The sequence below is a fragment of the Streptomyces sp. NPDC059499 genome (assembly GCF_042749285.1).
Taxonomy (GTDB): Bacteria; Actinomycetota; Actinomycetes; order Streptomycetales; family Streptomycetaceae; genus Streptomyces.
Genome location: NZ_JBHYTT010000004.1, coordinates 476,690 through 522,908 on the forward strand (window position 1 = coordinate 476,690; position 46,219 = coordinate 522,908).

Below are 46,219 nucleotides of genomic sequence, written 5' to 3' on the forward strand. Positions count from 1 at the left end.
TAAGCCGCGAGTGCCCTGGCCGGAGCGACTCCGGCGTACAGGGACTGGAAGGAGAACACACGACGCAGGCGGGTGTCGGAGAGGAAACGGCCGATGCGCCTGTCCAGCCGTCCGAAGCCCCCCAGCGCCGCCAGACGGGCGAGGTCCGGGTGCAGGAGCTGAAAGGGCGAGTCGAAGTTCGTGTCGATGAACCGTCGCATCTGGACCCGGTACAGCCGCTCCAGCCAGTCCCGCAGCCCGCGGTAGCCGGCCGCTTCGGACGGTCCTGCGAATCGCCGGACCTCCTCTTCCATCGCCTCGCCGTCGGTGTGGACGTCGAGTGACGTTCCGTCCGCGAAGCACGCCCGGTAGGCCGGGTGCAGCGCCACCAGCTCGACGTGCCCGGCGAGGCTGTCGCCGACGGCGGCGAAGGCTTCGTCCGCCAGGTGCGGCATGGTCAGCACCGTGGGGCCGGTGTCCACCTCGTAGCCGCCGAGGCGTACGCGGCCGGCCCGGCCGCCCGGGCCGCCGTCCCGTTCGACCACGGTCACTCTTCGGCCGGCGCCCAGCAGATGGAGGGCACAGGCGAGACCGGAAAGCCCGGCGCCCACGACGACGACATGGTCCGTCGGACCCGGTACGGTCCTCACGCCGCCTCCCCGGCGTCGAGGGTGACCCCCGAGGCCCGTTCGACCAGCGCCGTGAACTCCCGCCGCACGGCCAGGTCCGCGCCGGTTGTCGTGAAGTGCCGCAGGCTCGTGGCCGCCAGCTCCGCGATCCTGGACTCCACGACGTCCCGGGCCCCGTTCCGCTCCAACGCGGCCCGCATCCGTTCCACGGCGTCGTCCGACCGCGAGACCGCTCCGATGGCGAGCGCGGCGGCGGCCTCCTCGTCGCCGGAGGACTCGGCGAGCCTGAGGCCCATGGCGAGAAGGTAGGTCAGCTTGTGCGTCCGCAGATCGTCACCGGCCGGCTTGCCCGTCAGCGCCGGATCGCCGAATGCACCGAGGAGGTCGTCGCGGAGTTGGAAGGCAAGCCCCGCGCACCGTCCGGCCGAGCGCAGCGCGTCCACGGTGTGCTCGTCGGCGTCGGCCAGGGACGCGCCGAGCGCCAGGGGGCGCTCGACCGTGTACAGGGCGCTCTTGAGCGTGGCGATGGTGACCGCCTCGTCGAGACCGCACGACCCGGCCGCCTGCGCGTGGATGTCCCGGTACTGCCCGGCGACCATCTCGGCGCGCATCGCGCGCCACTCGCGGTACAGCCGTGGGCCGTGCGGCGAGCCGAGCGCGGTCTCCGTCAGCAGGTCGTCGGCCCAGACCAGCGCCAGATCGCCGGCGAGCACGGCGGCGGCGGTCGCGAACGCTTCGGGCGTGCCCGTCATCCGCGCCTCCCGGTGCAGACGGGCGAGGTCGACGTGCATCGCCGGCGCGCCTCGGCGCAGCGGCGATCCGTCCATCACGTCGTCGTGCACGAGAGCGCATGCCTGGACCAGTTCGAGCGCGGCACCCGTGCGCAGTACCGCCGAGGCGTCACCCGAGCCACCTGCCGCCCGCCACCCGCACCACGCGAACGCCGTACGCAGCCGCTTCCCGCCGCGCCGGACGAACGCTGCGACACGGTCGGCGACGTCACGGGCGAATACCGGATCCACATCGCGGGCCCGGCGCAGGCTTGCGTCGAGGACGTGCTCGAGTTCCGTCTCGAGGGCCTGGACGGCGTCGGGGGCTGTCAGCGGACCGTCGACGGGACCGATCGGTCCGGCCGCGGTGGGCCGTAGTCCCAGCATGCAACAACCCCTACTCACTCTCGGTCACCTGCACACCCGTGCTTCTGGCGAGTGTTTCTGTGTGGATGCGCTGATGCCTGCCCGGTTGACGGGATGTCCGGATGACGCTCACCCGACCGGCCCAGCCGAACGGGTGTCACGGCGGCAGGCGCCCACCCGCAGAGGTGGGGACGGCGCCTCGACGCCGGGGTGCACCGTGAACAGGCGGCGTGCGGCGGTCCGGGGGCGTCGGTCAGGCGTCCAGCGGCAGCGCGGGGCGCTGCTGACCGATCACAACGGCCGACGCGGTGGAGCCATGGCCCAGCGAATTACGGCGGTCAGCGCACGCCCGGTCGGGGTCACACCGGCTTCGGCGATGCCGGGCAGCCGAGGTAGCTCCAGCGAGTCGCGGGCCCACCGGGGGAGGGCGGCGACGGCGTTCGCGGCGAGAACCGCGTAGGGGACGCGGGCGGCCCAGGGCAGCGGCGGGTGCAGCAGGATGAAGCGTGCTGCCTCGCGCGCCTCCTCCGTCGGACGCAGTTCACCGCGATATGCCGCGAGCTCGACGGCGAGTTCCTTCCGATCGAGCGGAGGATCGGTGACACCGAGCGCTTCCGCCACTCGTGCCGTGTCGGCGATGTAGCCGTCGTACCCGGCGGCGTCGAGCGGTTCGGCTCCGTAGCGCTGGTGGGCGAGCAGGAAGCTGTCGACCTCGGCCACATGCACCCAGCCGAGAAGGTGCGGGTCGGCGGCGTCGTAAGGCTCTCCGGACGGAGTCGTTCCATGCACCCGGCCATGGACGGCCCGCACCCGCTCGACCGCCTGCTGTGCGTGTTCCGCTGTCCCGTACGTGGTGACGGCGAGAAAGGTACTGGTGCGCTGGAGCCGTCCCCAGGGATCGCCGCGGTAACCGGAATGGGCCTCCACGGCAGCCATGGCCAACGGGTGCAGTGACTGGAGCAGGAGTGCCCGGAGTCCACCGATGAACATGGACGCATCGCCGTGGACGATGCGAATCGGCCGGTGGGCACCGAACCAGCGCGGGCCGGGTGTTCCGTGTATGCGGGCACGGTTCTCCGGACCTTCGGGACCCGCGACCCGGGCGAAGACGGCGCTGCCCAGCCGCTCCCGCAGGCGGGGTACTCCACCCGTGGACGCGTCCATGAGGCCAGTATGCGCTCACGGACGCCCGGGGTGGGAGAAGCGAGGGCTGCCCCGGCGGGATGCGCCCGGAGAGCGGAATCCCGGCTCGGCAACCACCGGCGGGTCGTCCGCCTCAGGTGGGGTCCACGCGGCCGCGTAACCCCCACCAGGCGTTCGGACTGCCCGGCACCATCGGTGAACGCCGGTGATTTCGCCGATGGCGCCAGTGCCACGCACCCCGACTCTTGTCGGGTCAGGCACCCTATCCCCGCATCCCCATCAGGAGTGCTCCATGCGTCGTCGTTCACCCCGCCGGCTTCTTGGCGTTCTCGCGTCCGCCCTGGTCGCGTTCACCGTGCTGTCCTCGGCGTCGACGGCCGGCGCGGCCCAGACAGCGACCGCCCCTGCGGCAGCACCGGCCGCCGCTCAGCCGCTCTCGACCAGCACCCCGGTCGTCTTCGTCCACGGGTACACCGGCAACGCCTCCAACTGGGCCACCGCCCTGAGCGTCTTCCAGCTCAACGGCTGGTCCAGTTCCAAGCTCTTCGCCTACGAGTACAACTCCTACGGCAACAACGTCAGTAACGCTCAGGGCCTGGCCTCTTTCGTCAACAACGTGAAGTCCCGGACCGGAGCGAGCAAGGTCGCGATCGTCAACCACTCGATGGGCGGCCTCGTCAGCCAGTACTACCTGAAGGTGCTGGGCGGCAACACCAGCGTCAGCCACCTCGCCTCGATCGCGGGCGCGAACCACGGGACCACGTACGCCGGCGCCTGTCTGATCTACACGACCTGCCAGCAGATGTACCCGGGCTCCTCGTTCATCTCCCAGATCACGGCGGGCGACGAGACACCGGGTGACACCAGGTACGCGAGCTGGTACTCGGCGTGCGACGGCATCATCCTCCCGTACACCAGCACGCGGCTGAGCGGCGCGACGAACAACAACGTGGCCTGCCAGACCCACATCGGGTTCCTGGCGGACACCGTCGTGCTGGGCCAGATCGCTCGCTTCGTGGCTTCCTGACCTGCCGCACGAGCCGGAAACTTCTTGTCCCCGGCACCACAGACGCCGGGGGCAAGGAGTGTCGGCGAGGTCCCTTTCTGGTGTGCTGGGGTACAGGTCAGCAGCAGGGTCCGGGCACAGACGGTCGGGTCGTCGCAGCCTGTCTTGACGGCCGTGGCCAGGGCGCCACGGACTGTGGTCGGACCGGCGATCTCCGCGTCGATCTCGGCGAGCTCGGCCGCAGCACGCTCGGCAGCCCCGCAACCGGGCGGCCGTGCCGGTGGCGGCCGGCCACATGAGAACTCGCCGACCGGCCACGATCCTCAGTCGCAGCGCCCAGGGTGGCGTCAGCCGTCGCTTCCGACACCGCGATCGGGTGCGCTCATGTCCCCCGTCGCGGGCGTGCCGTCGGCGAGCCCGTAGCGCAGGTACACGACGCCCTTCGGCCCGGCTGCCGGAGGTGCGAGGAGCGTGACGTTCGTGGGCACCGCACCATCCTCGAACACCTTCTTCCCGACGCCGAGCACAATCGGATGCAGCCAGAGGTCGAGACGGTCGAAGAGCCTTTCGCGCAGCAGGGTCTGCACGAGGTCGAGGCTTCCGACGACCTTCACGTGCTCGTGCCGGTCACGGATCTCGCGCACCGATTCGGCGAGGTCCGGGCCGAGCTGCGTGGACCCGGCCCACGAGAGGTCGGGCCTGCCGCGAGAGGCCACATACTTCGGGACACTGTTGAAGAGCGTGGCGATCTCGTTGTCCTCGCCGCCCTCCTGGTGAGGCCAGTAGGCGGCGAAGATCTCGTACGTCCGCCGGCCGAGCAGGAGGGCGTCCGTGCCCTCGTACGCGGCACCGACCTGCGCCCCGGCGACCTCGTCCAGCAGGGGCGCCTGCCAGCCACCGAACTGGAACCCCACCGGGTCCTCGTCGGGGCCGCCGGGCGCCTGCCCGACAAGGTCGAGGGTCGCGAACAGTTCGATGTGGATGGAGCCCATGACTTACTCCCGATGAGTCGGTTGTCTCCCCTAAGAGATAGACCTGCGGATGCCCACAGACTCATCGCCACGACGGAACCGGGTCTCATCTGGTCCGGCGGAATGGTCCACGAGGTCGGTGAGGAATGGTTCGGGGACAGCGCATCCTGGACTCGCCCGGTCGCACTCATCGACAAGCGTGGGCTTGATCGCGTCTCGGATCACAGCCGTCCGGCCCCGGGCAGGAGTCGGCCAACGTCGCCGACCTCGGAGCCCCATCTCACCGATCCGGTTTCAACGATCTGATCGATCGGGCTGCGATCCGCAGATGTCAGTGGCCCGGTCCATACTCGTGCTGCGGCGCCGCCCGGGCACCGCAGGACGAGGGAGCGGCATGACTGAGGTGCTGGTTTTCCACCACGGGTACGGGCTGACCGTCGGCGTCCGTGAGTTCGCCGAGCAGCTGCGACGGGCCGGACACTCGGTTCACGTCCCGGACCTGTTCGAGGGGCAGGTATTCGACACCCTCGAGGAGGGCCTGGGCTACGCCGAGGCCGTCGGGTTCGGCACGGTTGTCGCGCGCGGAACCGCCGCTGCCGAGGGGTTGGCTTCGGAACTCGTCTACCTCGGGTTTTCGCTCGGCGTCCTGCCCGCGCAGAAGTTGGCCCAGACCCGCCCCGGGGCAAGGGGCGCGCTGCTGCTGGAGGCATGCGTCCCGGTCGCGGAGTTCGGAGGCACCTGGCCCCATGGTGTTCCGGTCCAGGTCCACGGCATGGACGCGGATCCGTTCTTCGCCGGTGAGGGCGATGTCGACGCGGCCCGGGCGCTCGTCGGGACAGGCGCGGATGCCGAACTGTTCCTCTACCCCGGCGACAAGCACCTGTTCACCGACAGCAGCCTGCCGTCGTACGACGAACACGCCGCAACGCAGGCCACCCATCGTGTGCTGGCCTTCCTCGACCGCATCAAGTAGCCCGGCATTTCAGCGTGGACGACTGGCTCCGTAGGCGAGAAGGAAGAGCAGATGTTGACGGATTTCAGCAGCGGTCCCGGCTCTGAGAGGCTGTAAATGTCGATGAGAAGTAGCAGCACCTGAGGTCACCGGTGCTGTCGGGCCTCGCCGGGAAGTCTCAGTCATCTGAGCCGGCGCTTCCACCAAGGCTCGAAGGCAGGCGCGAAGGGATCTTGCAGTGTCCGCGCCAAGAATCGGTCATCCAGAGGGGCGACCGTCGTGAGGAGCTCGCGACGCGCCTTCCGACCCATGGATGCGGCTGCCCCTTCTAGAAGCGTTCGGGCATGCATGTCTCTCCAGCACGTGGTTCCGTGTCCACGGTTGGATCCATGGTCTGGCCACTCGTGAAGCGCCAAGGCCCATGCCCGGAAGGCGCAGGCGACAGCCCCCGGGGGCAGCCGGTATCGCGCCTCGAACTGCGCGATCTGTCGATTTGTCGCAGCGGACAAGCCAGTGATGACTTGCCTGGTGCCGGCTGCACTGCGCGAGGACTGTTCGGCCCTGATCTCGCCTGGTGAACGGCGAGGCATAAGACTTCCGGATGGTCAGAAGAAAAGTGTCCTGACGATAGACCATTGTCTCGGACGGCCTCAAGAGGGGGCTGCGCGACAGTGGTTAGGCCCCTGAGTCAGCCAGCGGCCGCTTGCTCGGCGCGGGCGGGCTGGTCGTAGTGGGCGACCGAGGGAAGCGGCAGCTTGTCGGGTGGCAGGTGGGCCAGGCGGCGTGAGGTCAGGGACGTGACGTTTGACCGGTCGACCGTGGGCGGCACGGGTTCCGCGAGGGCATGACTGTCCTCCTCAGCCGCCTTGCGGGCTTCCAGCGCGACGGCGTCCGCGGTGAGCGCGTCCGTCTTCAGGGCCGCTGCGAGGCCGGTGACCAGGTGTTCGTGGGGCAGGTGGCGGCCAAGCAGGAGAACCTCGATCAGCGCGCGGGTGCCATCCCGCTCGCCGTGTGCCTTGACGGCCGCAGCCCACCAGGCGTCGTGGACCGGGGTGAACCTGCCTGCGGAACGGGCCTGGTCGAGCGCGGTCGCTCCCGGCAGGGCGCCGGGCTTGCGCACGAGCGCCTCCAGATAGTGGTCCAGGTCGAGGCGGCAGCTGCCTTTGGCGATCAGCCGCTCGTGCCGGGCGACTTCCTCACGGCCGTCGTAGACCACCAGTTCGGAGGCGTGCAGCATCGCGCGGACTGTCCTGCCGATCAGCCGGACCGGCACCGAGTAGCGGTTGGTGCGGACGCTGATCTGGCTGTAGCGGTCGACCCGCAGGGTGAAGAGCCGCCCCGTCTCGTACGGCTCGTCCGGCAGCGGCTCCGGAAGCGGCCGCTCGGCCGCGAAGTACTCGCCGATCGTCCGGGCCCGGGACCGGATCCGCCGGGCATCATCGGCCTCGTCCCACCTCTCGATCATCTCGTTGAGCTCGGCGAGGGTGTCTACTTCCGGGACGGGGACGAGGTGGTTTCGGCGGAACCAGCCGATCTGCCCCTCGACCCCGCCCTTCTCGTGGGCCCCACGGATTCCAGGCTGGCAGTAGAGAGCTTGCAGGCCGTAGTGCGAGCGGAACGCGGTCCACCTCTCGGCCTCGACCCGCTGCCGGGAGAAGCTCAGCACCTGGGCGACGGCGGCCCTAAGGTTGTCGTAGCGGACCTTCGAGGTCGGCACTCCGCCCAGCACGTTGAGAGCGTGGACGTGGCCCTCGAAGAACGCCTCCTGCCCCGCCGACGCGAAAATCCGGTGCACCGCCTTGCCCGAGTAGGACAGCCGGAACGCGAACAGGTAGCAGGTCACCAGCTCGATGGCCAACCGCACGGTCACGTCGCCGAAGTCGACCTCCGCCTCGGCTCCGGGCTTGTGGGTCTGCGGGACGAACGCCTCCACCACACCCCGACGGGCCTCGATCCGGATCTCCTCACGGCGCGTTGCAACGTAGCCGCGGACCATCTGGTACGAGATCTCACCCGCGTCATGCTCACCCAGCAGCCGCTCGAAGATCCGCTTCACTGTGTGGCGCTGCTTGCGCGGCGCGTCCAGGTCCGCCCGCAATATCTTGTCGATCAACGGCTTGAACGGATCCAGCCGGGTCGCCCTCGGCGGAAGCGGCTTCCGCGGCTCGGACCAGGCCGACGACAACGCCTTCTGCACCGTTAGAAACCCGACACCGTACTTCCGCTGAAGGGCACGGCTCGACAGGCCTTGACGCGAATCACGGCGGATCGCCGCGTACAGATCGACCTTGGATTTCGGCGGCACCTGGGCCCCTCGTCGTGCAGAGCACAACCATGGTCCCGAGGCAAGCAGCCAGGCGCTCTCAAAACTCGGCGACATCACTCTCCCGTGGAAGAGGGTGCTCTCGCCCCTGAGCTACAGCGCTCTCGTAACTCACCGACAAAGCAAGACGACCAAGGGCAAAGTGATTCCGCTCCGAACTCCGTACCCAGGACTGGTGCGTTGCAGACCCCGAAGCCCGCGCTGGATGCTCACCCTGCTCCGGGGCGAGCGGCTCCCTGAGCAAACGGCGGTGGTCCGGGCCGGCGTGCTGCCCAGCATGCACACCTTCATGACCTCACTGTCGGTGGACGGTGCGACGATCCCCGCACAGTCGCGTGAGGAGAGGCATGGGCACCTGGGACATCGGCCCCTTCGACAATGACACCGCCGCCGATTTCGGGGGTGACCTGGACGACGCAGCATTGGCAGAACGCGAAGCCATGATCTGCCGCGCACTCAAACGCGCCGCGGGCCCGGCGGACCACCTCTGCACCTCCGACGGCGAGCGCGCAGTGGCCGCGGCCGCACTGGTCGTCGCCCAACACCCTGACGGCGAGCCGGCCTGTTCGAACTACGGACCGTCAGAGCCGCTACCGGAGCTGCCCGCAGACCTTCGGACGCTCGCCGTCGACGCTCTGGACCACGTGGTCTCCGAGCGCTCGGAACTCGCCGAACTCTGGGCCGAAGCTGCGAACGGCCCGAAGTGGCGCCAGGACATCACCCGCCTTCATCACCGGCCGCAGGGCTTGAGCTAGGGCCGGCCCGATGGGACCCGGCCGATATCGCCTGGCGGATCGGGCCCGGGTCGGGCAGGGTGCCGGGTGAGCGTGCGAGGTGTCATATGCCCTCCCCAACTCCCTGGAGGGCCTGCTGCAACGGGGGCGTGGCCTGGGTGCCGTGCGAGCGCTCCGGGATCCGCAGGGATCTGCTCCGTTCGTGTACGACGGGGTCCGCCGCAACTGGCGGTGGGACGACCAGTCGGATGCACGGTCTCTGTACCTGGCGCGAATGGTCCGTGATCTGGGCCTGTCTTCCCTGCCGATCGTGGACATGCTGGTGGGGGATGAGGAGGCTTGCTTGCGGGCCTGCGAGGTGCTGGTGCTGCTGGCTCTCGCCGGATCGGGCGACGCCAGGGACGGACTTCTGAGGTATGTCCGAGAAGGCGAGCACTGGGCCCGAGTGCTCGAGTCGCTGTCAGCCAGCTGGCCGTCGCAGTGGTGGGAAGACCTTGGTGACATCGCACGCGCCCGGATCGGCGCGGAGCCGGAACTTCCGTGGCGCTCCGAGCCGTGGACGCGGTTCGGAATCGAGGTCCAGAGCTGTCCGTTCGTTCCGCGCCCGTCGCTGAACGGTCTCAGCACCGCAGAACTCCTCGCCCTGCTCGCCGACACTCGCACGGAAGGCAACGCGAAGGTCGACGCGCTGCGCGCGCTCAATGCCCGGGAGCCTGCTGTGGAGCTGATCCCGCTGGTGCCCTCGTTGGGCATGGCCAACGGCCGCCGACCCTTGCCCCTGCTCAGACGGGCCGTTGAGCGCCTGGGCACCCTGGCCCTACCGGCGGCGCAGGACTGGGTACAGGAGGACCAGGGGTGGCTGGCGCAGCTGGGTGCCGATGTCATGGCCGACCATCCCGGCCCAGAAGCATTGCCGGGACTCGTGCAAGAACTCGTCGAACAGTGGACGGCGCGGGCCTGGTGCGGTCCCGACCGGACGGCCCGGCGCCTGGCCGGGTTCGGCCCGGACGCTGCCGGGGCGGCTCCCTACCTGCGGCGCTTCTGGCTGCACACCCCGCACTCGTACGAGCGGACCGCGTACCTGGAGGCACTCGCCGCCATCGACCGGGACGGTCTGGAGCATGTGTACACCGAGTCCCTCTGGGACTGTGAGGAAACGACGCGGCTGCTGGGGATCACCTCGGCACCCGCGAACCCGGAGACTCTGGGCCGGATCGCCGCACTACGTGATGACCCGTTGGAGACGACCGAGGCGAGAGCCGCAGCCCGAGCACGGCTGGTGGCGGCTACGGGCTAGCTGACCTGACCTTGCTCGAACGAACAAGCCCGGCCTGGCACCATGGGCGCGTTGTGTCGGCAGCGTTGGAGCTGTCCGGCTTTTCGCGGCCTTGGGCGGTCCGGCATGATGCCGGGGTGAGCATCATCGTCGAGTTCTTCGCCGCCCCGGATGACGCGTCAGCGGCGCTGGCCCTGCAGACGGGGCCACGACGCGCATTCACATCACTCTCCTTCGGCAACTTCGATCCCGAAGAGGCTGTTGTCGAGTGGGAGCAACTGCTTGCCGGAGGCAACGTCGAGGAACTCTTCGAAGCCGGCGAGCCGCGTCTCGTCGGTGGCCAGGACCATGACGGATGCGTCGTCTTCGCGATCTCGCCTCGCCTGTCCGCCGCACTCGCCGAGGCCGACCGGTCCGAGTTGAAGGATGCCGCTGTCGCATGGTCCTCGCAGCGGGCAGAGGACGGCGAGTTCATCGACACGGAGATCGCCGAAGTGATCCTGAGTGATCTGGCCGCTCTCGTCAGCAGCGCCCGACGCCAGGGCCAAGAGGTCTACTGCTGGGTCGCGTAGGAGTTCACGTACGGAGCCGGACCGCAACGGACGCCGTCTGCGGCCCGCCGCCCGCCCGCGCTCGAAGATTGCCAACGGTTCCGATAAGCGCTGTGCGGCTCGTCCTCAAAGTGGATCTGTGGGCTGCTTCATCAGTGGGGTTTGGCATCACCCAATGTCATGCGCGAGGCTGGTCCGCATGGAGATCAGAGAAGGCGTGCGGGAGGATGTCGCGCAGATCGCAGCGCTGCACGCGGAGAGTTGGCGTACGGCGTATGCGGGGATCATGCCGACCGGCTTCTTGAGCGGCCCTCTCCTGGAGAACCGGCTGGAGCTTTGGGGCGCCAGGCTTCTCGGGCCGGAGCCCGGCGCAGGATTGTTCGTTGCTGCGGGGGAGGGGGAGATAGCCGGCTTCGCATACTTGGTCCCGCGCCCCGACGGTCGGCTTCTCCTGGACAATTTGCATGCCAGGCCGGGCCGTACGGGCTCCGGTATCGGAGGTCAGCTGCTACAGCACGCTCTCACCTGGGCTGCTGCCGAGCATCCTGAGCGGGCGGTATACCTGGAGGTGCTGCGCGCCAATACTCGCGCAATCGCCTTCTACGAGCGCCACGGCGCTGTCCGTACTGATGAACGCGTCTGCCTGTTCGAGCAGGGGTTTGCGCTGCCGGAGTTCGAGTACACCTGGGCTGCCCAGCCGGCATCGGCCCATTCCGGCGCGTTCTCTCAGTGATCGCGATTGCAGCCAGGGTCGCTCGGGGCCACGGCTCCGAGATGTCGGGGCGCTGGGGCTGACCGGGCGAGTTCTGGCCCGCTCCCGCCGCACTCGCCGCGTCCACCGCAGTCACGCCCTGCGGGCGGTCACCGCGCGACGTACCGCATAGGCAGCGCTGCCGACCGCCAGAACTGTGACTCCTGAGATCACCGACGAGGCCGGCAGGGCGAATGCGAGGACGAGGCAGCCTGCGAGCCCGACGGCCGGAATGATCCGCGCGGGTCGGCCCTCGTCCGGGGCGAGCGTCCACGCGGACGCGTTGGCGACGGCGTAGTAGGCGAGCACCCCGAAGGAGGAGAACCCAATCGCCCCGCGTACGTCGGTGGTCGCGGCGAGCGCGGCGACAACCGCGCCGACCACGAGTTCGGCGCGGTACGGCACCTGGAACTTCGGGTGGACGGCAGCCAGGGCGTGTGGGAGATGCCGGTCGCGGGCCATCGCCAGGGTCGTACGCGAGACGCCGAGGATCAGGGCGAGGAGCGAGCCGAGCGCGGCCACCGCGGCACCTACCCGTACGACCGGCGCCAGCCAGTCCGCGCCTGCGGCCCGCGCGGCATCCGACAGTGGGGCAGTGGCGTCCGCCAGGCGCTGCGGGCCCAGTACGAGCAGGACGGCGACGGCGACAGTCGCGTAGACGACGAGTGCGATTCCCAGAGCGAGCGGGACGGCCCGCGGGATGGTGCGGGCGGGGTCGCGGACTTCCTCGCCGAGCGTGGCGATGCGGGCGTAGCCGGCGAAGGCGAAGAACAACAGGCCCGCCGCTTGGAGCACCCCGCCGAACGTCGCGTCGTCACCGATGCTGAGACGGGCGGCGTCCGCATCGCCGGAGGTGACCGCGGTGACCATCACGGCGACCAGCACGGCCAGGACCACGGCGACGATGACGCGGGTGAGCCGGGCGGACTTCTGCACCCCTGCGTAGTTGACGGCGGTCAGCGCCGCTACTGCCGCGACCGCGACGGCGTGTGCCTGTCCGGGCCACACGTAGGAGCCGACGGTCAGCGCCATGGCCGCACAGGAGGCGCTCTTGCCGACCACAAAAGCCCAGCCGGCGAGGTAACCCCAGAACTCGCCCAGGCGCTCCCGCCCGTAGACGTAGGTACCGCCGGAGGTGGGGTAGCGGGTGGCGAGGCGCGCTGAGGATGTCGCGTTGCAGTACGCCACCACCGCCGCCAGCGTCAGGCCGAGCAGCAGCCCCGACCCGGCCGCACCGGCCGCCGGCGCCAGAGCGGCGAAGATCCCCGCTCCGATCATCGACCCCAGGCCGATCACCACGGCATCGAACACACCCAGGTGCCGCTTCAACTCGCCCGCACCCGCAGGCCCTGACTTCGTGTCCATCACTCGTTTCCCAGCCGCACTCCGGTAGATGCATCGGCGCGCACCGTATAGGAACAAGGTGTCGAGGCGGGGGCAGTGGGCGTGCAGCGACCCTCCCGTGGGGAGGTCGGGAGGGGCGGCAGGCCCCGCCTTGGCCGAAGCGCGCAGGCGGGGCCGTTGCGGGATCCCGATCCTCGGGGGGATGACCGGGTTCCGCGCGATCAGCATGGCACCGGAATCAGCCAGACGACAGAGGCATGACCGGAAACAGTTGATCGGGTTGAAGTAGAGGCACAAACGGAGCATCAGTCGCCGTTTTCAGCGTTCCTTCTCCGGGGTGAGGACGGGCGAGGACTGGGACGCGATGCACAGAACCTTGCCGGCCGGGTCGGTGCTTGGCGGAGCAGTCGGCGCGGCTGTCGCCGACTGCGGTCGCACTCGGCGAGGGTTCCGTCGTCCTGCCCCGTCCCACCCCCACGACCACCTGGCACCTTCCGGCCCGAAGTGCAGGACCGGCCGCTAGGCGAGGTGACCGCCCGCCAACTCCTTTAGGACACGGCCTCTGTTCCTCGGCGGACCCGGACGAGGACCTTTCACGGCACCAGCGAGGACGACATTCGCCGTGGCGTCCTGCACGAGGACCGCACCGGCCCCCGGCTGCCCGGTGAGGTTGTGGAGTACAGATCGAACTGCCCTGATCCTGTGATTCCCAGCCGAACCTCTCCGGGGCCACCCGGGCCGGCTGTCCGGAGCCCACATCAGCCCTCACCGCGTGCCGTCAGTCGCCAAGGCCGTCCTCACCCTGGAGAGGGCAAGCTGAAACGCTCACGGCTCGGGGAGGCCGCCGACCGCAGTGGAGGCGAGTGCACGGACACCGGAGCGACTGCCAGCAGGTCACGGCAGAGGTCGGCCATCCCACAACCCACCGCTGACGTCACACTCGGTCAACCTCTCAAGTAAAGCGAGTCGAAGCCCACAAGGCCGTACGCCGGCTCACCGCTGGAATCCGGGCAAACCTCACAGGCGAGACGCCGAGTGGCCCAGCTTCTGACTCGTCATGGAATCAGCGATGAATTCTCACCGCCCGGCTAGTCTCACTGTCGTCATCGCCCATCACGATCATCACGGGAGGAACGCGTGAATCAATTACTGAGAGTCCAGAACTTCAATGTCTCAAGTGACGGAATCGGCGCGGGAGAGAACCAGACGCTCGACAGACCCTTCGGTGATGGCGTCGAGCCCGAGAGGCTGTTCGCCTGGGCGGGCGCCACGGCGAGCTGGCCCATGCGCACGGACCCAGGAGGGAGCCGGGGCCTGGACGACTACCTCACGCGGGACTACGACCGCAACATCGGCGCCGAGATCATGGGCCGCAACAAGTTCGGGCCCCAGCGCGGGCCCTGGCAGGACCATGAGTGGCAGGGCTGGTGGGGTGACAAGCCGCCGTTCCGCACCCCGGTGTTCGTCCTGACCCACCACGAGCGTCCGTCGTTCACCCTTTCCGACACGACGTTCCACTTCGTCGGCGGTGACCCGGCCACGGTCCTCGAGCAGGCCCGGGAGGCGGCGCAGGGCAAGGACGTCCGGCTCGGCGGCGGGGTGACCACAATCCGGCAGTTCCTCGACGCCGACCTCGTCGACACCATGCACGTGGCGGTCTCGCCGATGGAGCTCGGGTCCGGACTACGACTCTGGGAGTCCCCGGACGAGCTGCTCGACCGGTTCCACCTGGAAGTCGTGCCCAGCCCGAGCGGTGTGAGACACCACCTGTTCTGGCGGAAGTGACCGGTCCTCAGGGCTGGCCCCGGACGGCTGTTCCCCCTCCCGAGGCCGCCCTGAGGCGGGCCTTCGAGCCGTGCTGCGCACGGCCGGCCGCTCGTGGCGGTTCCTCAGCTCGCGCCCATGTGGAGGCGAGCCGTCAGGGAGCGGTACCTGTATCGATGGTCACTCATGGGCCGTGGTTCCCGGAGTCTGTGCGCGAGGGTGACCACGGGTGTCGGCACGCGTGCTTCGTCGTACACATGACGAGGTGAAGGTGATCGGTACTGTTGCGGGATCCGTCCTTGGCCACGGAGGTCAGGTGGGTCGCGTCACCGACCAGAGAGCTCCAGTCTGACTTGCGGGCCCGAACCTCGATGATCTCGTTCGGCTGCATGGTTCGATTTCCCCGTCTCAGTGCAGTTGCTCGGCCAGCCCGACGATGATGCCGTCCGGGCCGCGGAGGTAGCAGAGCAGATAACTGTCCTCGAACCGCGCGATCTCGCCGACAAGTTCGGCGCCGTGAGGGCGCAGGCGGGCAACGGTGTCCTCGATGTCGTCGACGGCGAACATGACGCGGTGCGTGCCCAGAATGTTGTGCGGTCGGTTACGCGGCTCGGCGCTGATCGCCGCGGGGCTGCGGTACTTCGCCAGCTCGAGCCGGCTGTGACCGTCCGGGGTCCGGACCATCGCGATGTCACAGTGGACGCCGTCGAGCCCGGTGCACTGGTCGGCGAACAGGCCCTCGACCTCCGCCCTGCCCTCCAGCTCCATGCCGAGTTCCACGAAGAAAGCGATGGCGGCATCAATGTCCTCGACGACGATGCCGACATTGTCCATCCGCTGAATCGCCATGCTGATGTCTCCTTCGTTCTCGTGCGGCCGGTGGCGGCCGCTGATGACCGTGGGACGGAGCCGGTGGCACGCTCCAGACATCCTCAGACCGCCGTCTTCCCTACGTCCTCGACGTTGTGCTGCGTCAGCGCGAGCTGGGTGCCGCGCTGTCCTAGCGGGCCCGAGCATCCGCCGACGGGAAGATCAAGGGCTCCGACCTGCAGCCCGCGCTCTCGCGTGGGTGGTGGGACCATGACGGTCTCACCGGCGTGCGGAGTCGGATGGGAGGGGCCGAGGAGACCTCGTCGTTCGATACCGGGAAACGCGACCAGCCACGTTCAGGCACGAACCGCTCCCGGCCCCCATGCGTCGACCGGGCCGGATCAGGCTTCCGGCGGGCCCTCGGGGATCGGGTGCACTTCGACCGGGTCGCTGCCGGGCTTCCCGCCCGGGCCGGGACACGCGGACGCTCGTGCGGCGATCTCCAGTGCCCGGTCCTCGCTCTTGACGTCGACCACCCAGTAACCGGCCAGGATGTTCTGTTCCGCCTGTGCCGGCCCATCGGCCACTTGCGGGCGCCCATCGCTTCCGGCCCTCACCGTCTTGACGAGTGAGGGGCCGCCGAGGCCCTGACCGTCCACCCATTCACCAGCGGCATTGATGTCCTCGTTGAGGGCGTTCATGTGGGCGAACATGGCTTCCATATCGGCCGTGGAGTAGGACGACATGATGGCGTCCCACTGGGCCGCAGGCACGTTCATCTGGATCATGTACTTCATGTTTCTCACTTTCCCGGGCTGGCTGTGGATTTCTCGGGCTTACGAAGAGGTAGACAGCCGGACAGTGCGGAACTCATCGCTGCACCCGTCCTCACTATGCTCCGCCAGTGCATACCCGCCGGGTAGAAACCCCCGACAATGCGGGAGACAGGTTGCGAGTGCCTCGCATTCCAGCATCGCGTCGCCCACCAGCGGGCCCGGCGGAGACTCGAACGCGTCCGGGGTGCACTCCGGCTCCGCCCTGCGCAGCTGGGCAGCCAGTCGTCGTGAGTGACCGCTCTCATCCCGTGATCCTTCGGTCACCGCCACCGTCACCGCCACTGCGGGCTGGTGGCAACGACCAGCACGGCCCGCAGACAGTGAATTGACTCAGCCTTCCTCCAGCACCGCCTGGATCACATGCCGGGCGTTGTGCGCCATAGCCAGGTTCGTCTTCCGGTAATAGGGCAGCGCGATCAGCGCCTGCGAGAGTGTCCTCCCCCGGCCGCGGATCCAGGTTGCGTCGTCCACGGCGAGCGCCTCGCGGAAGACCCTTCTGGCCGCGGCCGGCAGCAGATTCCACGCTGGGAACATGTCGCAGGCGGGATCCCCGACCCCCGCGCACCCGAAGTCGATCACGGAGGTCAGCCGGCCGTCGTCGATCAGCAGGTTGCCCGGCATCAGATCGGCGTGCAGCCACACCGGCGGCCCGTCCCAGCCTGGTGCCCGCAGGGTCTCCTCCCATACGGCGACTGCAGCATCGCAGTCGACGTCCTCCTCCGGAATTCCGCGCAGTTCCTGGATTGCCGCCCGGGTCTCCGCGTCCTGCGAGGCGACCGGCCCACCCCGGTGTGCCTTCGGCGCAGCCGGCAGGGCAATGCTCCGCATCGCAGCCACGAACGCGGACAGGTCCTCGGCCAGCAGTACGGGTTCACTCAGTGTGCCCGCTTCGGGAATCTCCCCCGGCAGCCACCGGTACACGGACCATGGCCACGGATAGCCCTGAGAGGGCTCGCCGGCTCCCAGTACCTCGGGGATTCGCGTGGGCAGATGGGGCGCGAGGCGGGGGAGCCACTCCTGCTCCATAGCAACGTCCCCGGCCCCACCCCGCACCAGCGGCAGCCTTACGACCATGTCATCGCCCAGCCGGTACATGGCATTGACCGTTCCACCGGACGGCCATCGCTTCACTGCGAGCCCGTTCCACTGAGGGAAATGTTCGGCGATCAACCGTCGCACAAGGCCATCATCAATGGGGTGTACACCGGGATGCATATGTCCTGCGCTCATGGACGTCACCCGACCACCGAACGCCAACCGGCGTCAAACACCTTTCAGAATCGGGCGCTTTCGCAACCGGCCCTACGTTTGTTCCTTGACCTCTGACGCTGTTGGTCAGGTCAGGTGCGGGTATCGAGTCCGGCCAGGAGGCAGGCGACGTCGAGCCCCGTGTCGAGGTACTGCTCGAAGGTCTGATTGTTGAGGGCCCAGGGCGATCGTCTCCGGCGGATGAGCGCGACGGCAGTGGTGGGGTCCTGGCCCAGCTCGGTCAAGGTCTGGGCGACGACAAGGCCCGAGCGGTTGTAGCCGGAGCGGCAGCGTACGAGAACTGCGCGGTCATTCCGTACGGCCTCAGCGGCAGTGACGGCCAGCTGTTGGACCGAACGGAGTTGCTCGGCCGTGAGCGGACCGTCGGGGATCTCACTGATCAGGTGATCGACTCCAGGATCCGGCCCGTGGCCAGGTCGGGTGAACAGGCTGATGACCAGGCCGAATTCGGAGCCGACAACGGCGTTCCGCACATCGCCGTCAGGGCCGGCCCAGTAGTGCCCGCCCATCCACAGACTCGGCCTTACTTCGTGCCACGGTGCCTGTGGTTCGGGGGCACCTCGGTCGCTTCGGCGTGTCTTCACGGATGCTCCTCTCCGGGTGGACCAACGACACGGTCAGGCAGTCGCGTTCCCCGCTCGACGGTCTGCCGTTGTTCCGTGACCGCCAGGACACGCAGTCAGGTCTTGCCGCCATCGAAAACCTTGCCGGGCTTGCGCCAGGATGAGGCGCCCGGGCAGCGAGTCCCTGCGTACGCGCGACAGCAAAGGCAAGGCCCAGCGGGCCCGAGCTGTGCCGTGAATCAGAACGAGGGATCGTCGTGCCAGGAGCCGCCCCAGTACTCGGGAGGCCGTGGGATGGGCCGTTGAAGGATGGCCAGGGCATCCTCGACGCGGCCGAGGTCGATGAGGTAGCCGGCCAGATCATGCCTGTTCGCGGGGGCGTGCTGTTCGAGGACGGCGACAGCGTCCTCGGTGCGTCCCGTGCCGGCGAGGAGCTCGGCGATACGTGGCGCCGCGTACGAGGTGGCACCTTCGGGGTGGGCACGGGCCTGTGCGATCGCTTCGTCGACACCATGGCAGGCGGCGATCAGCGGCAGTCGAATCCAGTACAGGTCCCATTCCTCCTCCCCTTTGCGGGCGGCGGCGAGGGTGTCGAGGAGCTCCAGACCGTCCTGGGGGCGGCCCTGTTCGAGGTACAGACCGGACAGCGTGTGGAGGATCCAGTCGTCCCCGTTGTGGGCTTCGGCCTGGGCGCGCATCACATCGATCGCTTCGTCGCCCCGGCCGTGCCGGGCCAACAGCCGCGCAAGCTCGAAGGCCGAGCTGGATGTTCGATCCAGAGTTCCATCGGCCTGACGGTATGCCGCGACCGCACCCTCCAGGTCGCCGCGCTCCTCCAGCAACCGCGAGAGCCGTTGCGCGGCGAACCCGGAGTCATCACTCGTCGAGGCCGCCCGCAGCGCGTCCAGCCGGCCGTGGCGCGCCAGCAACGCAGCCAGTTGCTCGCGGTGTCCGACCGGCGTGACGTTCTCGGCGCACAGCAGGGCGACCGCCTCGTCGATGCGGCCCTGGCGCTCGCGGACGGTGGCGAGCAGCCCGATCGCCACGTCGCGATCGAAGCCTCGGCAACACCAAGGGAAGTCGGAACACTGGTGCTCGGCTCGGGCCGTGAGCAGAGCGGCAGCTTCGTCGTCGCGACCGGCGGGTCCCGCGACGTCTACCAACGCCTCGGCCAGGGACGGCTCACCGAGGTGCGGTCGCAGCAGGGTGAACGCTTCCGCGGCGCGGCCGTGCCGGGCAAGCAGGCGTGTGTAGGACTCCAGCGCCATCGGATGCCCGGCCTCCATACGGACCCGAGTGATCTCGATCGCCTCCTCGACGCGGCCCCAGCCCTCCAGCAGGTCCGCGGCGGCTTCCACGGCCGTCCACCAGCCGGTAGCCAGGTACGGAGCGAGCACCTCCAACGCGTCGGCCTGCCGCCCCTGCTCGCTCAGCAACCGCGCCCATGCGAGGGCGCAGAACCATTCCCCACGCCCGGCCCGTGCTTCCACCACGTCGGCGTAGTCATGTTCAAGCAGCCGTGAGACCAGTTCCGGTGGTATGCAACCGGACCGCGTCCGGGCCTGGTGGTCAAGATCGGTAGCGTCCACGAGCACGCACCCTAGCGTTCGCTCCTGACACCCTTGCCGCCACCGTGGGGACGACGCTCCTCGCCGGTCTCGCCCGGCTGCCGCCGCCCCACCGAGGCTACGAACGCCAGGCCGACCACTTCCGGGCCCTCACCAGCATCGCCTGCACCCTCATCTGCTGCCGCAGGATCTGAGGCTGATCATCAGCCCGGCCGTCGGGATGTTCCCGTCATTCCCTTGACCGGGCGCCGCCTCTACGGAGGATGAGGGAAGAGAGCGGGCCGGCGCGGTGAAGTGTGGGCCTCTGATGACTCCGACAGCAGGGAGCGTTTCTTCCGATGACCGCACAGCCCGCACGCCCTGAGCGTAGGGGTCCCGAGACCGCCTCGATCATGGATGCCTTGCCGTTCAAGCCTTCTCTCGTCAAAACGGTGTTCAGGGACGTGACCCCGATGCACGTCTCTCGGTCGGCCGCGTGTGCCGCCGCGTCGGTGACGCGGACAGTGCTGACGGCGATAATCGACGGCGCGCGGAGAGCAGCGGCGGAGGAAGCCCGGACGAAGCTGCTTCCTGGAGACCTTGTCTCGGCGATCGACCGGAACGTCGAGCTCGAGGTGGGGGACAAATGGTATGACCACAGCCCGACGTTCAAAGGCCTGACCGGTGTCCTTTACGACGCCGAGGGGGTCATCGTGCCTTCCCGTAAGCGCAGCAGGTCGCGCAAACCGAGTGCTGTGGTCGGTGCCCACAGGTTCGAGGCCGGGGTCAGGAAGCTGCTGGAGAGCCAGGGGGCGACGGCCGTCCCGGCGATGGTCCGCGACCTGGACGGAATTGCGAGCGTGTTCCTGACGGATCTCGCCCGGGATGCGGCCATGGTCGTCCGCGAGGGCGGGGTCAAGCGTTTCGGTACGGTCAGCCTCATGATGTCGGGCGAACCGGCCGCACTCCCGTTCCTCATGGATTCCCCCGGGGCAATGCCCGCTCGCAAGGGGGACAGGCGGACCATCGGCAGGGATGACATCCTGGCCGCCACCACGACTCAGTTGCTCGGCGGCAACCTCAGGCAGCGAGCCCTCACCGAGGCACGCGAGGCGACACAGAACACTTCGACCCGCTGAGCGGGTTCGACCGACATCGCCGTCTGCACCCTCATCTGCTACCGCCGACTCGCCAGATGAGATGTCCTCAGAGGGCGTTTTCTGCCGATACGTCGCCCGGAAGTGGCAATGCATCGCGGACGTACGGCAGTCTGCGGCCGAGAGCTACCGAGTGTCGCTTGAGGCTTTCTGGAAGTCGGTCACGAGCTGGTGCGCGTACTCCTTCTCAGGACCTAGACACTCAACCGCTTTGCGGGCTTCCTGAAGCTGGTTTCTTCCGCACAGCAACTTCACGAGGTGATACAAGGCGCCACTGTCGCCAGCCTCGGCACGGTGGCGCAGCGCTGCGTCCATCCCTCGCTCGTGAAGCGATCTGTTGAGTCGCCGACGCGCGTGGACGTCTGTAATCGCGAGTTCGGTGAGCTGGTCGAATCGCTCCGCACGAACGAGTAGATCCATGTGCCACAGATGATTGTCGTGCGCGAGGGAATCGGTGGAGTAGCACTCAGCACGAGCGCTCACCAGCGAGATGGCTGCATCCCAATCACTGATCAGTTCTGCCGCTTGTACCTGCTCACGCCATTCCACAGGGCGAGTATTGTGTATCGCTGCCCACAACGACACCGAGAATCGGTACCAGCGGCCGCCGCTCGGCCAGCTTCGGGGTGGGCATGCAGTTGCGCTTCAGGCTCCTCGCCAGGTTGGTGTGGATTCGTGGGTGATGCGCCGGGCCATGAGGGCGATCATCGCGATGTGGATCATGGCTGTGGATCGGGCTGGGAGGGCTTCGTAGTCGCGGGCCAGGCGGCGGTGATGCATGAGCCAGCCCAGGGTGCGCTCGACCACCCACCTGCGGGGCAGGACCTTGAACCCCTTGGTGCCGGGGGCGCGTCGGACGACTTCGAGATCGATGCCGAGGCGGGCGGCGTGGTCGACGAGGTACTCGCGGTAGCCGCGGTCGGCCCAGCCTTTACGGAGGCCGGGGTGGTCGACGGCGAGGCGGTTGAGGAGGCGTTCGCCGGCCACGGAGTCCTGGATGCTGGCGGCGGTGACCAACACCGTCAGCATGAGCCCGGTCGTGTCGATGATGATGCTCCGTTTGCGGCCCACGATCCTTTTGCCCACGTCAGCGCCTTGTTCGCGGGCGGGGACGTTGGTCGAGGTCTTCACGCTCTGGGCGTCGATGACGAAGCCGGTCGGTTCTGCGCTGCGGCCCTCTTCCTCTCGGACCCGGCGCCGCAGCAGGGCGTTGAGGTGTTCGAAGATGCCGTCGCGTTCCCACCGGCCGAAGTAGCCATAGACGGTGTTCCAGTGCGGGTAGTCGTGCGGAAGGTAGCGCCAGGGAATCCCGGTGCGGGCCACGTAGAGGATTGCGTCGAGCAGGTCGCGAAGATCGTGCTGGGGCGGGGTGCCGATGTTCAGCCCGTGGCGGGCCCTGTCGTCCCGCCAGCTCGTCAACAGCGGCTCCAGCAGGGCCCATCGGGCGTCGGAAAGGTCGCTGGGATAGCGTCGACGTTCGTTCATACTGCCAGGAAGCGGCACGCCCGGGCGGCCCGGCAGGGCGCGCGAGGCCGAAGTTGAGGCATTTGAAGCGAACCGGTTCCCCCTGGGACGAAACAGGAGCATATGGGGTGCAACAGCTGCTTCGCAGCCTCTTGCGCCCCATAGTCAACCTTGATTTCTTCAGCCTCATTAGTCACTCGCCATGAATCGGCGCAAAGACTGGCATAAGCGCGCTAAACACCCTCTCAGAGGGCGTTTCATCCCGAATTGCTGAGTCTGGCGTGGTTCATGCGCCGCGCCATGTTGGAGTGGATTCCGCAGTGAGTCTGCGGGTCATGGGGTTGATCATCGCGAGGTGGATCATGGCTTCGGAGCGGTGCGAGTGGGCTTCGTAGTCGGTGGCCGGCCGGCGGTGGTGCATGAGCCGGCCCACCGTTCTCTCGACGGTCCAGCGACGGGGTAGGACAGCAAACCCCCTGGTGGTGGGGTCGCGGCGGACGATGTGCATGTCGATACCGAGGGTGGGCGGCATGCTCGACGAGGTGCTGGCGGTAGCCACCGTCGACCCAAGTCTTGCGGACGGTGGGATGGTCGGCGGTGACGCGTTCGATCAGGGTCCGGCCGGCGATCGAGTCCTGCACACTCGCAGCGGTGACCAGCACGGTCAGGAGCAGGCCTACGGTGTCGATAACGATGCTCCGCTTGCGGCCCACGATCTTCTTACCGGCGTCGATACCCTGCGAGGCGCGGTCGGTTCCTCCTCCCGGCCTTCCTGCCTGCGGACTTGGCGGCGGAGGAGAGTGTTGAGCTGGTCGAATACTCCTTCCGCCTGCCAGCGGGCGAAGTAGGCGTAGACGGTGTTCCAGTGCGGATAGTCGTGAGGGAGGTACCGCCAGGGGATCCCGGTCCGGTTCACGTAGAGGACCGCGTCCAGCAGGCTCCGCAGGTCGTGATTTGGCGGCCGGCCGATGTCCAGGCCGCGGCGCTCGGACCGCCACGCGGGCAGGACCGGCTCGACCAACTCCCACCGGGCATCGGACAGATCACTCGGGTAACGGCGACGTTCGGGCACGATCACGGGCCACCCACGCACAGTCGGCCGTGCTCAGGCGTACGCCCGGCGCCTGAAGCGCGCGGCGCGCAACCCCGCGCCTTGGGATGAAACAGGACCGCCTGGGGCTGCTGAAGCCAGCGTGGTGCGTGGTGAGGAAGTAGCGATTCTCGGGGCGTGTTGGCCGGGAGGAGTGGGTCGTGTTCGCGTTACGGACGTCAGCTCCGTGCCCCGGCCCGCATGGATGGTGAGAACGCCATGCCGAGGAGATCGACAACGTCGGAAATGTAAGCCAGTCCCGTGACGAGCAGATCGTGGCCGAGCTGCGTGATGTGGTGGAACAGCAGACCCGCGGACAGTTCACGGTCGGGGACCGCGCCCTGGAGATCGAGCCGATGAGGGAGTCGGGTGGCCATAACGCATTGGATCCGGAGTGGTCGGTGACTGCGGCGCTCACGCGGCTGGCCGAGGACATTTGCCTGAAGTTCAGCACGGTGAAGTCGGCGAGGTGGACGTCCTCTCGCTGGCCTGCCGACCAGCGCCAGCCGCGATCACCTGTCAGGCCGAATCCGCCGGGAGACAGGTAAAGGCCCCCGGGCGGTCGCGACCGTGATCGACTCCCAGAGCGTCCGGGCCGCCGAAACCGTCGGCAGGGGCTCACGCGGCTACGACGCGGGCAAAAAGATCAGCGGCCGCAAACGGCACATGGTGGTCGACACCCGCGGCCTGCCCCTGCTGGTCATGGTCACCCCGGCCTCGCTCACAGACCGCGATGCCGCCAAGGAACTCCTCTTCCGCCTCCGCTTCATGCACCCTGAGATCACCATCCTCTGGGCAGACTCCGCCGACGCCGGAAAGCTCGTGACCTGGGCTGCGATCACGCTCATGACCAGGCGTCCAACTCGTCGCCCCCGGTGACGGCCGCCGGCCGTCCCAAGAGGCAATGAGCCCTTACCCGGCACGCCGGTTGACGGCATGCATATCGGACAACCCTCAGACGGAGCCGCACAGCCCCACCTCAGTCCATGTCGGGCAGATGATCCGACTCCAGAACTTGCATGGCATGCGATGCGTTGAACGGCAGAATCGTGACCGCAACGTGCGGCAGTTGCTCCAGCGACTTCGCCATCTTCTCGCCGGTGCCCCGGTGGAGGAGTTTGCCGAGGGCGTTGGCGTACATCCGCCGGGGCACGAGCACCGTCAAGGACGTGTTCCCGTCCTGTGTGGTCCGGACGGCCAGTTCCCGCATCGCGTGACGCAGTCGGCGGTCGGGGCAGGCCACCAGTTCCAGCTCGATCGAGGTCGCGGATGTGGATGCCCAGAGGGCGGACAGTCGGCGTGCGTGTGCCTCGTCGATGGCGAAGTGCACTGCCCGGACGGTGTCAGGCCGCAGCTCGTGGGCATACCGCAAGGCTTTCAGCGCGGCCAGGTCCAACGTCTCGACAAGGACGAAAACCTGATGGCGGCGCGTACGCGGCCGGTCCGCGCCCGCGGGCAGCCGTTCCAGGGCAGCGGCCTCGCGCCGGTACTCGCGATTGATGCGGATCAGTACCCAGACCCCGAGCGGGAAGACCACGACGACCAGCCAAGCGCCTTCGGTGAATTTCGTGACGGCGAAGATCAGCACGACGGCGGCGGAGACGACCGCCGCGAGTGCGTTGGCCGTGATCTTCACCCGGCGCAGTGGCTCGCCCCTGCACAGGTGGTAGGCGGTGAGGCCGGCCCCGGCCATGGTGAAGGCGGTGAACACGCCGATCGCGTAGAGGGCCACGAGCTTGTCCACGTTGGCGCCCGTGACGAGCAGCAGGGCCAGCGAGAGGGCGGAGAGGGTGACGATGCCGTTGGAGAAGGCCAGTCGGTGTCCGCGCCGGGTGAGCACCCGCGGCAGGAACCGGTCCTGTGCGACAAAGCTGGCCAGGAACGGGAACCCGGTGAAGGGGGTGTTTGCACCGGTGTAGAGGATGAGTGCCGTCGCGAGCTGGACGAAGACCAGTCCGATCGTGCCTACCGTTCCGTTTCCGAAGGCGAGCCTTGCCTCCTGCGCGATGACAGTCGGGGTCCCGTCCGTGTACGGGACGGCGTGGGTGAAATGCGCGAGCGTGGAAACGCCCAGGACCAGGAACGCGAGCAAGCAACTCATGGTGATGAGGGTGTGCCGGGCGTTTCGCCCCTGCGGTTCACGGAAGGCGGAGATGCCGTTCGAGATCGCTTCGAGCCCGGTGAGGGACGAGCCGCCGTTGGCGAAGGAACGCAGCACAATGAACAGCGACGCACCGTAGAGCCAGCCATCGCCGGGAGTCCCCAGAGGCACGACCCCAGGAGCATTCAGGTCAGCATGCGGCAGCCCGCCCGTCAGTGCCCGCACCGCCGCGACGAGGAAGACCAGGCTCATTGCGGCGATGAAGAGATACGCGGGCAACGCGAACATCCGGCCCGCCTCGCGGACTCCCCGCAGGTTCCCGTACGCGAGCATCACGATCACCACTACGGAGACCGGCAACTGGAGATGGTCCAGCCCCGTCCAGCCGTTGCCGGCCAGATGGGCAAGTGAGATCAGCGCGTTCGTGCCGGCCGATACCTGGACGGCAACGGTGACGATGTAGTCGACCAGCAGGGCCACGGCAGCAACCTGAGCGACGTTTGGCCCGAAATTTTCCCGAGCCACCACATAGGAGCCACCGGCTCGGGTGTAGATCGTGACGACATCGCTGTAGCAGAGCGTCAGAAGCAGCAACACCAACAGGATCGCACCGGTAACCGGCATGACCATCGTGAACGCGGCTGCTCCCACCACCGGCACGAGAACCCGAAGCATTTCCTCGGAGCCGTACGCCGACGAACTGATGCAGTCGGACGCGAGCACACCGAGCGCCGTCCGGTTCCCCAGTTTCTCCTCACTGACACGTTCGGTGGTGAGCGGCTTGCCAAGAAGCCGGCGCTTGACGCGGTACATCGGCCGATCAAGGGTCATGCGACCATCAGAACGGGCAGCTACTCCAGGACCGTGGAAACACCACCGGCAGGCACTCACACATACTCGCAAAGCCCCCTTCTCCCCGATACTGCGCTTCGGGGCACACCTCAGCGCAGAACCCCGGGGCAGCTTCCCAATCATGATGAGAAACAAGTTCATACCGATCATGGAGGCTGCCGATCGAACGGGAGTCTCGATCGGGTGATCGCGGGCACTGCCCGGCATAAGAGCAGGGCTTGGCGGCATACCGGGAAAATCCACGGGAGCGGACGGCCACGCGCGCTGCTACGGTCGGGCGCTATGAGCTGGCTCCCCGAGGACTTCGTCCATCCCGTCCTGGTACCGCTGCCGGGCAGCGGTCATCACCTGCGGCCGATCCGGGAGGCGGACACCCCGCTCGACTATCCGGCTGTGATGGGTTCGCGCGAGCGGCTGTGGTCCATCTTCGGCCCAGCCTGGGGCTGGCCCGCGGCCACCATGACCTACGAGGCCGACCAGGCCGACCTGTTGCGGCACGAGAAGGAGATCGCCGCACACCAGTCTTTCAACTACGCGCTGTTCGACGCGACGGAGACAGCTCTGCTCGGCTGCGTCTACATCGACCCGCCGGAGAGGGCCGGCGCGGACGGCGAGATCTCCTGGTGGGTGGTGGACGAGCTGGTGGACAGCAAGGTCGAGCAGGCCCTCGACGAGCTGGTGCCGCGGTGGATCGCCGCCGACTGGCCGTTCGAGCAGCCGCGCTTCCTCGGCCGAGAGATCTCCTGGTCGGACTGGCTCGCCCTGCCGGAACACCCCGACGCGTAAGTAGCTTTTGTCGTAATGGAGCATCAGGAGGCCCTGGTGTCGCAGTCCAGCGTGCCGATGGCCGTGCAGTCCACCGCGGGTACTCGGGAGTGTGACTGTCTGGCTCACCGGTTCGGAAACGCTGCCGACAAGACGACTCGGGATGCGGTTGCCTGTGCCGTTCTGCTGTTCTGCCGTTGGTGGTTGGCGGACCGGTCGGGCGTGTCAGGGTGTCGTCATGTTGATCGCGATGGCGGGGCTGCCCGGTGCGGGGAAGAGTTCGGTTGCTGAGGCGTTGGGGCGCGAGCTGACTGCTCCGGTTGTGTCTGTGGACCCGATCGAGGCGGCGCTGTGGCGTGCGGGCGCCGCCGATTGGAGAACCGGAACCGGGGGATTGCGGGCTTCGTTGAGCCGACGTGGGAGGTGGTGGAACGTCTGCGGGAGGAGTTCGCCTCGTGGGCCGGCCACCGGTTGGTGCTGGATACGACGACCGACCTGTCGCCGAACGTTGCGACGGCCCTTGGGTTCCTCTCCGCGGCAGCTTGATCCTCAAGCGAGGCAGGATCAGTAGTCAGGTAGAGCAGGGGTGGCACCTCGCTGATCTTCGGTGACGTGCGGGCCCAGGGCGGCAGGATCGCCGAGGAGAACCGCTTGCGCTCCCGGCCGCCTCGTCGACGCGCTTGTCACGCCCCCCCCGGGGCTTTGACCTCGATCGCCCCGGCCGCGGTGGTGACCCTTCTGGGCTGGCGGTAGCCGTTGCGCACGACCGCACGCCGTCCGAGCTCATCCCGCTGATCAGCCAACTCGGCTATGTGGGCGTTGACTTCGGCTTCCAGGGCGGCGGCTGGCAAGCGTCGGCGCCGTGGCGGGAGGCAGCCCCGCCAAGGGATGAGGACGGCGATCGGTGAGTGTGGGGCCCATCTTGGGGCCCGAGGGCGGTGCTGACTGGCGCGAGCCGCTTTGAGTAGGCCGCGTACCCTTGGCTCAGTGCCCCGTCATCCGAATAAGCCCCGCAAGCTGGTCGCCGACGGGCGCGTATACCTTTGGTCGCTCCGCCACAGTCACCGAGCGCTGGACAGCGGCCGGTCCGCGGACTGCCGCGAGACCCTCACGCTGCACCCTCAGCCGCCCGGCAACGGCGGCCCGCTGCGCATTGTCTTCGCCCAGCACCCGGGCCGGTACGTTCCAGGTGGGTTTCCCCTGGGCTCAGGGGACGTGGGATTCGTCGGGGGCGGCTCCCTGAACCTGCACGAACCAGGTGCCGTCCGGGCCCTGCTCGACGCGGCGTTGGCGCGCGGGTGGCAGCCTGGGGAGCACGGGGTGGTGGAGGTCGACGGATGGCCGCTGCTGGAAGCGGCCGTCGCCGCCGGCTCCCGTGCTGGTGATTCTGCGTAGCGTGATTCCAGGTCAGCACTTCTCGTCGAGGTAGTACTGGAGCACGTCGACTGCCTTCCATTCCGATGTGTCAGCCATGTCCTGGCTCGCAGTCTCGGCGCCCTCGGTGGTGACCCGGTCGCAGACGACCTCCCGTTGGTCGACGGTGGTCTGCTCCCACGCCTTGTCCCACACGATCTTGTTCTCGGACTGCTTGAGAGGGTCGTTCTCGTGGCCCCCGAGAACGGACTCGGCGAGGTCCCTGTACCGGCCGTCCGGAAGGTGAGCGCACTCGGGTTCGGCGGAGGCGTCACTGACCGCCTCGGTGGCGTAGTTGCGCTCCAGGAGTTCCCGGCAATCCGCTGCGTAGTACTCGGGAGTCCGGGCCTTCGTCATGACCGGTGGCCGGGCGCCCGAGGTACACGAGTGCTGGCTGGGTGAGGTCGAAGGACTCAGGGGCCCGCTCGGCCGGCGCCAAAGACGATCTCGCCCAGGTCGACGTCGGCAGGTCATGGACCATCCCTGTTCCTTCGTCGGCGAGTGCGCTGAACTCGGCTCACCGCCATCAGGGCACGGTCCTCGTCCCCGAAACCGGCGCCTGTGCCTGTCCGATGCCCGACGGGGAGGCCTGCCAGTCGCAGGTCTTGATGGTCACCCACGGCTCTTCGCCTTACGCGTCGATGCCGATCACCGCTGACGTTTCCGGGCTGTTGCGCGGCCTGATCGTTGCCACCGGGCCGCAATGCCGAGAACCCCGCTGCCGACGGAGGGTGGCAAGGCCCAATGGGCAGCCGCGCCGGCTCACCTCCACTAGCGTGGAGAGCACCCGGGGCGATTGCGCCGAACTGATGGTCATTGCTTCCGATCTCCAGGCGTGAACGGACCGGTCGCGGGGGCCACACACTTGTCGATGACGGTCATCTGGCCGGCTGCCGAGCCCTCCAGGCAGAGCCGCCCGCCCTTCTCGCGCAGGTCGAGGAAGAACCGCGTGGACGCACCGGACTGCTTGAGGTCGTGGATGCGCTCGTCGCCATAACCGAGGTCGTTCAGGATCGTCCTGACCTCGGTGGGGGTGGGGTCCACCACATTCCAGAGTGCCTGGGCGATGCGCTCCTCGTGAAGGTTGCTCGCGCACCAGTCGCGAGCGTTCAACTCCACTTCCGGCCCCGACGCAGGGGCGATCGGCTCGATCGCATCGCTCGGCACCTCGGCACCCGGCGGCAGTTCCTCCGCCGGACCCCTGGGCGGCCCCTCCGGCGGGGCGCTCGGGGGACACGACTGCTCGATGATGTCCCGGATCTGAGTGAGGGACGGACGGGCCTGGACTCCGACGGCTTCCGCGCGCTTGGTCCGCTCTGCGCCGACAGTCGGCTTCACGGTGCCTTCGGTGCCGCACGCACCAAGCGCGAGCACAGAGAGGCCTGTTACGGCGAGTGTGAGGCGCAGGCGGCGCGGGGAGCGGGCGAACGTGCTGGTTGAGGCAGGGATTCGTGTCATGCGCACAGCTTCTGATCAAGCCAACCTCCTGCGCGTGAGTACACATACTCACGTAGGCAGGGGTACTCACTCAAACTTCGATGAGACGTGACCGACCTTCAGTGAGACAGAACAGGTCCAGCGGGTCGCGCTGCCAGGTTCTGTCCTGTCCCTTGACAGCGAAGATAGTCGGGCGCAGGTTGCTGACCTGCGACGACTAAGTTGAGTGTCCGACTGGCCCTCGGTCAGTCGATGCCTTCGACGATGCGGAAGTCGCGCTCGACGCCGTCGGAGAGGGCGACAAGCGCCTCCTGGTAGGCCGCACTCTCGTGCGCTGCGACGGCCTGCTCGAAGCTGTCGAACTCGATCAGGACGGTGCGCTCGGCGATTCCGGCGTCATGCGCCACGACCCGACCGCCACGGGCGAAGGTTCGACCGCCCCCGGCCTTGACGGCCGGAGCGGCCAGCTTGTTGTAAGCAGCCAGCTTCTCAGGGTCTGAAATGGTGCGGTAGACGCTGACCCAGTAGCCCTTGGGCATGGAACCTCCAGTGTTGGGATGAGTGCATCTGACTTACGGGTTGGTCTCGGACGAGCGCCGGCGGGCGAGAGCGAGGCTTGTCAGCGTCGTGATCGCCATGGCGCCGATGCCGACCAGCGCCGCGGTGGTGTAGGCGCTGTCGTCGGGGAAGAGGTGGCCGGGGCCGGTGCCCGCGGCGAGGATCAGGCCGCCGATGGCGCTGCCCAGGGAGTACCCGACGCTGCGGACGACGTAGTTGAAGCTCATGGCGCTCGACGTCTCGCTCTTGGGGGTGACGGCCAGGATGACGCCTGGCATCGCGGCCGAGAAGCCGCCGACGCCGAAGCCGAGCACGCCCATCGCCGCGAACAGTTCGGCCAGGTCCGACCGGGCCGCCGCGAACAGGGCGAATCCGCCGCCGACCACGACGGCGCTGCCGGCCAGGAGCAGGGGGTCGGCGATACGCGTCCGGACCCGAGGCGTGAGCTTGCCGGCGACGAACCCCAGCACCGAGAACGGGATGAGGACCAGCCCGGCGACGAAGGTCGTCAGCCCGAAGCCGTAGCCGGCGCCGTGCGGCGTCTGCGCGTACCGGGTGATGAGCGTGAGCAGGAGGTACATGCCGATCCCGCCGACGAACATGGCGAGGTTCGCCCCGGCGACCGCCGGGTGCCGCACCGCCCGCACATCGACCAGGGGCGTCGTGCTGCGCAGCTCGATGACGGCCCAGACGCAGAGCAGCACCACCGCGACGAAGGCGAGGCCCGCCGCCACGGCGAGGTGCCGGCTCCACAGATTCCGTTCGCCGGCGAGGAACAGCACCAGGAGCAGCGCAGCGGCCAGGACGACGGCGCCTGCCACGTCCAAATGGGCGGAGCGGCCTTCGGGGGCTTCGGGCATGGAGCGCCACGCGGTCAGGAGGGCGGCGGCGGTGACGACCAGGCCGAGGCCGTATGCGGCCCGTACCCCGCCGAGCTCGGCGAGCAGTGCGGCCAGCGGGTAGCCGACGCCGGCCCCGATGATCGAGACCACCGAGATCAGGGCGATCACGGCCGCGCTGCGCTCCTCGGGGAGGTGGTCCCGGGCCACGCCCATCATCAGCGCCGTCAGCCCGAGCCCGACGCCTTGGGCCGCCCTGCCGGCCAGCAGCCACGCGAACGGCAGCGGCAGCACGGTGAGTGCGCTGCCGGCGACGACGACCGCCAGCGTGGCGAGGATCGTGGCCCGCCGGTGCGGACCGGCTCCGAGCCGGCCGAGGACCGGCGTGGCGACGGCGCCGCTGAGCAGCGCGACGGTCAGCGTCCACTGCGCGCTGCCGAGCGAGACGTGGAACGTGGTCGCCACGCTGGTGATGAGCGGTGCCCCGAGGCTGGCGACTGCCGCCACGACCAGGGCGATGAACATCAGGGAGGGGACCAGCATCCGCGCCTCGGAGCGCTCCCGGGTAGTGCTCACCGGTTGGTCGCGGTCGTGATGGGGAGGAAGTCGGCGAAGCGAGGCGCGCCGGGCTCGTGCGGCATGCGCGTGGCGCGCGCGGCGAAGCTGACGGCGTGGTACCACCCGCACAGCAGAAGCAGATCGAGCAGCTGGAGCTCGTCGAAGACCGACACGAGCAGTGCCCACAGCGCGTCATCGATGTCGGAACGCTCGTGCAGCGCGTCGACGGCGAGGATGAGCAGCCGTTCCCGCTCGGACGTCCAGCACTCGTCAGCGGGGCCGCCGTGCACCAGGGACGCCGCCTGCTCGCGGGTGAGCCCGACCCGTTCGGCGAACAGCATCATGTGCACGCCCCACTCGTACTCGCAGCCGCACAGCACGCATGTCCGGTCGACGGCGATCTCGCCTTCCCTCATGGTCAGGGTCAGCTGTCGGCCCAGCTCATAGCGCCCCCATCCGTGCATGGCACTGGCCATCGGAACGTTTCTGGCGAACATCCGGAACAGCCCGATCGGCGGCACGTCCCCGGGCATCATGCGCGCGAGCAGCGCGCTGGCCTCGTCAGGGTACGGCGGTTCCAGCAGGGCTATTCGCGACATCGGCGCTCCCGTTGAGGTTGTTTCTAAATTAGAAACACGGCACGGATGCTAGTGTTTCGAAAAACGAAACGCAAGGAGGGTCATGCCGACACCGCGCCCAGGAACACCGGTTCGTGGATCGACTACCGGCCGTCCGATCATGGCCGCGATGGACCTCTTCGGCCGTCGGTGGGCGCTGCGGATTCTCTGGGAGCTGCGTGCGGGTCCGCTCGGCGCCCGCACGCTGATGGCACGGTGCGAAGGACTGTCATCCAGCGTCCTCTACCAGCGGCTTCGCGAACTCACGACAAACGGGATCATCGCCCCCTCAGCCGACGGCTACGAGCTCACTCGCCTTGGGGCAGCACTCAGTCACGCCCTGGAACCGCTCAACGAATGGGCGATCACCTGGGCGCAGGCGCAAGAGCAGAACGATCAGAATTCTGCGGAGGGATGAAGGTGGAGCCGGCGGTGGACGAGGGAAGCGGACGCCGGTCCGGCACAAGGATCACGGCACTGCGATGAGTAGGCACGGTCTGCCCGTCACGATCGTCCGCGCGTGTCTGCGCGACGGCCAAGGCGGTAGTCCCACCGCGGTGCTGGACGAGGCGCCGTTGAGTGACGATGAGCGCCGTCGTGTGCCGGTTCAGATGGGAACGTCGCACGACGTTTTCGTGCCGGTGCACGACAGCCGACGAGGCGGTCCGGTCGTATCCCTCCGCTTCTTCACCGCCGAGGGAGATCTGCCCGCATGCGGTCATGGGACGGTTGCCGCTCTGGCCTTCCTGGCCGAGCGCGCCGGGGGCCAGGAATATCGAGCCACCACCCATGCGACAGGGCGCGTCTTCCCTGGTTGGTCCGTACGGGAGAACACACAGGTCAATGCCGCCTTCGGTTCCGGTCCCGTAGACCTCCGCAGGCCCACAGCGACCGAGTGCGACCTTGTCCTGCCCGCGCTCGGTGTCACCTCGGGCGTACTCGCTCCCGGTACCCGCGTCGCCTCAGTGGGGCGGTCGCGGTTGCTGGTTACCCCTACTACGCGGTCCGCTCTCACCACCCTCAGCCCGGACTTCGAACGGCTCCGTGCCGCCTGCGACCGTCTCGGTTTCCTGGGCTGCTACGTCTACGCGGTGCCGACGCCCACCGGCCGCGTTGCGGCCCGTATGTTCGCCCCGTCGATCGGCGTCGCGGAAGACATCGCCAACGCCAACAGAACCACCTGCCTCGCTGCACACCTGGCCGGCCAGGGCATCAGCGGCATCGCAGTCGAGAGGGTGACTCCCTCGGCAGTCCCTCCACGATCACCGCCACCGCACAGCACGACGCGTGGGGGCTGCTGGTCCACTTGGGCGGCGCCGCGGAAGTCACACGCAGCATCCGCATGCCATAACCGGTCTGTAGCTCATCAGCGGCCGGCACGTCAGGCGATCGTCACCCGCCCTGTCCTCCCGCAGCAACGAGCGACGAAAGCGGCTCCTGCCACCAAGTCCCCTGCTCCGCAGCCCTCTTCGTCGCCCGCCGCTTCCACAGCTCGTCTCCGTGCCCGGCCGCCGACCTGAACGTGAGCCTGTCGCACGCCTGCCAACGTCGTCGGCGTGCCGATCGGCTCGTTCGTCGGTCAGTACACCGGCCGGCGCGGCCCGTTCTGGGCACTGGCACTCCTCTCCGCCCTCACCCGTCCGACTAGATCCACTCTCAGAAAGGCCGAAACGACTGGGTTCGCTGTCAAACGCCTCGATTGGATGACAAGGGACATGTCCTCGTGGCACGCGCTGACGGGAGGAGGCCGGTAGGGATCCGCACCCTGACGCAACCGTCCAGCGAAGTCCGCCGACTGGATACCTCCCCACAAGGCTGGTTGCCCCGCCTTTAGGATCGAGCGGCCATGGATACACGACAGTGGGAGAGCATGATGGCTGGTCAGGTCGGTGCTGTGAGCCGGAACGAGGTGTACTCGTTCAGCAAGCCCAATCGTGATTCCATCACGCTGCTCACGGGGCTCGGAGTAGAAGGAGACGTTCACGCAGGTGAGACGATCCGTCACCAGTTCCGCATGACCTACGAGCCGGACCTGCCCAACGTGCGCCAGGTCCATCTGATGCATGAGGAACTCTTCGGCGAACTCGCGCGCAAGGGCTTCGAAGTCTCGGCAGGCCAGCTCGGTGAGAACATCACTACACGCGAAGTGGACCTGTTGGGCCTGCCCACCGGTGCTCTGCTCCATCTCGGAGAGGGGGCGGTGCTCGAAGTGACGGGGCTGCGCAATCCGTGCGCGAAGATCAACGATTTCCGTAGTGGGCTGCTCGGTGAGGTTTTCACCATGGACTCCGTGTCCGGCGAGTTCACATTCAAGTGTGGCGTCATGGCCGTTGTCCGCCGTGGAGGGATCGTCCGACCCGGTGATCCCATCCAGGTCGAAACCCCGCCCCCTCCCCACCGCTCGCTGGAACGGGTCTAGAGTCTGTGTCCTTGCTGGAGAGACTGCCCAGCTGACCGGGTCCGGTGCCCCGAAGGGGCCGCTCGGCTACGGTCACTGGAAGGTGACGCGATTTCTGGCCATCTGTGGTCGTTCTTGTCTCCGCGGAGCGACGTCCGTTGGATGAGGGGCGAATCCGTGCTCTTGAGCCCGGTGGCGAATCCTGTGACGGGCAACGACATGCTGCAGAGGCACGGATACTCGTACCCCACGACCTCACAGCCGAGATCCTGACTGACCACGAGCGTGACGAGCTTCAACAGGTGACGACCCGGATCGACGGACCATAGGCGGCGGCGTACGTTTCGTGCCCGTCCGTGCACGCGGCCCGGGACCGCCTCCGCGGCGTTCTCCCTGGTGTCGACGGTCTCGTCAGTACCAACCGCTATTTGCAGGACCTCGTCGGCGGTTGGGACAGTCCCGGCCTCGACGACATCGGGCTCTGGACATCCAGTCCCCATGTGAGTCCCCGGGTCTCGATCAGGGCGGCGCGAGGCGCGGCCCTTTGCCGGGCGATGTGGCGATACGGGGCGTCGGTAGGGATCCGGAGGAGTGGAGTGCCGACGCACATCTCGTCGGACGCGGCCGTGGCGCTGGCTGGATTGGCCAGCATGCACCTGTACGCCGGTGATTGCCCGCGTGCGCCGACATTGATGTCAGACAGCGAAATCGCCACACCAGCGAGTTTGGCCCCCATCATCAGCGGCGAGGCCAAAACTCAACGACTTCACCAGCCTTCTGGTGCTACGAGACGTTTGCGGTGCGGGTCGCGCTGGTGACCTTGCAGTCCCTGCTGTCGTTCTCCTTGCCGGAGCCGACATAGGCGGCTTCCACATCCATGGTGTAGTTGTTGAAGGCGGCGACCGATACATCGTCGATCGTCTTGACGACCGGTGCCGCACTTGAGCCGTCGCCCTCGAATTGCACCGTGATGTCGTAAGTCTGATCCGTCGTAGCCGAGTTGGTGATGTATAGGTGCCCCTGCAGTTTGGCGCCCGCCGAGTCGATGGAGCAGTACTTGAATTCGACATCCGTCATGGCGTCGACGGGGCCGGTTGCGGACCCGCCGGTGGGGCTTTCCGTGGTGTCTTCGCCGCCGGAGACAGAACTGCCGCTCGTGTCGTCGTCGTCGTAATAGTGGCCGCCGCCGCTGGAACTGCTGGAACTCGAGCTGTGATCGTTGTCGCAGCCGCTACCGCGCGAGCCCCGCGCGCCGGTTAGCGTGATCAGGACGATGCCGAAAACAGCGATCGCACGGACATGGCGTGTCTTCACGATTCAACCCCCGCTTGCACGTGTGGATATGGCGCAAGCGTACGGATGCGCCTGCCACGTCTGCTGACCGGGTGACCTCGAGTGGGTGCCGACGCGATGCGGGCAACTTCATCCCTGCCCGCTCGAACTCCCCGACACGATCGTCATCACCTCTGAAACCACCAGGCACTGCTTCCCGGATCAGGTGCGGAGCCGGCCAGTGAGGGCTGCGAGTGTGACGGTGCCGAGGTAGACGAAGGCGCGCTTCTCGCAGCGGGTTGCGGGGGCGCGGACGTTGTTGAGGCGGTTGATGGTGCGATCGCGACGGTATTGCATTTCTTGTCATGCTTGCTGTCGAAACCGGTGGGCCGCGGCTCGGGAACCTCGGTTCCTTCACGACCGACGTGTGTCGGTGGGACAGTCGATAATGCTGGGCATGGCAGATCGCAGTCCGGTGCTCCGGATCGTTACCTCGGCGGCGCGGGAGAGCTTGAAGCCGCTCGGCCTCGCCCAGCGCGGACGGTCGCGGCTGTGGATCGATGATCACGGGTGGTGGCTCGGGGTTGTGGAGTTCACCCCGCCGCGGATTGCCGGCAGTGGTCTGCACGTCGGTGCGATGTGGCTGTGGCACGACGTGCACGATCTGGCCTTCCACGTGGACGCAGTCCGGGTCGGATCCGAGCTGTTTCGCACCGAGGACCAGTTCACGCGGCTGGCGCTCGAACTCAGTCGGCAGGCGGCTGCGAACGTGACCGCGCTGAGGGAGAGGTTCCCGGATCTGCCGGATGTCGCCCGATACCTGATGTCCAGGCCGGTGCGGCGGGGATTTCTCTGGGACAGCTTCGACTCCGGGATCGCAGCCGCCCTGGTTGGTGATCCGGCCACGGCCCGCGACGACTTCGAACGGATCCTTCGAGCAGACGCACTGGTCCCGTGGGAGGTCGATGCCCAGGAGAAGGCGCGTGAGCTTCACGCGATCGCGGCAGATCGCCCCGCCGTGACAGCTTGGGTCACGCGGGCCGTCGACTCATGCCGGAGCAAGCTGGGCCTGGATCCCGTGCCGTTTGCGATCAGCTGAGCGGACCCGCACGGCGCGTGACAGAGCTGCAGTCAGGTCTACGAGTGTGACTGCGGGGGAGGCCATCACTGGAGTGCGGACGTGAAGGGCACCGGTTCCCGCGCCTTCCCTCCGACTGCAGCGGTGCGGCGTGGTCGCTGCGGCTCAGGCCCATCCGGAGGCCCGACCGGTCGTCCTGCGACCGCCGGCCGAGCCGATGCCCGCGCAGAGCCGGTAGGCCCATACCCGTGCGGCATCCCCACTCCCGGCCGACTGTCCGGGGCTGGCAGTCGCCGAGGTCAATTCGACGGCTACCGTGCCCTCCTCTTCGCCGCGGGCGTAGGAGAGTGCCATGTGCTGCTCCAGGCGCGGCGCACTGATCCAGTATCAGTTGGCCGATCTCGTGGTGACGGTGACACCGAGGGGCGCCGACTCCCGGCCTGTTCGAGATATTGACGTGCCAGCGACAATCGTGGCTTGATGGGTGGGAGCGCTCCCATGAGTGTGTGCCGCACTCCCACTTCCGCCCCCACTTCAGGAAGGCCCCCCGTGCGCAGTAGACGCCACCCCCTCCTCGCCACTTTCCTGGCCGCTCTGATCGTCTTCGCCGCCGGTTTCGGCCTGGCCGGGGCCCCATCCGCCGCCGCCACCGCCGCGACCCCGGTACGGATCATGCCGCTCGGCGACTCCATCACCGGCTCCCCGGGCTGCTGGCGCTCCCTCCTCTGGAACCAGTTACAGAACGCCGGTTACACCGACATCGACTTCGTCGGCACACTGAACGCCCAGAGCTGCGCCCTCACGCACGACGCCGACAACGAAGGCCACGGCGGTTTTCTGGCCACAGCCACCGCCGACCAGAACCTGCTGCCCGGATGGCTGGCGGCGACAGCGCCGGACATCGTCGTCATGCACTTCGGCACCAATGACGTCTGGAGCAGCATCGCGCCGGACACCATCCTTGCCGCGTACACCAAGTTGGTCGGCCAAATGCGGGCCAGCAACCCGGCAATGAAGGTACTGGTCGCCCAGCTCATCCCGATCAATCCGAGCAGCTGCGCCGAGTGCGCCGCTCGTACGGTCGCCTTCAACCAGCGCATTCCGGCCTGGGCCCACGGCATCACCACCGTGCAGTCGCCGGTGACCGTCGTCGACCAATGGACGGGCTTCGACACGGCGACCGACACCTACGACGGCGTCCATCCCAATGCCTCCGGCGACGCCAAGATGGCGGCCCGTTGGTACCCGGCGCTTTCGGCGCTGCTTACCCCGGGGGGCTCGGGGGACCCAGGGGGCCCGGGGAATGGTGGCTGCTCGGCGGCCTTCCGGGTGGTGTCAGCGTGGCAGGGCGGCTATCAGGGTGAGGTGACGGTGACCAACGCCTCGTCCACGGCGGCGATCTCTTCGTGGGCCGTTGACCTCGCACTCCCGGCGGGCAGCGGGCTCACCCAGGTCTGGAATGGAGCACTGATCGGGACGACGGTGCGCGACGCCGGGTGGAACGGCGCGCTTAAGGCGGGGGCCAGTACCACCTTCGGCTTCCTCGCGAGTACGTCGGCTGCGGCAGGTGCGCCGTCGCTAACCGCCACGTGTTCGGCGTCCGAATGAGGTCATCCACGCCGCAGTGGCCGAGCCCCGCGGTCCGGGCCGGTCTGGATCCCTGTGGTCGCGCCAGCACGTGAACCTACCCGGCCCCGGTGTCCTAGCCCAGGCACCAGCCGCAAGGTAGCCGGGTAATCACGTGCTCACCGCCATGGCGGCCTGCTCGTCGTGTTCACGGAGCATGCGCATGACAGTGGGTGCATGACAGTGGCGGCGAGGGGTGCTGGCCCTTCTTTGCGCCGGTGGTGATGATGAGTCGCTTGGCGATGTCGCGCAAGCTCATCTCCTGGTCGCGCAGGTGAGGGGCCATGGACAGCATGGACTCGTCGGTCACGTCCGCGCCGCCGATGGTCTTGCCGCGCTTGGGCGGACTCGTGACCTTCGAGTGTGCGGTCACGGATGTACTTGCGCTCCTTCACGGCGGCCTCCAGCTCGGGGTGCCGGGTGGCGCGGGTGCAGATCTTCTCCGAGAAGACCCGAGTGACCCCGGCCTCGGCAAGGGAATCGAGCTGCGTGTGAAGGGACTGCCAGGCGGTCGAGGCGTAGGCGTACCCGAGGCGGACGTGCCCGACCGGTTGGGCGCTGGCGCTCACCGGCCGGGGCAGCTCCGCCCACACCGCCCCAGGCTTGTGTACGGCGGGAGTCGGCACGCTCAGGGCCTCGGCGAGTTGGCGCGAAGGCGCAAGCGACGGCCCGGGTAAGCGCCGGGTGGCGTCGGCATCGCGGGCGCGTAGTTCGCCGGGGAAATGGCTCCACTCGCGGTTGTGGAACTCGTCGAGGTCAAGGTGCCGCTGGGCGAGGAATGCGGTGTACATCCAAGAGGTTTTAGAGCGCGTCCTACGCAACGTCAGGTCGTGTCATCAGCGGCGACCGCACGTGCAGTTCCAGGCTGGGGCCGGTCAGGGGCAGGGTGCTCCAGGTCGCCGTCGCGGTTCCCGCATCGGCGTCGACGGCCAGCCGAACGCGGTGCGGGGTGGTGATGACGTATAGATCGGCGACGTAGGTGCTGCCCTGCCAGGCGCCGGCCGCGACGATCGGCCGGCCGAGCGGGGCGCTCTCCCGCCAGTCGCCGTGGCCGACCTCGATATTGAAGAGCGACTCGAATCGTACGATCCATCCGCCGTCGGTGGGATCGACGATGACCGTCGTTCCGTCGGGCAGGGCCGACCCCTCGGCCGAGGCGTCGAGTTTCGCGCTGACCGCACGCCCCGGGGCGGCCGAACCCAGCACCGGCTGCAGCGACAGTCGCTGCAGCCGATCAGCGAGGATCGCGTCGTCCTGGGTGCTTCCCGCGTGACCCACGCCGGGCAGTAGGCACTCCCAAACTGCGTCGAGCACGTCCTGGGACTCTCCTTGGGCGGTCACGGCGACGACGAGATCGTGGGACGGGACCACCACGCACTGCTGCGCGTAGGAGCCATGGCCGTGGTAGCCGTGACGCGACATCCAGAACTGGTAGCCGTAGCCGTAAGAGAAGTCCGCCTGGTCCGATCCGTCCAGGATCCACTCGCTGTCGATGTGCTGACTGGTCGCCAGCTCCACCCAACCGCGTGGGACGAGTTGTTGGTCGCCCCACATGCCTCCGCGCCGCAGCAGTTCGCCGAAGGCGGCGACGCCCTCGGTCGTCAAGTGCAGTCCGTGGAATCCAAAGGCGGCGCCACTGGCCACCCGGTCCCACTCTGCGTGGTCGATGCCCATCGGCGTAAACAGGCGCACGTTGAGGAACTCCGGAAGACCGCGGCCCGTGACCCGTTCCACCATCCGGGCCAGGATGTAGGTGGTCGAGTTGTCGTAGACGTGCCGCGTTCCCTCGGCCGCGGCGAACGGCAGGCTCAGGAAGCCCTTCACCAAGTCGTCGGGTTCCCGCTCCCACGCCTCGGCGAGGCTGTCGGTGGGGTGCCCGGATGTCATGGACAGCAGGTGGTGAACGGTGATGCGGCGACCCTGCTCCGAGACGTCGGCCGGGACGCGGTCGGGCAGCACATCCACCACGCGGTCGTCCAGCGAGAGCAGCCCGTCGCCGATCGCGAGCCCCACGGCGATCGACGTGAACGACTTGGTCAGCGAGTAGAGAAGGTGCGGGCGGTCGGCCGAGTACGGCGCCCACCAGCCTTCGGCCACGACGTGACCGCGGTGCACGACCATAATGGAGTGGCTCTCGCCTGATCGCGCTTCGAGCCTGTCCAGCATCGCGGAGATCGAACGGGACGATATCCCCGAGGCGGCAGGCGCCGAACGGGGAAGCAGGGTGCGCTGAGACAGCATTCCGGCTTTCTAGCATATCCACACACGGATCCGGGTTCGACTGCGAGCGGGACGTCGAGCCGAACTTCGGACGCGCCGCCGAGCGACAGCACATCTCCCCGTGACGGAACGGCTCCGTCATCACGAAGCAGGATCACTGATGACCTCGATATTACGAGGATCAAGGTAGGACCGGACCGTCAACGGCGGTGTCCGCTGGGGTGCGGGGATGGGGCACTGCGAGCCCCAGGTCGAGGCGCTTGTCCATGTCCAGGCGGAAGGTCCCGTACGGGTCGACGTTCGACCAGAACAACGCGGTCAGGCCGCGCCGGTCTTCGTCGCTCAGCCTCTTCGTCCACGCGGGTTCGGCCGGGATCTGTTGCACCAGCGGGGTGTTGACGTGATCGAGCGCGGACTGCAGCAGGTGCAGGGCGAGCATCGAGGTCTCGGCGTGTTCCTTGTCCGGGCCGGTCAGGGCGCCGTCCTTGCCGTAGTGGAGGACTGCGTTCGCGCTGTTCCAGTTCTCGACGACCTGGAGTCCGCCGTGGATCTCGCGGCGCAGACCGAGGCCGGCGAGGTAATCGCATGCGAAGACCGTACGAACTGCGCGCCCCAGTTTTCGAGCGCGGCGTAGGTGGGGTGCTTGGGGCCGCCTCGGGTGGTGCGCCGCAGGACCTGCTCCGCCTCGGAGGCGCCGAGCCGGCGTGCGGTGGCGTACTTGACCATCTGGTCGTACTGCTGCTCGATCAGCTCCCAGCGGATCGGCCGCGTCAGCGAGGCGCCGAGCGCAGGCGCGCGGGCCAGCGGGGTGGGGTGTCGTTCGGCGGTACAGACGGATGTTGCTGATGTTCTTCAACCGTGGGAGCAGACGGAAGTTGAGCAATTCTGTGAAGGCGAACCCGACGACGCTTGCGCCGTGCGTGTCGACGTAGTTGGACTCGATCTCGGCGTCCGTGCGATGCCGCAGCAGGCCCTCAATCATCGCCGCTACCTCGGACGAGGAACACGACTTGAGCTGGGAGTAGATGCAGACGTTCTTCCGCTCTGCGTGCCAGTAGATCATCACGCCGTTGCCGCATAACGGGCGTGATACTCGGTCAAGAAGTTCGAGGACCAGGACCCGAACTTCTTCGAGTCCGATGCGCACGCCGTGCCTCGACCCCACCACGTGGTTTCGCGGGCGGCGAGGGTGGCGTTCACCAGCTTCGTCACAGCGGCACGGAGGTTGTCGACCGTGATGAAGCGGCGGCAAACGTGCCGCAGCGCGGCCTCGGTCTCCCCGTGCTCGCCGGTGGCCACGATCGCGCGGATGCCCATGTTCGTGCCCAGGGCGAAGAGCGCCAACAGGAGGCGGCGCTGGAGGACGTCACGTTCGATGCGCTCGTACGCGGCCACCGAGGAGAATTCCTCGGTGGACCCGGTGAGGAAGTCGGCGCTCTAGCACCTGCCGGAAGTACGAGACATGTACCTCTCGACGGCCAGGTCGGACGGCCGTCAGCTCAGGTCTGGTCCCGGTTGCGGCGCACGATGAGGAGCGTGCCCGCACCCGCGACCACCGCCGCGGCAGCCGCGCCCGTGATCGTCCACGGTGAGGAGCCGGTCTCTGCCAGGTTGCCGCCGTTCGTCGTCGTCCCGTCGTGGCCGGTCGACGGCGGCCCGCCGGCCGAGCCGTCGGTCGAACTGCCCGAGCCATCGGTCGAGCTGCCCGTCGAGCCGGTCGACCCCCCACCCGTGATGTCCAGAGTGATGTCGGCCTTGTCGTTGGTCTTGTTGGGGTCGAACGGCCGCGCCTCGGCGCTCAGTGCCACCGAGCCCTTGGCGTCCGCGACCCGTTCGTCGATCTTCAGCTTGAAGGTGTAGGTCTCTCGGCCGCCCTCATTGACCGATCGCTGACTGGTGCCGCATGCGTACGCCTCACCCTTGGCCTCGCAGAATCCGTGGGACTTGATGACCGATGTTCCTGCTGGAGGCGTGATCATGACCGTGACGAGCCGGTCCCCCTCCCTGGTCAGAACCCAGGCGGGCCCGGCGTTGGTGAACTTCACCGTCATCGTCACCGTGTCACCTACGCTCCCCTTCAACGCGGCACCCGTCACTTGGTAGTCGGCCGTGTTGATGGAGGTGACGGGCACATCGACGAATCGCGCGGCCCCCTCGCTCCCGGCCTGGCCCTCGATCAGTTTCACCGCCGGTGCGGTTCCCGCCACCGGCGGAGTGCCGTTCTCGTCCGCCCCGGGATCGACGTCCCCGACACGCACGCGCAGTTCGTCGTTGAGCGCGCGGTCCAGTGCCCTCACACGGAGAGGTTTCTCTGGCGTGTAGACGACGCCAGGCTCCACCGCCTGGTCGAACGCGCACACCGCGATCCACTTCTCGGGCATCTCGTCGTAGGACGGGACCTGCTGTGCTCGGCAGTTGGAGGGAACCTCCGCGAAGTCGAGTCCCCGGGTGACGGAGTAGGAGACCCATACCTTCTCGGCGGCCTCGGCGCCCTTGTTCGCCACGCTGACCGGCACATCGAAGCTGCTTCCCGGTTTCACCTCGTCGATCGGCTCGATGCCTCCAATGACCAATCCGGGTGCGGTTTCATCGCCGAAGGCGGCGGGAGCCGCGGCCAGCGCGATCAGGCCGGCAGCGCCGAGGGCGGCGACAGCGGCATGGGAGGCGCGACGGTGGTGCGGGAATACCGGTATGGAGAGAACCTCTGCTGGGACGCGGGCAAACGGACGGTGTCTTCCGGGAGAACGGCCCTTCGAACCGTAGACTCGTGCCGATCTCGAACGGTTGCACGTCCCGTAGGACTTGGTTCCGGCCTGAATGATGTTGCCGCTGAGATTCGTTCGAGGTGGTTGCCACGCTGTTCACCGCCGTGGCCCGCACCGTCTCGGTCGATGATGCGATGCGAAGCACGCTGTACGCCTGGCCCAAGCCGACCCGGAACGGCGACCGCGCTCGTGCCGCACGTGGCCGTCCGCCGTCAGGAGGTGCCCTGCGTGGAGGGAGCGGAGGTAACACCTTTCCCGAAGGCGCGCATGGCGAGGGCACCGGCAAGAGGGCCGGGAGCCAGGAGGAGGAAGGCATATCGCCAGCCGACTGCTTCGGCCAAGAGTGGGGTGAGCTGGATGCTGATGACGGTGAGGGCGAACCCGATCGCGGTCTGGCCGGTCAGGGCTGTCCCGATGTATCGCTGGTCGGCGACCTCGCTCAGGGCTGTCGAGAACACCCCTGAATCCGCGATCACGGAGGCGCCCCACAGCGTGCAGAAGGCGAACAGGAGGATCGGCGGAGCGTGGAAGAAGAACGGGGAGACCAGGCAGCACAAGCCGCTGACAAGGAGCGCCGTAAGGGCGGCGGGAGCGCGGCCGAACCGGTCTGCGCCCCACCCGCCGAGCAGACAGCCGACTGCTCCGCCGATCCCCATGGTGAGGAAGACCGTGATCTCTGCCGAGACCGGGAGATCCTTCCTGGTACCGGTCGCCAACAGGAAAGACGGGATCCAGGTCCACAGGGCGTAGAGCTCCCACATGTGCCCGAAGTAGCCGAGATTGGCCAGCCGCGGTCCGCGTTCGGCGAACATGCTCAGTGCGTAACGGGGGTTGCGGGCGGGTGAGCCCGGCGCTGCGTAGGGGCCGGGCCGGAGGAAGAGCAGTGCGATGGCGGAGCCCCCAAGTCCGGCTGCTGCCGCGGTGAGCAGGACACCGCGCCAGGGCAGGGATCCCAGCCCGGCGATGAGATGGGGAAGTGTGGAGCCAAGCGTCAAGGCTGCGATGAGAACGCCCATGGTCCTGCCCCGCCCGGCGCTGCCGGCCCATGAGGCCATGAGCTTCATGCCGGTGGGGTATACCCCGGCCAGGAACACCCCGGTCATCAATCGCAGGGGAACGGCGAAGGCCAGCCGTTCGGCGAACAGGGCCAGCATGAGGGTGCATCCGGCGGCGGCCGCGGCACTGGCCGCGAGCAGGCACTGGGGCCGGAGGCGGTCGGCCAGGTTCAGGGCGGTAGAGGCCACGGCTCCGGCGACGAAACCGACCTGCACGGACGCCGTCAGCCATACCGCGCCGCCGGCCGTGAGCCCCCAATCGTTCCGTAGGCTCGGCACCACCGCTGACATGGAGAACCACACAGCGAGGCCGAGAACTTGCACGAGGGCGATCGCACCGCGCTGCACCCCAACGTTCACAGAAACCCACCTCTGACCAGCCCTTGTCTCCCTCGGCCCTGCACGCTGTGGCCGAATGCAGACCCTACGGCTTCAAGAAGCCGAGTCCATGTCCTCGGTAGTTTCAGCCGGGCTCATGGTTCTGGTGCCGGGCCGACAGGAGCATCCTCTCCGGCATGAGCCGCGAGCTGAGCAGATTCTGGGACTGGGAAGAAGTCAACAGGCTTCTTGATCTTGCGCAGGCGAAGATCAACTCGTTCCTCATCGAGCAGCGGCTCGCAACTCGTGGTTCGTGCTTGTGTTCTGGGTGGGAGGTGTTCAGGGCTGTGTGCGGTCGGCCTCGGACACTGGTGTGCGGGCGGCGGATTGCGGGCGTTATTGCTGGTTGGCTGTTCAGGGGGAGACGTGGGTTGTTCCCAGGATGGCTGTGTGTTCCAGGACGTCTTCGAGGGGGTCGTCGATCTGTCCGGTCTGGATGAGGCTGACGTGTGGTGCGTTGTGGGAGCCGGTGTGTGTTTCGTCGGCGTGTACCACTCCTGTGGGCAGGGCTGCCGCGACGAGAACGGCACCGGACTCGAACAGCCACCGGGTCAGTGTCCGTGCCTGCTGTGTCTGCATCGTGTGTCCTCGTCCATTCCTTGACGGATTCGCCCACCTGTTCCTCCGTCTCAACCTGCGGTGAGATCAAAGGTCACGCAAGATCATCCTTGTGCCGTGCGGACGTCACGGTCCGGCACTGCATCGCAGCCCGGCACCGTGCCGCGTCGGCCCCGCGCGGGGTCCAGTGCCGTGTCGTGCGGCTTGGATCTGTGGTGTGTGGGCGAGTTTCGTTTCTGTCCCGGGCTGCTTGGTGTGGTTGGGGGTGTCTTCTCTGGGTGTTGGGCTTGGGTGGGTCGGTGTCCGAGCCGGGCGTGGGGGCTGTGGGTGGTTTGGGCATGGGCTTGGTACAACCTTCCGTGTGTGTTGTGGGTCACATCTTGTGTGAGCAAATCGCTCTCCGAGGTGTAAGGGGGAAATATGATGATGACGCG

Annotated in this window: 43 protein-coding genes and 5 pseudogenes (1 of these 48 only partly in view); 17 read left to right on the forward strand and 31 right to left on the reverse strand. The window is 67.8% G+C overall.

Annotated features, from left to right (window positions below):
* From crtI to ACFW9O_RS13925, 3 genes are all read right to left on the reverse strand, one after another.
* Window positions 1-629: the beginning of a phytoene desaturase family protein gene (crtI, locus tag ACFW9O_RS13915; RefSeq protein WP_384608778.1), read on the reverse strand. It extends 943 nt beyond the left edge of the window; only the first 629 of its 1,572 coding nucleotides appear in the window; the start codon lies at window positions 627-629; its stop codon lies beyond the left edge, outside the window.
* Window positions 626-1,765: a polyprenyl synthetase family protein gene (locus ACFW9O_RS13920; RefSeq protein WP_384608782.1), complete on the reverse strand. Its 1,140-nt coding sequence runs from the start codon at window positions 1,763-1,765 to the stop codon at window positions 626-628. Before ACFW9O_RS13920 ends, crtI begins: the two co-directional genes overlap by 4 nt.
* A gap of 270 nt (window positions 1,766-2,035) precedes the next feature.
* A complete protein-coding gene (locus tag ACFW9O_RS13925) occupies window positions 2,036-2,908 on the reverse strand; it encodes an oxygenase MpaB family protein (RefSeq protein ID WP_384608785.1) in 873 nt (290 codons plus the stop codon).
* 271 nt (window positions 2,909-3,179) lie between these two features.
* On the opposite strand from ACFW9O_RS13925, the gene ACFW9O_RS13930 reads away from it, so the two are divergent.
* Entirely contained in the window at window positions 3,180-3,914 is a 735-nt protein-coding gene (locus ACFW9O_RS13930; protein WP_384608788.1) for an esterase/lipase family protein, read from the forward strand.
* A 326-nt stretch (window positions 3,915-4,240) separates the two neighbouring features.
* Here ACFW9O_RS13930 and ACFW9O_RS13935 read toward each other — a convergent pair whose 3' ends face one another.
* Window positions 4,241-4,885, reverse strand: coding sequence for a dihydrofolate reductase family protein (locus tag ACFW9O_RS13935; RefSeq protein WP_384608791.1), 645 nt, complete (start codon window positions 4,883-4,885; stop codon window positions 4,241-4,243).
* A 373-nt stretch (window positions 4,886-5,258) separates the two neighbouring features.
* On the opposite strand from ACFW9O_RS13935, the gene ACFW9O_RS13940 reads away from it, so the two are divergent.
* Window positions 5,259-5,837, forward strand: a complete 579-nt coding sequence (locus ACFW9O_RS13940) for a dienelactone hydrolase family protein (protein WP_384608794.1) — start codon at window positions 5,259-5,261, stop codon at window positions 5,835-5,837.
* 667 nt (window positions 5,838-6,504) lie between these two features.
* Here ACFW9O_RS13940 and istA read toward each other — a convergent pair.
* On the reverse strand, window positions 6,505-8,121 hold the full coding sequence (istA, locus tag ACFW9O_RS13945) for an IS21 family transposase (protein WP_384608797.1): 1,617 nt from the start codon (window positions 8,119-8,121) through the stop codon (window positions 6,505-6,507).
* A 365-nt stretch (window positions 8,122-8,486) separates the two neighbouring features.
* Here istA and ACFW9O_RS13950 point away from each other — a divergent pair, with 365 nt between their 5' ends.
* The 4 genes from ACFW9O_RS13950 (at window position 8,487) to ACFW9O_RS13965 (ending at window position 11,433) form a co-directional block, all read left to right on the forward strand.
* Window positions 8,487-8,894 carry a DUF4259 domain-containing protein gene (locus ACFW9O_RS13950; protein WP_384608800.1) on the forward strand — a complete coding sequence of 136 codons (408 nt, stop codon included), beginning with the start codon at window positions 8,487-8,489 and terminating at the stop codon, window positions 8,892-8,894.
* A 322-nt stretch (window positions 8,895-9,216) separates the two neighbouring features.
* Window positions 9,217-10,170, forward strand: a complete 954-nt coding sequence (locus ACFW9O_RS13955; RefSeq protein WP_384608803.1) for a hypothetical protein — start codon at window positions 9,217-9,219, stop codon at window positions 10,168-10,170.
* A 116-nt stretch (window positions 10,171-10,286) separates the two neighbouring features.
* Window positions 10,287-10,721, forward strand: coding sequence for a hypothetical protein (locus ACFW9O_RS13960; protein ID WP_384608805.1), 435 nt, complete (start codon window positions 10,287-10,289; stop codon window positions 10,719-10,721).
* A gap of 178 nt (window positions 10,722-10,899) precedes the next feature.
* On the forward strand, window positions 10,900-11,433 hold the full coding sequence (locus tag ACFW9O_RS13965; protein ID WP_384608808.1) for a GNAT family N-acetyltransferase: 534 nt from the start codon (window positions 10,900-10,902) through the stop codon (window positions 11,431-11,433).
* A gap of 111 nt (window positions 11,434-11,544) precedes the next feature.
* Here the strand turns inward: ACFW9O_RS13965 and ACFW9O_RS13970 are convergent, their stop codons facing one another.
* Window positions 11,545-12,816 carry an APC family permease gene (locus ACFW9O_RS13970; protein ID WP_384608811.1) on the reverse strand — a complete coding sequence of 424 codons (1,272 nt, stop codon included), beginning with the start codon at window positions 12,814-12,816 and terminating at the stop codon, window positions 11,545-11,547.
* A gap of 1,116 nt (window positions 12,817-13,932) precedes the next feature.
* Between ACFW9O_RS13970 and ACFW9O_RS13975 the strand changes: the two genes are divergently transcribed.
* Window positions 13,933-14,580, forward strand: coding sequence for a dihydrofolate reductase family protein (locus ACFW9O_RS13975; RefSeq protein ID WP_384608814.1), 648 nt, complete (start codon window positions 13,933-13,935; stop codon window positions 14,578-14,580).
* A gap of 387 nt (window positions 14,581-14,967) precedes the next feature.
* Here the strand turns inward: ACFW9O_RS13975 and ACFW9O_RS13980 are convergent, their stop codons facing one another.
* From ACFW9O_RS13980 to ACFW9O_RS14000, 5 genes are all read right to left on the reverse strand, one after another.
* Complete coding sequence (locus tag ACFW9O_RS13980; RefSeq protein ID WP_384608817.1) at window positions 14,968-15,408, reverse strand: VOC family protein; 441 nt, start codon at window positions 15,406-15,408, stop codon at window positions 14,968-14,970.
* Between the two features lie 362 nt (window positions 15,409-15,770).
* The gene (locus ACFW9O_RS13985) at window positions 15,771-16,166 is read right to left on the reverse strand and encodes a YciI family protein (RefSeq protein ID WP_384608820.1); all 396 of its coding nucleotides are present in this window, start codon (window positions 16,164-16,166) and stop codon (window positions 15,771-15,773) included.
* Window positions 16,167-16,535: 369 nt separating this feature from the next.
* Window positions 16,536-17,435, reverse strand: a complete 900-nt coding sequence (locus ACFW9O_RS13990) for an aminoglycoside phosphotransferase family protein (RefSeq protein WP_384608823.1) — start codon at window positions 17,433-17,435, stop codon at window positions 16,536-16,538.
* A 110-nt stretch (window positions 17,436-17,545) separates the two neighbouring features.
* Window positions 17,546-18,058, reverse strand: a complete 513-nt coding sequence (locus ACFW9O_RS13995) for a protein phosphatase (RefSeq protein ID WP_384608826.1) — start codon at window positions 18,056-18,058, stop codon at window positions 17,546-17,548.
* A 218-nt stretch (window positions 18,059-18,276) separates the two neighbouring features.
* Window positions 18,277-19,530: a tetratricopeptide repeat protein gene (locus ACFW9O_RS14000; protein WP_384608829.1), complete on the reverse strand. Its 1,254-nt coding sequence runs from the start codon at window positions 19,528-19,530 to the stop codon at window positions 18,277-18,279.
* A 140-nt stretch (window positions 19,531-19,670) separates the two neighbouring features.
* Between ACFW9O_RS14000 and ACFW9O_RS14005 the strand changes: the two genes are divergently transcribed.
* Complete coding sequence (locus ACFW9O_RS14005; protein WP_384608831.1) at window positions 19,671-19,799, forward strand: hypothetical protein; 129 nt, start codon at window positions 19,671-19,673, stop codon at window positions 19,797-19,799.
* A gap of 144 nt (window positions 19,800-19,943) precedes the next feature.
* Entirely contained in the window at window positions 19,944-20,723 is a 780-nt protein-coding gene (locus ACFW9O_RS14010) for a hypothetical protein (RefSeq protein WP_384608834.1), read from the forward strand.
* A 144-nt stretch (window positions 20,724-20,867) separates the two neighbouring features.
* Here the strand turns inward: ACFW9O_RS14010 and ACFW9O_RS14015 are convergent, their stop codons facing one another.
* The 4 genes and pseudogenes from ACFW9O_RS14015 to ACFW9O_RS14030 form a co-directional block, all read right to left on the reverse strand.
* Complete coding sequence (locus ACFW9O_RS14015; RefSeq protein WP_384608837.1) at window positions 20,868-21,290, reverse strand: hypothetical protein; 423 nt, start codon at window positions 21,288-21,290, stop codon at window positions 20,868-20,870.
* 96 nt (window positions 21,291-21,386) lie between these two features.
* Entirely contained in the window at window positions 21,387-22,226 is an 840-nt protein-coding gene (locus tag ACFW9O_RS14020; RefSeq protein ID WP_384608840.1) for an IS5 family transposase, read from the reverse strand.
* 265 nt (window positions 22,227-22,491) lie between these two features.
* Window positions 22,492-23,277: pseudogene (locus ACFW9O_RS14025) on the reverse strand (IS5 family transposase).
* Window positions 23,278-23,474: 197 nt separating this feature from the next.
* Window positions 23,475-23,672 carry a hypothetical protein gene (locus tag ACFW9O_RS14030; protein ID WP_384608843.1) on the reverse strand — a complete coding sequence of 66 codons (198 nt, stop codon included), beginning with the start codon at window positions 23,670-23,672 and terminating at the stop codon, window positions 23,475-23,477.
* Window positions 23,673-23,802: 130 nt separating this feature from the next.
* Here ACFW9O_RS14030 and ACFW9O_RS14035 point away from each other — a divergent pair.
* Window positions 23,803-24,171: pseudogene (locus tag ACFW9O_RS14035) on the forward strand (transposase); the annotation flags it as partial.
* A 103-nt stretch (window positions 24,172-24,274) separates the two neighbouring features.
* Here the strand turns inward: ACFW9O_RS14035 and ACFW9O_RS14040 are convergent.
* The gene (locus ACFW9O_RS14040) at window positions 24,275-26,227 is read right to left on the reverse strand and encodes an APC family permease (RefSeq protein WP_384608937.1); all 1,953 of its coding nucleotides are present in this window, start codon (window positions 26,225-26,227) and stop codon (window positions 24,275-24,277) included.
* A 303-nt stretch (window positions 26,228-26,530) separates the two neighbouring features.
* Here ACFW9O_RS14040 and ACFW9O_RS14045 point away from each other — a divergent pair, with 303 nt between their 5' ends.
* Window positions 26,531-27,034: an N-acetyltransferase gene (locus ACFW9O_RS14045; protein WP_384608846.1), complete on the forward strand. Its 504-nt coding sequence runs from the start codon at window positions 26,531-26,533 to the stop codon at window positions 27,032-27,034.
* Between the two features lie 551 nt (window positions 27,035-27,585).
* Here the strand turns inward: ACFW9O_RS14045 and ACFW9O_RS14050 are convergent.
* Window positions 27,586-27,870 (reverse strand): annotated as a pseudogene (locus tag ACFW9O_RS14050) (IS256 family transposase); the annotation flags it as partial.
* Window positions 27,871-28,000: 130 nt separating this feature from the next.
* Between ACFW9O_RS14050 and ACFW9O_RS14055 the strand changes: the two are divergent.
* Window positions 28,001-28,408 (forward strand): hypothetical protein, encoded by a 408-nt coding sequence (locus ACFW9O_RS14055; RefSeq protein ID WP_384608849.1) that lies wholly within the window; start codon window positions 28,001-28,003, stop codon window positions 28,406-28,408.
* A 12-nt stretch (window positions 28,409-28,420) separates the two neighbouring features.
* Here ACFW9O_RS14055 and ACFW9O_RS14060 read toward each other — a convergent pair whose 3' ends face one another.
* The 5 genes from ACFW9O_RS14060 to ACFW9O_RS14080 form a co-directional block, all read right to left on the reverse strand.
* The gene (locus ACFW9O_RS14060; protein WP_384608852.1) at window positions 28,421-28,783 is read right to left on the reverse strand and encodes a hypothetical protein; all 363 of its coding nucleotides are present in this window, start codon (window positions 28,781-28,783) and stop codon (window positions 28,421-28,423) included.
* Window positions 28,784-29,239: 456 nt separating this feature from the next.
* Window positions 29,240-29,764 carry a hypothetical protein gene (locus tag ACFW9O_RS14065; RefSeq protein WP_384608854.1) on the reverse strand — a complete coding sequence of 175 codons (525 nt, stop codon included), beginning with the start codon at window positions 29,762-29,764 and terminating at the stop codon, window positions 29,240-29,242.
* 344 nt (window positions 29,765-30,108) lie between these two features.
* A complete protein-coding gene (locus ACFW9O_RS14070) occupies window positions 30,109-30,402 on the reverse strand; it encodes a DUF1330 domain-containing protein (RefSeq protein WP_307179727.1) in 294 nt (97 codons plus the stop codon).
* A 33-nt stretch (window positions 30,403-30,435) separates the two neighbouring features.
* The gene (locus ACFW9O_RS14075; protein WP_384608940.1) at window positions 30,436-31,803 is read right to left on the reverse strand and encodes an MFS transporter; all 1,368 of its coding nucleotides are present in this window, start codon (window positions 31,801-31,803) and stop codon (window positions 30,436-30,438) included.
* A gap of 29 nt (window positions 31,804-31,832) precedes the next feature.
* A complete protein-coding gene (locus tag ACFW9O_RS14080; protein WP_384608858.1) occupies window positions 31,833-32,417 on the reverse strand; it encodes a carboxymuconolactone decarboxylase family protein in 585 nt (194 codons plus the stop codon).
* Between the two features lie 139 nt (window positions 32,418-32,556).
* Between ACFW9O_RS14080 and ACFW9O_RS14085 the strand changes: the two genes are divergently transcribed.
* From ACFW9O_RS14085 to ACFW9O_RS14095, 3 genes are all read left to right on the forward strand, one after another.
* Window positions 32,557-32,853: a winged helix-turn-helix transcriptional regulator gene (locus ACFW9O_RS14085; protein WP_384608942.1), complete on the forward strand. Its 297-nt coding sequence runs from the start codon at window positions 32,557-32,559 to the stop codon at window positions 32,851-32,853.
* Between the two features lie 64 nt (window positions 32,854-32,917).
* Complete coding sequence (locus ACFW9O_RS14090; protein ID WP_384608860.1) at window positions 32,918-33,955, forward strand: PhzF family phenazine biosynthesis protein; 1,038 nt, start codon at window positions 32,918-32,920, stop codon at window positions 33,953-33,955.
* Between the two features lie 353 nt (window positions 33,956-34,308).
* A complete protein-coding gene (locus ACFW9O_RS14095) occupies window positions 34,309-34,854 on the forward strand; it encodes an MOSC domain-containing protein (protein WP_384608945.1) in 546 nt (181 codons plus the stop codon).
* 762 nt (window positions 34,855-35,616) lie between these two features.
* Here the strand turns inward: ACFW9O_RS14095 and ACFW9O_RS14100 are convergent.
* Both ACFW9O_RS14100 and ACFW9O_RS14105 read right to left on the reverse strand, forming a co-directional pair.
* The gene (locus ACFW9O_RS14100) at window positions 35,617-36,147 is read right to left on the reverse strand and encodes a hypothetical protein (protein ID WP_384608863.1); all 531 of its coding nucleotides are present in this window, start codon (window positions 36,145-36,147) and stop codon (window positions 35,617-35,619) included.
* Between the two features lie 180 nt (window positions 36,148-36,327).
* Window positions 36,328-36,462, reverse strand: coding sequence for a hypothetical protein (locus ACFW9O_RS14105; RefSeq protein ID WP_384608866.1), 135 nt, complete (start codon window positions 36,460-36,462; stop codon window positions 36,328-36,330).
* A gap of 100 nt (window positions 36,463-36,562) precedes the next feature.
* On the opposite strand from ACFW9O_RS14105, the gene ACFW9O_RS14110 reads away from it, so the two are divergent.
* The gene (locus ACFW9O_RS14110) at window positions 36,563-37,204 is read left to right on the forward strand and encodes a hypothetical protein (RefSeq protein ID WP_384608869.1); all 642 of its coding nucleotides are present in this window, start codon (window positions 36,563-36,565) and stop codon (window positions 37,202-37,204) included.
* Window positions 37,205-37,732: 528 nt separating this feature from the next.
* A complete protein-coding gene (locus ACFW9O_RS14115) occupies window positions 37,733-38,791 on the forward strand; it encodes a GDSL-type esterase/lipase family protein (protein WP_384608872.1) in 1,059 nt (352 codons plus the stop codon).
* 166 nt (window positions 38,792-38,957) lie between these two features.
* Here ACFW9O_RS14115 and ACFW9O_RS14120 read toward each other — a convergent pair whose 3' ends face one another.
* The 7 genes and pseudogenes from ACFW9O_RS14120 to ACFW9O_RS14150 form a co-directional block, all read right to left on the reverse strand.
* Window positions 38,958-39,182 (reverse strand): hypothetical protein, encoded by a 225-nt coding sequence (locus ACFW9O_RS14120; protein ID WP_384608875.1) that lies wholly within the window; start codon window positions 39,180-39,182, stop codon window positions 38,958-38,960.
* A gap of 440 nt (window positions 39,183-39,622) precedes the next feature.
* A complete protein-coding gene (locus tag ACFW9O_RS14125; RefSeq protein ID WP_384608878.1) occupies window positions 39,623-41,050 on the reverse strand; it encodes a serine hydrolase domain-containing protein in 1,428 nt (475 codons plus the stop codon).
* 160 nt (window positions 41,051-41,210) lie between these two features.
* Window positions 41,211-41,833: pseudogene (locus tag ACFW9O_RS14130) on the reverse strand (Tn3 family transposase).
* 67 nt (window positions 41,834-41,900) lie between these two features.
* Window positions 41,901-42,424: pseudogene (locus ACFW9O_RS14135) on the reverse strand (Tn3 family transposase); the annotation flags it as partial.
* Window positions 42,425-42,528: 104 nt separating this feature from the next.
* Window positions 42,529-43,602: an LAETG motif-containing sortase-dependent surface protein gene (locus ACFW9O_RS14140; RefSeq protein WP_384608880.1), complete on the reverse strand. Its 1,074-nt coding sequence runs from the start codon at window positions 43,600-43,602 to the stop codon at window positions 42,529-42,531.
* A gap of 404 nt (window positions 43,603-44,006) precedes the next feature.
* Window positions 44,007-45,209: an MFS transporter gene (locus tag ACFW9O_RS14145; RefSeq protein WP_384608883.1), complete on the reverse strand. Its 1,203-nt coding sequence runs from the start codon at window positions 45,207-45,209 to the stop codon at window positions 44,007-44,009.
* 372 nt (window positions 45,210-45,581) lie between these two features.
* On the reverse strand, window positions 45,582-45,806 hold the full coding sequence (locus ACFW9O_RS14150) for a hypothetical protein (protein WP_384608886.1): 225 nt from the start codon (window positions 45,804-45,806) through the stop codon (window positions 45,582-45,584).
* Window positions 45,807-46,219: the final 413 nt, after the last annotated feature.

Excerpts from the sequence above, each read along its gene's own strand:
- ACFW9O_RS14105 (WP_384608866.1), bottom strand. The coding sequence starts at position 36,462 with ATGCAATACCGTCGCGATCGCACCATCAACCGCCTCAACAACGTCCGC.
- ACFW9O_RS14060 (WP_384608852.1), bottom strand. The coding sequence starts at position 28,783 with ATGACGAAGGCCCGGACTCCCGAGTACTACGCAGCGGATTGCCGGGAA.
- ACFW9O_RS14090 (WP_384608860.1), top strand. The coding sequence starts at position 32,918 with ATGAGTAGGCACGGTCTGCCCGTCACGATCGTCCGCGCGTGTCTGCGC.
- ACFW9O_RS14010 (WP_384608834.1), top strand. The coding sequence starts at position 19,944 with ATGACCGCACAGCCCGCACGCCCTGAGCGTAGGGGTCCCGAGACCGCC.
- ACFW9O_RS13985 (WP_384608820.1), bottom strand. The coding sequence starts at position 16,166 with ATGAAGTACATGATCCAGATGAACGTGCCTGCGGCCCAGTGGGACGCC.
- ACFW9O_RS13920 (WP_384608782.1), bottom strand. The coding sequence starts at position 1,765 with ATGCTGGGACTACGGCCCACCGCGGCCGGACCGATCGGTCCCGTCGAC.
- ACFW9O_RS14030 (WP_384608843.1), bottom strand. The coding sequence starts at position 23,672 with ATGGCCACCCGACTCCCTCATCGGCTCGATCTCCAGGGCGCGGTCCCC.
- ACFW9O_RS14125 (WP_384608878.1), bottom strand. The coding sequence starts at position 41,050 with ATGCTGTCTCAGCGCACCCTGCTTCCCCGTTCGGCGCCTGCCGCCTCG.
- ACFW9O_RS13980 (WP_384608817.1), bottom strand. The coding sequence starts at position 15,408 with ATGGCGATTCAGCGGATGGACAATGTCGGCATCGTCGTCGAGGACATT.
- ACFW9O_RS14040 (WP_384608937.1), bottom strand. The coding sequence starts at position 26,227 with ATGACCCTTGATCGGCCGATGTACCGCGTCAAGCGCCGGCTTCTTGGC.
- ACFW9O_RS14095 (WP_384608945.1), top strand. The coding sequence starts at position 34,309 with ATGGCTGGTCAGGTCGGTGCTGTGAGCCGGAACGAGGTGTACTCGTTC.
- ACFW9O_RS13940 (WP_384608794.1), top strand. The coding sequence starts at position 5,259 with ATGACTGAGGTGCTGGTTTTCCACCACGGGTACGGGCTGACCGTCGGC.
- ACFW9O_RS13925 (WP_384608785.1), bottom strand. The coding sequence starts at position 2,908 with ATGGACGCGTCCACGGGTGGAGTACCCCGCCTGCGGGAGCGGCTGGGC.
- ACFW9O_RS13930 (WP_384608788.1), top strand. The coding sequence starts at position 3,180 with ATGCGTCGTCGTTCACCCCGCCGGCTTCTTGGCGTTCTCGCGTCCGCC.
- ACFW9O_RS14020 (WP_384608840.1), bottom strand. The coding sequence starts at position 22,226 with ATGAACGAACGTCGACGCTATCCCAGCGACCTTTCCGACGCCCGATGG.
- ACFW9O_RS13950 (WP_384608800.1), top strand. The coding sequence starts at position 8,487 with ATGGGCACCTGGGACATCGGCCCCTTCGACAATGACACCGCCGCCGAT.
- ACFW9O_RS13965 (WP_384608808.1), top strand. The coding sequence starts at position 10,900 with ATGGAGATCAGAGAAGGCGTGCGGGAGGATGTCGCGCAGATCGCAGCG.
- ACFW9O_RS14075 (WP_384608940.1), bottom strand. The coding sequence starts at position 31,803 with ATGCTGGTCCCCTCCCTGATGTTCATCGCCCTGGTCGTGGCGGCAGTC.
- ACFW9O_RS14110 (WP_384608869.1), top strand. The coding sequence starts at position 36,563 with ATGGCAGATCGCAGTCCGGTGCTCCGGATCGTTACCTCGGCGGCGCGG.
- ACFW9O_RS14150 (WP_384608886.1), bottom strand. The coding sequence starts at position 45,806 with ATGCAGACACAGCAGGCACGGACACTGACCCGGTGGCTGTTCGAGTCC.
- ACFW9O_RS14085 (WP_384608942.1), top strand. The coding sequence starts at position 32,557 with ATGGCCGCGATGGACCTCTTCGGCCGTCGGTGGGCGCTGCGGATTCTC.
- ACFW9O_RS13935 (WP_384608791.1), bottom strand. The coding sequence starts at position 4,885 with ATGGGCTCCATCCACATCGAACTGTTCGCGACCCTCGACCTTGTCGGG.
- ACFW9O_RS14045 (WP_384608846.1), top strand. The coding sequence starts at position 26,531 with ATGAGCTGGCTCCCCGAGGACTTCGTCCATCCCGTCCTGGTACCGCTG.
- ACFW9O_RS14080 (WP_384608858.1), bottom strand. The coding sequence starts at position 32,417 with ATGTCGCGAATAGCCCTGCTGGAACCGCCGTACCCTGACGAGGCCAGC.
- ACFW9O_RS13990 (WP_384608823.1), bottom strand. The coding sequence starts at position 17,435 with ATGAGCGCAGGACATATGCATCCCGGTGTACACCCCATTGATGATGGC.
- ACFW9O_RS13970 (WP_384608811.1), bottom strand. The coding sequence starts at position 12,816 with ATGGACACGAAGTCAGGGCCTGCGGGTGCGGGCGAGTTGAAGCGGCAC.
- ACFW9O_RS14070 (WP_307179727.1), bottom strand. The coding sequence starts at position 30,402 with ATGCCCAAGGGCTACTGGGTCAGCGTCTACCGCACCATTTCAGACCCT.